The following is a 57,671-nucleotide window of genomic DNA, read 5'->3' on the forward strand; positions in this document are numbered from 1 at the left end:
TGCCCTTCCTTCCCCCTTCCCTTCGCTAAACGGGCTTTTTTTCGTTTGGTGAGTAACCCCCACCCCGCCAAAGCCACCCCCCCCCCCCCCCCCCCCCCCCCCCCCCCGCCCCCCACCCCCCCCCGGCCCGGGGGAGTTCGGCGTGGCGGACGGCGGGGGAGGCGGAGGCGAGGGCGGCGCCGAGGCAGGACAGGGCGCCGCAGGCCACGAAGACCGGGGCGGGGCCCCAGGCGCCGATGGCGGCGCCGACCAGCGGGTAGCTCAGCGGGGCGAGGCCGAGCATGGCGAGCATGACGACGGAGGTGACCCGCCCCAGGTAGGCGGGGTCGGCGGCGGTCTGGATCAGGGCGCCGTCCAGGCTGCCGAAGACGCCCGCGCTCAGGCCGACCAGGGCGGCGAGGCCGGCGGCGACCCACAGGCTCGGCACCAGCGCCATGGCCGCCGCGCCGACGCTGCCGGCCAGCAGACTGCCGGTCATGGTCGCCCCGGCCCGGGGGAGTCGGCCGGCCACGGCGAGCAGCGCGGCACTGGCGGCCGCCCCGGCCCCGAAGCAGCTGACGATCCAGCCGTAGCCGGAGGGGCCCCAGCCGCGTTCCGCGTTGAGCAGCACCATGCCGACGTTGAGAGTGCCGGTGAGCCCGAGTTCGCAGACGGCTCCGGCGGCGACCAGCGGGCCGATCAGGCGGTGGCGGCGGATGTAGCGCAGGCCGTCGAGGAGTTCGGCGCGCGCACCGCGCGGTGGGGCGTCGGCAACGTCGGGGGCGTCAGGGCCGTCGGGGGAGGGCGGGGCGAGCGGGCTGATCCGGACCGTGAGCAGCAGCGGCAGGGAGAGTGCGAAGAGCGAACCCGCCACGGCGAAGGCGGCGGCCGGACCGCCCAGGCCCATCGCGAGTCCGCCGAGCGGCGGGGCGGCGATCTGGCCGAGGCGCATCGACAGCGAGCGCAGGCCGGTGACCCGCGCCAGCTGGTCGGGGGTGGTGATCCGGGGCGGGAGGGTGCCCACGGCGGGGACGAACAGGGCGTCCACGGCGCCGAAGACGACCGCGACCGCCACCAGGAACCAGAGCGAGGGTGCGGTCAGCGCGACGGCGGCGGCCACGCCCAGGATGAGCAGGCAGCGCACGGTGTCGCTGCCGAGGATCACCCGGCGGGGGTCGAGACGGTCGGCGAGGACGCCGCCGCCGAGCATCAGCAGGGCGCGCGGGGCGGCGCCGGCGGCCATCACCAGGCCCACCTCGGTGGGGCCGGCGGAGCGCTGGGCGGACCAGGCGAGCGCGGCGAAGTAGACGCCGTCGCCGATCAGGGAGGCGGTGTGGGCGGTGAGCCAGCGCAGCACGTTGCCGTCGCGGTGGGCGGGTGGTGCGGCTCGGCCGGCTAGGGGTGCTTCCGCGAGGGTCATGAGGAGGAGCTCCGACGGTCGGGGACCCGGGCTGTGCCGGTGTCAGGGGCGGAAGTGGTCGGGGCGGAGCACGCGTCAGGGGCGGAAGGGGAAGCCGTACAGGTGGACCGACACGTGCTCGCGGCCCGCGGTGTCGCCGGCCGCCCTGGCGGCCTTGCCGCGCTCCCGCCAGCGGCGGGAGATGTCCTGCAACTCCTGGTCCATCTCGGCGAGTTCGGCCGGCGTGAGGTCGAGCAGCCATTCCGAGCTGAAGGCCGCGTCGGTCCACTCCTTGCCCCAGGCGGAACTCTGGTCGAGGTAGCGGTGGTACTGGGCGACGCGGGCGTCGAGCAGGCCCTTGGTCACCGCGTTGACGGCCGCCGCGCCCTCGGGCGTGCCGGTGAGGTCGGACTCGCGGAAGCCCCAGCCCTCCTCGGAGGCGACCTGCCACCACCGCTGCCGGCCGTCGCTGCTCCGGCCGCTCGCCTCGGTCACGAAGCCCTGCTCGGCGAGCTTGCGCAGGTGGTAGCTGACCAGGGACGGGGCCTGGTCGACCTGTTCGGCGAGCTGGGAGGCGGTCGCGCTGCCGGCGGCGTAGAGCAGGCGGTAGAGCTGCATCCGCAGCGGGTTGGTGAACGCCTTGAGGCGGGACAGGTCGGTGATCCGGTCGGGCCGGGGCTGTTCGGACATGCGTCGACGATAGATCTGAAGGAAAAATTGCGCAATAAAAATTTTGGAGTTCTCGGCCGTGCTCGCCGAGGACCCGTCCGGTCCGCCGGGGGGCGGTCAGCGCAGGGTGACCTCGTGGGGGCCGTTGAAGGGGGCCAGGGAGAGGACGGTTTTCGGGACGCGCAGCGCGTCGTGCTCGGTGAAGAGGCGGCGGGCGGCGGGAAGGTCGACGGTGCCGACGGTCAGGTGGGCGACCTCGTCGTACGGGGCGTGGGGCGTGTTGGTGGAGGCGGTGCCCCAGGTGTCCCAGAGGAGGGTCTCGACCTTGTTCAGGGCGGCGAGGTCGAGCCGGGTGGAGTGGGCGACGAACCACTCGCCGTTGAGCGGGCCCTGCTCGGGAGGGTGCACGCCGAAGGAGTCGGCGGCGGCCCCGCCGGTGCGGATGGCGCGCCAGGCCCGTCCGGCGACCAGGAAGCGGTCGCGCGGGACGTCCATCGGGTCGAAGTCCACCCGCCAGGCGGCGGCGACCTTCGGGTCGGCCAGCTGGGGGTCGGCGAGCAGCCAGCCGCGCCGGTCGTGCCAGTACTCGGTGACCACGTGGTCGGCGTGGAAGCCGTCCGGGCCCAGGTAGTCGGCGAAGCCGCAGCGCAGCCGGGCCGGGACGCCGACGTGGCGCAGGAAGGAGCAGTGCAGCAGGGCCAGGTCGCGGCAGACGCCGACGAAGCGGTCGGCCGGGGCGCGGGGGTGGCTGAGCGGGGCCGGGTCGCGCTCGGTGATCAGGTTCAGGATGTCGTCGAGGTAGCGGGTCTCGGCGTCGTGGTGGAGCCGGTCCGCCGGGATGGCGTGGTGGAACAGCCCGCCTTCGAGGCGGTGGATGACCAGGTCCCGTGCGATCCGGGCGAGTTGGCGCGGATCGTTGGGCAGGGCGGTGTAGCGGGGCAGGTGGGCGCCGGGGGCGGAGAAGGCACTCTGCCCGAGGTAGAAGGCGGGGAAGTCGGCGGAGGGCACGGGGAACTCCCAGGGGGATTCGGCCGCATGATCGATGGCTGGGCCGCTGGTGCTCACGGTGGCAAATTTTCGCGGTGATTGTCCAGAAGGGCCGGACGGGAGGCGGAGGTTCGGCGGAGGGGCGGCGGCCCGACGGGCGCCCCCCGGCCCGCCGACGCTCCCCGGCGGCGCGCGGGCGGGAACGTTCCTGCACTTCCGCGTGGCGCCCAGCGGGTGCAATGGCGCCACCCGGCACACCGTCAACGGGAGAGGCTCACCCGGTGAAGAGGGAGAGGAAGGACGCCGAGCCGCTCCGGGTGCCGGACCTGACGAGCGCCGACCACCGTCGAGCGTTCGAACCTCCCGACCCCCGACCGAGGATCCCCACCATGCCCGACCGCACCCCCTCCTACCACGACCTGCGCGCCCTGGTGATCAACTGCACGCTCAAGCGGTCCCCGGAGCGCAGCCACACCCAGGGCCTGATCGACGTCAGCACCGGCATCCTGGAGCGCCAGGGCGTCGCCGTCGACGTCCTGCGCGCCGTGGACCTCGACATCGCCACGGGTGTCTGGCCGGACATGACCGAACACGGCTGGGAGACCGACGAGTGGCCGGTGATCTACTCCCAGGTGATGGCCGCCGACATCCTCACCCTGGCCGGACCGATCTGGCTCGGCGACAACTCCTCGGTGATGAAGAAGGTGATCGAGCGGCTCTACGCCTGCTCGTCGATCCTCAACTCCGAGGGGCAGTACGCCTACTACGGCCGGGTGGGCGGCTGTCTGATCACCGGGAACGAGGACGGCGCCAAGCACTGCGCGATGAACGTCCTCTACAGCCTCCAGCACCTCGGCTACACCATCCCGCCGCAGGCGGACGCCGGCTGGGTCGGGGAGGCCGGCCCCGGGCCGTCCTACCTCGACGAGGGCTCCGGCGGCCCGGAGAACGACTTCACCAACCGCAACACCACCTTCATGACCTGGAACCAGCTCCACCTCGCCCGCATGCTCAAGGACGCCGGCGGCATCCCGGCCCACGGCAACCAGCGCTCCGAGTGGGACGCCGGCTGCCGCTTCGACTTCGAGAACCCCGAGCACCGCTGAGGGGACCGGGCGGGCGCGGACCGACCGGGAGGAGGACTCCCGGTGGGACCGGGGGGAGTGTCCACAAGCCCGTGCGCAGCCTGACCGATCCTGGCGGGCGCTCGATCCCGGTCGTCGGCTCCCCCCGAAAGGGTGGTTTGGGTTGACGGTTCACGCTTCGGCGTTTTGCCGACAACCGCCGGGTGAGCTATGGGGTAGCCCCCTGCGCCCAAGGAGCGCACCCCGCCTCGGCGTACCGCTGCCCCCGTGGCCGCTCCGGCGGCGGCCCCCGTCCCCGAACCGGTGCCACGGCCCGCCGGGAAGGAGGTCGCCGCCCTCATGTCACGGGTGCTCGCGCCCCGCCCCGTACCGTGAAAGGAAGCCACCGTGCTGCTGGAACCCACCGACAGGCCCCCCGAGGCGCCGGGCGGCCGGCCGCTGCTCGGGCACATCAAGCCCCTCCTCGCCGATCCGCTCGGGCTGCTGGCGGCCCTGCCGCACATCGGCGATGTCGTGGAGGTCCGGTTCGGCCGGACACGGACCTACGTGGTGTGCTCACCGGAAGCGGCTCACCACGTGCTCCGCAATCCCGACCACGCCTTCGACAAGGGGGGCACGTTCTACGAGAACATGCGGTCCATCGTCGGCGACGGCATGGCCACCTGCCCCCTGTCCCAGCACAAACGACTCCGCCGCCTCGGGCAGCCCGCCTTCCGGGCCGACCGGATGACCGGCTACGCCCGCACCATCCGGGCGCAGGTGCACGCCCTCACCTCGACCTGGCGCCACGGACAGACCCTGGACGTGCTGCCGGAAATGCGGTCGCTGGCCACCCGTTCCAATCTCGCGACGATGTTCTGCCGCCGGGAGCCGGGCCCCGAGATCGACGAGCTGCGGCGGGCCGTCACCGACTTCGTCGACCACCAGACCATCCTGCGGATGATCGCGCCCGTCCTCAACCGCCTCCCCACCCCGCGCAACCACCGCTACCGCAGGAGCGAGGCCAGGCTGCTGCGCTTCCTGGACGCGGAGATCGCCGCCTACCGCGAGGACGGCAGGGACCACGGCGACCTGATGTCCATGTTCACCACCTCCCTCGACAGCGACCGGCTCACCGACCGGGAGGTCCGTGACACGGCCATGACGGTGCTCCTCGGCGGCGTGACCGCCTCGGCCGTGGGGCACGCGTGGGCGCTGCACCAGCTCTCCCAGGACGCCGCCCTTGCCGCGGAGGTCGCCGACGAGGCCCGGGCGGTGGCCCGGCTCGACGAGGGGCACCCGGCCGCCGACGTGATGGCCCGGCTGCCCCTCACCCGAGGCGTCGTCGCCGAAGTCCTCCGACGGCGCGCCCCCAGCTGGATCTTCCCGCGCGTGGCCGTCAGGGACACCGCCATCGGCTCCCGGCGCATCCCGGCCGGCGCCCAGGTGCTGCTGAGCCCCTATGTGCTGCACCACCGGCCGGACCTGTTCCCCGCGCCGGAGAACTTCGACCCGCGCAGGTGGGACGGTCGCGATCCGCACCGGGACAAGGGCTGGCTGCCCTTCGGGGCGGGGGAGTCCAAGTGCATCGGCTACGAACTCGCCTTCATGGACCTGACCTTGTCCCTGGCCTGCATCGCCGGGTCCTGGCGCGTGCGGCCCTGCCCCGCCCCCGTACGGCCGCGACCGCGTCTGCACCTGGAGCCGCACGGCCTCACCCTGCGACTGGCCGAGCGGCGCCCGCGCTGACCCCCCGGGCCGTCGTACCGCGCCTCGAAGGCAGCGGAAGGGCCGTCGACCGTGTCGTGCCCCCACCGGCCGATCCCCTCCGGTTCCCGCGCCCGCGGTAGGAGGAACCCCGGTGGGAGGAACCGCGTCAGGAGGAACCCCGGTGGGAGGAACCACGGCAGGAGGGGCCACGGATCACCAGGTGACCGGCAGCGCCTGAAGGCCGCGGAAGACCAGCTCCGGCACGTAGGTGAGCTCGGACTCGTCGACGGCGAGGCGCAGTCCCGGGTACCGCTTCACCACGGACCCGATCGCCACCCGCATCTCCCGGCGGGCCAGCATCGCGCCGAGGCAGAAGTGCGGCCCGTGCCCGAAGGCGAGGTGCGCCGCCGGTCCTTCGCGCGTGATGTCGAAGCGGCCGGGATCCGGGTACACCCCGGGGTCGCGGTTGGCCGCGACGATGACCGGCAACACCGGCTCGCCCGCCCCCAGTTCGACGCCCTCCAGTTCGACGGGCTCGGTCGTGACCCGGACCTCGGCCGAGGTGAAGAGCCTGCTGTAGCGCAGTAGTTCGTCGACCGCCGGTCCGATCAGGTCCGGCGACGACCGCAGCAGCGCGAGCTGGTCCGGGTGGCGCAGAAGGGTCAGGAACGAGTTGCCCAGCTGGTTGACGGTCGTCTCGTGGCCGGCGATCAGCAGGCCTTCGAGGTTGGCCAGCAGCTCGGGTTCGGTGAGGTGGTCGCCCTCGTCGTTGGCGGCGACCATCGCCGAGATCAACCCGTCGTCCGGCCGCGCCCGCTTGTGGCGCACCAGGTCGGCGAGCCAGTCCTGCATCTCGCCCTGTGCGGCCCGCAGTTCGTCCGGGGTGATGTTCGTGACGAACAGCCGCCTGGTCCACCTGCGGATGGCCCGGGCCTCGGAGTAGGGCACGCCGAGCAGCTCGCAGATGACCATCAACGGCAGGGGGGCGCAGAGGCCTGCCACGAGGTCGGCGGTCGGATCGAGGGAGTCGAGCAGGGAGTCCACGATGGACCGCACGCGTGGTTCGAGCTGATCGACCATGCGTGGGCTGAACGCCTGCGACATCAGCTTGCGCAGCCGGGCGTGGCGCTCGCCGTCCTGGCTGGAGACCAGTAACGGGTCGGCGGCGACGGACAGTTGCAGCGAGCCGCCCGGGCGGGTGGCCGCCTCCCGGCTGAACCGGCTGTCGCTCAGGACCTGGCGCACCGCCCCGTAGGAGAGGGCGAGCCAGACGTCCGCCGTGCCCATCGTCGCGAGGACGACCGGCGCCTGGGCGAGCAGAGCCTCGGCTTCGGGCTCGTTGTCGAGGTGGTGCGGTGTGGTGAGGGGAAACGTGGCTCGCATCGCTGCCTTCTGGCTCGGTGTCACCGGGACCGGGCATCGGGTCCGGGCGCGAACGGCCGGGACCGGTGCGCGGATCGGTGACAACTGGATGGTGTGCCGCCGGGGGCGGTGGCGCTTCGCGGTCGTCTCGAAGTCGATGGGGGTCATACGGTTCGGCCGGAGCTGCCGGCGGCGCCGGTGGTCGGTTCGCTCGATCCGGGTGGTGATCGCCGTGCGGGGTCTTCCCGGGTGGCCGGATGACGGTCGAGGACGTTCTGCCGCGCGAGTGCGGATGGGATTCTAGGGCGTTGTCACCGGCGGCGTCGACGGTGCCCGTGAACCCGGCCCGGGTTCGGCGGCGCGGGGTGTGGACGAACTACCGTGACGGCACCGGCAGGTTCACCGGCGGATTCGTCGCCGGGTCCGCCGGCCGCACCGCGACGGGCCGTCCGTGAGAAACGACGCGTTTCCCGGGACACGGTTGGATCTCGCCACGGGACGCCTCGGTCATGCAGGGCATATGACGTTGTGATGTGCCTCGTTTGAGACAGCCTTCGCGTGGCCTATGGCGATGGCGTGATGTTGCTGCCATGCTCGTTCGCGCCGCGGACGATCACCGCCCCGGCCCCAATGCTCAGCTCACCAGTGCATCTCCTCGGGGAGCGTCGCCGACGCCGTCGCTCCCGGGGACCGCTCCACTGATCCAGGCGCCTGAAGCGCGGCCGAGTCCGGGGTCGATACCACCGGGTCGCCGGGCTGCCCGCGCGCTCGATGATCCGGCCGCCCGTGCGGTCGGGGCCGCACCATCGGGACTGCTACGGAAACACCCCGCCTTCCTTCATTCCCCGGCTCACGAGGTGTCGATGTGATGCGCTTCCCCCTGGATTCGGACGCTGGTCGTATCGCGGTCATCGGAATGGCGGGCAGGTTGCCGAAAGCCCCGGATCCGAAGGCGTTCTGGCGACTGCTGTGCGACGGGACCGACGCGATCACCGCGCCGCCCGCGGGCAGACAGGGCGTGCGGCACGGCGGCTACCTGGACCGGGTGGACGGCTTCGACGCGGCGTTCTTCGGGGTGTCCCCGCGCGAGGCCGCCGGCATGGACCCGCAGCAGCGGCTCATGCTCGAACTCGCCTGGGAGGCACTGGAGGACGCCCGGATCGTGCCGAGCACGCTGACGGGCGGTCCGACGGGGGTGTTCGTCGGCTCGATGTGGGAGGACTACACGTCCCTGGCCTACCCCGGTCACATCACCCCGCACACGCTGACCGGCACCAGCCGGGGCGTCATCGCCAACCGCGTCTCGCACTTTCTCGGCGTGCGCGGACCGAGCATGACGGTCGACACGGCCCAGTCGTCGGCGCTGGTCGCCGTGCACCTGGCGGTCGAGAGCCTGCGCCGCGGCGAGTCGGCGCTCGCCCTGGCCGGCGGGGTGAACCTCAACCTGACCGCCGCCCGCGAGGAGGGAGCGGCGGAGTTCGGCGGCCTGTCCCCGGACGACCGCTGCTTCACCTTCGACGCCCGGGCCAACGGCTTCGTCCGCGGCGAGGGCGGCGCCTTCGTCGTCCTGAAACCGCTGGACCGGGCCCTGGCCGACGGGGACCGCGTCTACGGCGTCATCCGGGGCAGCGCGGTCAACAACGACGGCGCCACCCGGAGCCTGACCGTGCCCAGCGCCCAGGCCCAGGAACAGGTCATCCAGGAAGCGCTGGCCCGCGCCGGAGTGCGTCCCGCGGACGTCCAGTACGTGGAGCTGCACGGCACCGGCACCGCCGTCGGCGACCCCGTCGAGGCCGCCGCCCTCGGCGCGGCCTACCGCGACCCGGCCGAGGCCGGCGACGCGGACGCCCTGCGGGTCGGGTCCGCCAAGACGAACGTCGGCCACCTGGAAGGCGCCGCGGGCATCGTCGGTCTGCTCAAGGCCGTCCTCAGCGTGCACCACCGGGCACTGCCGCCGAGCCTGAACCACGAGACCCCCAACCCCGGCATCCCCCTCGACGCACTGGCGCTGCGGGTCCAGACCGCCCTGACCCCGTGGCCGCGGCCGGACGCGCCCCTGCTCGCCGGCGTGTCGTCGTTCGGCATGGGCGGCACCAACGCGCACGTGATCGTCGAGCAGGCGCCCTACCCGGCCGCCCCGCCGGCCCGGCGGCCCGCCCCCGGGGCCGGTCCGGCGCCGTGGATCGTCACGGCGCGGACCAAGCAGGCGCTCCGAGCGCAGATCGAGCGCCTGCGCGAACACGTGCGCAGCCACCCGGACCTGACCGGCGCCGAGGTCGCCCACGCGCTGGCCACCACCCGGACCCGCTTCGCGCACCGCGCGGTCCTGCTCGACTCCGTCCAGGTCGCCGCCGGCCGGGCCGGCACCCCGGGCCGCACCGTCTTCGTGTTCCCCGGCCAGGGCGCGCAGTGGGTCGGCATGGGCCGGGAGCTGTACGCCGCGTACCCCGTGTTCCGGGCCGCCATGGACGAGTGCGCCCGGGCCCTGGCCCCGCACACGGACTGGTCCCTGGCCGACGTCCTGGACGGCGCCCCGCTCGACCGCGTGGACGTGGTGCAGCCCGCCCTGTTCGCGGTGATGGTGTCCCTGGCACGACTGTGGCGCTCCTTCGGGGTCGAGCCCGACGCGGTGGTCGGGCACTCACAGGGCGAGATCGCCGCGGCGTACGTCGCGGGCGCGCTGTCGCTCTCCGACGCGGCCAGGATCGTGGCCCTGCGCAGCCGCGCGCTGGTGGCGCTGACCGGCCGGGGCGGCATGGTCTCCGTGGCCCTGTCCGCCGAGCGGGCCGAGGACCACGTGTCGCGCTGGGGTGACGCGCTGACGGTCGCCGTGGTCAACGGCGGGGGCTCGGTCGTGGTCTCCGGCGACACGCGGGCCCTGTCCGAACTGGCCGAGTCCTGCGCGGCGGACGGTGTCCGCGCACGCGTCGTCCCGGTGGACTACGCCTCGCATTCCGCGCACGTCGAGGCGATCCGCGAGCGGCTGCACACCGAACTGGACGGGGTGCGGCCGCGGCGGGGCACCATCCCGTACTACTCCGCGGTCACCGGCGGCCTCCTCGACGACACCACGGAGCTCGACGCCGGCTACTGGTACCGCAACCTGCGCGAGCCGGTCCGCTTCGACCTGGCCACCGCCGCCCTGCTGGCGGACGGGCACGACGTGGTGGTCGAGGTCAGCCCGCACCCGGTGCTGCTGCCCGTCCTCGAACAGGTCCTCGAACAGGACCGCGAGCGGACGGGCGCGTCCGGCGTCGCCACCGGCACGCTGGGCCGTGACCGGGGCGGGCCTGACGCCTTCCTGACCGCGCTGTCCCGGCTGTTCGTGGCCGGGGTGCCGGTCGACTGGTCCCCGGCCGTCGGCGAGGCCGCGCCGGTCGACCTGCCCACGTACGCCTTCCAACGCCGTTCGTACTGGCTGCCCGGCGCGACCACCGGGCCGGGCGGACAGCTCCCGGCCGGCCCGGGCGCGCACGCGGCGCAGGCCGCCGCGGCGGAGACCGCCGCGCCCGGCCGGCCGGACGGCGGCACGGACCCGGGCGACCCGGGGCCGGACGACACGGTCGACCCGGCCGCCGTGGTCACCGCGCAGATCGCGCTCGTGCTGGGCCACGAGGACCCCGCGGACATCGATCCCGCGCTCACCTTCAAGGACCTCGGCTTCGACTCGGTCACCGGCCTCGAACTGCGCAACCGCCTCGCCGGCGCCCTGGACCGGCGGCTGCCCTCCGGTCTCGTCTTCGACCACCCGACGCCCGCGGAGCTGATCGACTGGCTGCGCACCGGCCCCGGCGACCGGCCGGCCCCCGCCGCCACGTCCGCCCCCGACGACCCGGTCGTCATCGTGGGGATGGGCTGTCGCTTCCCCGGCGGGGTGGCCTCGCCGGACGACCTGTGGCGGCTCGTCGCGGAGGGCGGGGACGCGATCGGCGACTTCCCTGACGACCGGGGCTGGGACCTGGGCGGCCTGTACGACCCGCAGCCGCGCGGCGCGGGCACCACGTACACCGCCCGGGGCGGCTTCCTGGAGGCGGTGGCCGGCTTCGACGCCCCGTTCTTCGGCATCTCGCCCCGCGAGGCGCTCGCCATGGACCCGCAGCAGCGGATCGTGCTGGAGACGGCCTGGGAGACCTTCGAGCACGCCGGGATCGACCCGGCCTCGCTGCGCGGCAGCCACACCGGCGTGTTCACCGGCGTCTGGTCGTCCGGCTACGCGACCGGGCCGGGCCTGCCGGAGGACCTGGGGGGCTACCTGTTCACCGGCGTCGCGACCAGCGTCACCTCCGGCCGGGTCGCCTACCACCTCGGGCTGCGCGGCCCGGCGCTGTCCGTGGACACCGCCTGCTCGTCGTCCCTGGTCGCCGTCCACCTGGCCGCCCAGGCCCTGCGCGCGGGCGAGTGCTCGCTGGCGCTCGCCGGCGGTGTCACGGTCATGGCGACACCGCTGGGCTTCACCGAGTTCTCCCGCCGGCACGGCCTCGCGGCGGACGGCCGCAGCAAGCCCTTCGCCGCCGCGGCCGACGGCACCAGCTGGGCCGAGGGCGCCGGCTTGGTGCTGCTGGAACGCCTGTCGGACGCCCGCCGCAACGGCCACCGGGTGCTGGCGGTCGTCGCGGGAAGCGCGGTCAACCAGGACGGGGCGTCCAACGGGCTGACCGCGCCCAACGGTCCGTCGCAGGAACGGGTGATCCGTCAGGCCCTGGCGAACGCCGGGCTGGAGCCGTCCGAGGTGGACGCGGTGGAGGCCCACGGCACCGGCACCACCCTCGGCGACCCCATCGAGGCCCACGCCCTGCTGGCCGCCTACGGCCAGGACCGGGACGAGCCGCTGTGGCTGGGCTCGGTGAAGTCGAACATCGGCCACACCCAGGCCGCCGCCGGCGTCGCGGGCCTGATCAAGATGGTCATGGCGATCCGCCACGGGCGACTCCCGCGAACCCTGCACGTGGACGCCCCCTCCCCGCACGTCGACTGGGCGTCCGGCGCCGTCCGCCTGCTCACCGAGGCCCGGCCGTGGCCGGAGCACGAGCACCTGCGCCGCGCCGGCATCTCGGCCTTCGGCATCAGCGGCACCAACGCCCACCTGATCATCGAGCAGTCCTCCGACCCGGACCCCGGCCACCTCCCCGAACCCGCCGACCCGGCCGCCCCCACCGTCTGGCTGCTGTCGGCGAAGAGCGAGGCCGCGCTGCGCGCCCAGGCCGAGCGGCTGCACGCGTACGCGACCGCCCACGCCGACGTCCCGGCCGCCGCGATCAGCCGGGCACTGGCCGCCCGCACCCGGTTCGAGCACCGGACGGCGGTGGCCGGCGCCGACCGGGACGGCCTGCTGTCCGGCCTGGCCGCGCTCCCGACGGGACTGCCGGGCCTGCCGGCCCGTACCGGCGGGACGGTGTTCGTCTTCCCCGGACAGGGGGCGCAGTGGGCGGGCATGGGCCGCGACCTGTACGAGCAGTCCGAGGTCTTCCGCGCCGCCATCGACGCCTGCGCCGCCGCCCTGGCCCCCTACACGGACTGGTCGCTGGTCGACGAACTGCGCCACGGCTCGCTGGACCGCGTCGACGTGGTCCAGCCGGCCCTGTTCGCCGTCATGGTGGCGCTGGCCGACCTGTGGCGGTCCCACGGCGTGCGGCCGGACGCCGTGGTCGGTCACTCCCAGGCGGAGATCGCCGCCGCGTACGTCGCCGGCGCGCTGTCGCTGCGGGACGCCGCCAAGGTCGTGGCGTTGCGGTCCAGAGCCCTGACCGTCATCGCCGACCGGGGCGGCATGGTGTCCCTCGCGCTGTCCGTCGACCAGGCCGCCGGCTACCTGGCCCGCTGGGGCGAGCGGCTGACCACCGCCGTGGTGAACGGCCCCGCGGCGGTCGTGGTGTCCGGTGGCCTCGACGTGCTGGACGAACTGCTGGCGGCCTGCGAGGCCGACGGCGTCCGCGCCCGCCGCCTGCCCGTCGACTACGCCGCCCACTCCGCGCAGGTCGAGGCGATCCGCGAGCGGCTGCTCACCGAACTGACCGACCTCACGCCCCGCTCGGCGGAGATCCCGTTCTACTCCACGGTCACCGGTGAGCCGGTCGACACCTCCGCCCTCGACGCCGGCTACTGGTACCGCAATCTGCGCGAACCCGTACGGTTCGATCTGGCCACCGCCAAGCTCACCGCCGACGGTCACGACCTGTTCCTGGAAGTCAGCCCGCACCCGGTGCTGGTGCCCGCGCTGGAGGTCGCCGCCACCGGGACACTGCGCCGCGACCACGGCGGCCTCACCGAGTTCCTCGCCGCGGCGGGACGCCTCTACGCCGCCGGTGCCGACGTCGACTGGAATCCGGTCCTGCCCCGCACCGCACCCCGGGCGGACCTGCCCACGTACGCCTTCCAGCGCGAGCCCTACTGGGTGACCGCGACCCCGCCGGCGCCCCGGGACGACTGGCGGTACGAGGTGGCGTGGGCGCCGACGAGCGCTGCCGCGGCCCCGGTGGACCCGGAGCGCTGGCTCGTCCTGGCCCCGGCCGGGCACCCGTGGGCCGAGGCCCTGCGCGAACGGGGCTTCGCGGTGGCCGACAGCTGGGACGCGGCCGGCACCCGGGACGCGGCCGGCACCGGGGACGCCCGGCCCGGGCCGGACGGTGTGCTGTCGCTGCTGGCGCTGGACGAGCAGCCGCACCCCGACCACCCGGTGCTCCCGGCGGGCCTGGTCCGCACCCTCGACCTGATCCGCACCCTGGACCCGGCGCACGGCCCGGGCCCGGTGAGGACGGCCGCCGTCCCGCTGTGGTGCGCGACCAGCGGCGCCGTGAGCATCTCGGGCACCGACCCGGTCACCAGCCCGGCCCAGGCCCTGGCGTGGGGCACCGGCGCGTCCGCGGCGCTGGAGTTCCCGCACCGCTGGGGCGGCCTGGTCGACCTTCCCGCCGCGCCCGACGAGGAGAGCGTGAACGCGCTGCTCCTCGTGCTCGCCGACACGGGCGAGGACCAGGTGGCGATCCGCGGCGCCCGGCGCTTCGCCAAGCGGCTGCGGCGCAAGGCCGCACCGGGCCCGGCCGCGCGGCCCTGGCGGCCGGCCGGCACGGTGCTGGTCACCGGCGGCACCGGCGCGCTCGGCGGGCACGTGGCCCGCCGCCTGGCGCGGCAGGGCGCGGAGCACCTCGTGCTGGTCTCCCGCGGCGGCCCCGGCGCACCCGGCGCGGCCGGCCTGCGGGAGGAACTGGAGGCGGCGGGGGCGCGGGTGACGGTCGCGGCGTGCGACGTGGCCGACCGGGACGCCCTCCGGGACCTCGTCGAGCGCGTCGGCGACGTCCGCGCGGTCTTCCACACCGCCGGAGTGATCAGGGCGACCAGGCTGGCCGACACGACACCGGCCGAGTTCGCCGAGGTCGTCACGGCCAAGGTCGCCGGGGCGGCGAACCTGGCGGAACTCCTGCCGGACCTCGACGCCTTCGTGCTGTTCTCCTCCACCGCGGGCGTGTGGGGCGACGGCCACGGCGCGGCCTACGCCGCCGGCAACGCCTTCCTCGACGCCCTGGCCGCACACCACCGCGCCCGGGGCCGCGCCACGACCTCCGTCGCGTGGGGCATCTGGGCCGAGGGCGGCATGGCGGCCCTGGAGCCCGTGCAGCGCCAGCGCGCCCTGCTCGGCCTCGGCGAACTGGACCCGGGCCGGGCACTCGACGCGTTGCAGGACGTCCTCGACCACGACGAGGCCCTCGCGGTCGTCACCGAGGCCGACTGGGCACAGTTCGCCCGCGCCTACACCCACGCGCGGCCGAGCCGGCTGCTGCGCGACCTGCCCGAGACCCACAGCCGGCCGCGGGCCCCCCGGCCCGCGCCCCCCGCCGGCGGCCCCGACCTGCTGGAGTTGATCACCACTCACGTCGCCGGGGTGCTGGGGCACGCCACCCCCGAGCGGCTCGACCCCCGGCAGGCGTTCAAGGACCTGGGCTTCGACTCGCTGACCGCGGTGGAACTGCGCAACCGCCTGACCGCCGCGCTCGGGGTGAGGCTGCCCGCCACCCTGGTCTTCGACCACCCCACCCCGGCACGGCTGGCCGCCCACCTGTCCGGCGAGTCCGGCGAGCCGGACGCGCCGCAGGCCCCGGCCCCGGCCGCGACGGACGAGCCGATCGCGGTCATCGGCATGGGCTGCCGCTACCCCGGAGGCATCGCCACCCCCGAGGATCTGTGGCGGCTGGTCGCGGACGGCGGGGACGCGGTCGGCGACTTCCCGACCGACCGGGGATGGGACCTCGACCGCCTGTACGACCCGACGGGAAGGCGCCCCCGTACGTCGAGCACCTCCCGGGGCGGCTTCCTCGACGCCGCCGGCGACTTCGACGCGGCGTTCTTCGGGATATCGCCCCGCGAGGCGCTCGCCATGGACCCGCAGCAGCGCATCCTGCTGGAGACCGCCTGGGAGACCATCGAGTACGCCGGTATCGACCCGACCGCGCTGGAGGGCACGTCCACCGGCGTGTTCACCGGCATCTGGTCCACCGGCTACGCCACCGGGCCGGTCCCCGACGACCTGGAGGGCTACCAGGTCACCGGCACCGCGTCCAGCGTGGGGTCCGGCCGGCTGGCGTACCAGCTGGGCCTGCTCGGCCCGGCACTCTCCCTGGACACCGGCTGCTCGTCGTCCCTGGTGGCCCTGCACCTGGCCGCTCAGGCGCTGCGCTCGGGAGAGTGCTCCCTGGCCCTGGCCGGCGGCGTCACCGTCAACGCGGCGCCCACGCTGTTCACCGAGATGTCCCGGCAGGGGGCGAGCGCGCCCGACGGCCGCAGCAAGTCCTTCGCCGCCGCGGCCGACGGGGCGGGCTGGGCCGAGGGCGCCGGCCTGCTGCTGCTGGAACGCCTGTCCGACGCCCGCCGCAACGGCCACGAGGTGCTGGCGGTCGTCCGAGGCTCCGCCACCAACCAGGACGGCGCCTCCAACGGCCTGACCGCGCCCAACGGCCCCTCCCAGGAGCGGGTGATCCGTCAGGCCCTCGCCGGCGCCGGGCTGGAGCCGTCCGAGGTGGACGCGGTGGAGGCGCACGGCACCGGCACCACCCTCGGCGACCCGATCGAGGCCCAGGCACTCCTGGCGACGTACGGCCAGGGGCGGGACGAGCCGCTGTGGCTGGGCTCGGTGAAGTCCAACATCGGCCACACCCAGGCGGCGGCCGGAGCGGCCGGCCTGATCAAGATGGTGATGGCGATGCGGCACGGGCAGCTGCCGCGGACCCTCCACGTGGACGCGCCCACCCCGCACGTCGACTGGGCCTCCGGCGCGGTCCGCCTGCTCACCGAACCGGTCGCCTGGCCCGTGGCCGGGCGGCCACGGCGGGCCGGCGTCTCCGCCTTCGGGATCAGCGGCACCAACGCCCACGTCATCATCGAGGAGAGCGTCCTCGAACGGCCCGCCGGGACCGACTCCTCCGCAGCCCCTCCCCGGGGGCGCGCGGACGACCAGGTCCTCTGGCCGCTGTCGGCGAGGTCCGAGGCGGCGTTGCGGGAGCAGGCACGCCGGCTGGGCGCGTTCACCGCCGACCACCCCGAGGTGAGCGCGGCGGCGGTCGGGGGTGCTCTGGCCGCCCGCACCGCGTTCGAGCACCGGGCCGTGGTGGTGGGCACCGCCGAGGCCCTGGACGCCCTGGCGGAGGGCCGGTCGGTGCCGGGTCTGGTGACCGGGACGGCCCGTCCGGTGGGTCGGTCGGTGTTCGTGTTCCCGGGTCAGGGTGCGCAATGGGTGGGCATGGGTGGGGAGTTGTACGGCTCGGAGCGGGTGTTCCGGGAGGTGATCGACGCGTGTGACGCGGCGCTGGCGCCGTACACGGACTGGTCGCTGGTGGAGGTGCTGACCGGCGGTGGTTCGCTGGAGCGGGTCGACGTGGTGCAGCCCGCCTTGTTCGCGGTGATGGTGGCGCTGGCGGAGGTGTGGCGGGCCCACGGTGTGGAGCCCGATGCCGTCGTCGGGCATTCGCAGGGCGAGATCGCGGCGGCGTACGTGGCGGGGGCGCTGTCGCTGGAGGACGCCGCCAAGGTGGTCGCACTGCGCAGCAGGGCCCTGGTCGCCCTGGCCGGACACGGCGGCATGGTCTCGGTCGCGCTCTCCGCGGACGAGGCCGCCGGATACCTGAGCCCCTGGGGCGACCGGATCACCGTCGCGGTGGTCAACTCCGCCTCGACCGTCGTCGTGTCCGGTGAACCCGGGGCCCTGGGCGAACTGCTGGCGGCCTGTGAGGCCGACGGCGTGCGCGCCCGCGCCATCCCCGTCGACTACGCGGCGCACTCGGCCCAGGTCGAGGCGGTCCGCGAGCGGCTGCTCACCGAGCTGGCCGACGTCGCACCGCGCCCGGCGGCGGTCCCGTTCTACTCCACGGTCACGGGTGAGCCGGTCGACACCTCCGGCCTCGACGCCGGCTACTGGTACCGCAACCTGCGCGAACCCGTACGGTTCGACCTGGCCACCGCCAAGCTCACGGCCGACGGCCACGAGGTGTTCGTGGAGGCCAGCCCGCACCCGGTGCTGACGCATGACCTGGACGGCGTGGCGACCGGCACCCTGCGCCGCGACCACGGCGGCATCGGGGAATTCCACACCGCCCTGGCCCGCCTCCACGTCCAGGGCGTCGCCGTGACCTGGCCGCACGACCGCCCGCACGGCGTCAGGCTGCCGAGCTACGCCTTCCAGCGCGGCACCTACTGGCTCACCCCCGCGGCCGGCGACCACGGCACCGGGCACCCGCTGGCGGGCACCACGGTCGAACTGCCCGACGGGAGCACCGTGCACAGCGGCCGTGTCTCCACCCGCACCCACCCCTGGCTGGCCGACCACGCCGTCGACGGCACGGTCCTGCTGCCGGGCACCGCCTTCCTCGAACTCGCCGCCCTGGCCGGCGGGACGGTCGACGACCTGGTCCTGCACCTGCCCCTCGCGCTCTCGGACACGCCCACGGACATCCGGGTCTCGGTCGGCGCCCCGGACGACGCCGGCCGCAGCCCGGTCACCGTCCACTCCAAGGGCGGCGACGGCTGGGTCCGCCACGCGTCCGGAACCCTCGGCGGCCAGGTGACGGCCGGCCGCCTCGACTGGCCCCCGAGGAACGCCGAACCCGTGGACCCCGAAGGGTTCTACGCCTTCCTCACCGGACTCGGATACCAGTACGGACCGGCGTTCCGGGGCGTGCGGGAGCTGTGGCGCGGCGAGGACGACCTGTACGCCGAGGTGGCCGTCCCCGACGGCGCCCGCTTCGGCATCCACCCCGCGCTCCTGGACGCCGCGCTCCAGCCGCTGATCCTGCTCAGCCCCGACACCCGGGTCCGGCTGCCGTTCTCCTTCTCCGGCGTCGCCGTGCACACCACCGGCGTGTCCTCCGCCCGGGTCCACCTGGCCCGCACGGGCACCGACACCTACCGCGCGACCCTGACCGACCTGTCCGGCGACCCGGTCGCGGACATCACCGGCCTGACCGTCCGCCCGGCCGCCGAGGCCCGGGCCGCGGTGCTGCACACCCGGTGGGTGCCCCTCACCGCGAGCACACCGACCGAGGTGGTGCCCAGCCCGGTCCTCACCGCGGGCGCCGACGCGGACTCCGTGCACGCCCTCGTCCAGCGGGCCCGCGCGCTCGTCCAGGACTTCCTGGCCGAGCGGCCCGAGCGGCCCGAGCGGCCCGAGCGGGCCGCCGCACGCCTGGCCGTCCTGACCCGCGGCGTGGCCGGCGCGGCCGTCCGCGGCCTGGTCCGCAGCGCCGCCGCCGAGCACCCCGGCCGGTTCGTCCTGGTCGACCTGGGCGACGCGTCGGAGGAGGACGCGGTCCGGGCCGCCATGACAGCCGGAGACGAACCCGAACTGGCCCTGCGCCGGGACGGCGTCCTCGTACCGCGCCAGGCCAGGTACGCGCCCGAACTGACCGCCCCCGACGGCGCGTACCGGCTGAGCGAACCCGGCACCGGCCAACTGGACGACCTGGCCCTGACGCCCTGGCAGGAGCCCGCGCTGGCACCCGGACAGGTGCGGGTCGCCGTACGAGCGGCCGGCCTGAACTTCCGCGACGTGCTCATCGCCCTCGGCGTGTACCCGGACCGGCCCCCGCTGGGCGGCGAGGCGGCCGGCACCGTCCTGGAGGTCGGCCCCGGCGTCACGGCCTGGCGGCCGGGCGACCGCGTCATGGGAATGGTGCCCGGCGCCTTCGGGCCGCGCGCGGTCACCGACCACCGGCTCCTGACGGCGATCCCCGACGGCTGGAGCTTCACCGAGGCGGCGTCGGTGCCCGTCGCGTTCACCACCGCCTGGTACGGGCTGTTCGACCTCGGCGAACTGCGCCCCGGTGACCGGGTCCTGGTCCACTCCGGCGCGGGCGGTGTGGGCATGGCCGCCATCCGGCTGGCCCTGAACAGCGGCGCGGAGGTCTTCGCCACCGCGAGCCCCGCCAAGTGGGACACCCTGCGGCGCCTCGGGCTGGCGGACGACCACATCGGTTCGTCCCGCGACACCCGGTTCGCCGACCGGTTCCCGGCCATGGACGTCGTCCTCAACTCCCTCGCGGGAGAACTCACCGACGCCTCCCTGCGGCTGCTCGCCGACGGCGGACGGTTCGTCGAGCTGGGCAAGACGGACGTCCGCTCACCCGAGGGCCTGGTCTACCGGGCCTTCGACCTCAACGACGTCGACCCCGCGCGGCAGGGCGCCATCCTCGCCAAGGCCGTGGCGATGGTCGCCGACGGGACGCTGGAGCCGCTGCCGGTCACCGCCGCGGACCTGCGCCAGGCCGTCGACTCCTTCCGGCTGATGAGCCAGGCCCGCCACACCGGCAAGATCGTCCTCACCGTCCCCCGGCCGATCGACCCCGACGGCACCGTGCTGATCACCGGCGGCACCGGCACCCTCGGCCAGGCCGTCGCCCGGCACCTGGTGTCCCGCCACGGGGTCCGGCACCTGCTGCTCGTCAGCCGCGGCGGCGGAGCGGTGCCGCATCTGGAGCAGCCGCAAGGGGACGTCGACGTGCGGGTCGAGGCCTGTGACGTCGCGGACCGGGACGCGCTGGCGGCCGTCCTGGACTCGATCCCGGCCGAACATCCGCTCACCGCCGTCGTCCACGCGGCCGGCGTGCTCGACGACACCGTGGTGGAACGGCTGACCGCGGAGCGCCTCGACGGGGTGCTGCGCCCCAAGGTCGACGGCGCCTGGCACCTGCACGAGCTGACCCGCGAGCACGACCTCGCCGCCTTCGTGCTGTTCTCCGCCGCCGCGGGTGTCCTCGGCAACGCCGGCCAGGCCGGCTACGCCGCCGCGAACTCCTACCTCGACGCCCTCGCCGCACACCGGCAGAGCCTCGGACTGCCCGCCGTGTCGATGGCCTGGGGCCACTGGGAGCAGGAGAGCGGCATGACCGCCCACCTCACCGCGGCCGACCGCCGACGCCTCGCCCGCCAGGGCATCCGCCCCATCGGCACCGAACGCGCCCTGGCCATGTTCGACACCGCGCTCGCCGCCGGACGACCCGCGCTGACCACGGCCGACCTCTCGATGCCGCAGTCCCTGCCGACGCCCAAGGCCCCCGCCTCGGACCTGCTGTCCCTGGTCGCCGCCCACACCGCCACCGTCCTCGGCCACTCCGACACCGCCGCGATCACCCCCGGACTCGCCTTCCGCGACCTCGGCTTCGACTCCCTGACCTCCGTGGAACTGCGCAACCGCCTCGCCGGCGCCACCGGCCTGCGGCTGCCCGCGACCCTCGTCTTCGACCACCCCACCCCCGCCGACCTCGCTGACCACCTCGCGGCCGAACTCTCCGGTCGGGACAGGAGTACGGCGGCGGTGGTGCCGGAGGTGTCGGCGGGTGGTGGGGCCGATCCGGTGGTGATCGTGGGCATGGGGTGCCGGTTGCCGGGTGGGGTGGGGTCGCCGGGTGAGTTGTGGGGTCTGGTGTCGGGTGGGGTGGATGCGATCGGGGGGTTTCCGGGTGATCGGGGGTGGGATCTTGAGGGGTTGTTCCATCCGGACGCGGATCATCCGGGGACGTCGTACACGCGGTCGGGTGGGTTTCTGAGGGATGCGGCGGGGTTCGATGCCGATTTCTTCGGGATCTCGCCGCGTGAGGCGTTGGCGATGGATCCGCAGCAGCGGGTGCTGCTGGAGACGGCGTGGGAGACGCTGGAGGACGCGGGGATCGATCCGACGTCGTTGCGGGGCAGTCAGACGGGCGTGTTCACGGGCATCTGGTCCTCCGGCTACGTCGGCAGCCCCGACCAGGCACCGCCCGACACCGAGGGCTACCTCGCCACCGGCATCTCGCCGAGCATCACCTCCGGCCGGGTCTCCTACCTGCTGGGCCTCCAGGGCCAGGCCGTGTCCGTCGACTCCGCCTGCTCCTCGTCACTGATGGCGATCCACCTCGCCACACAGGCGCTGCGCTCGGGGGAGTGCTCACTCGCCCTGGCCGGCGGGGTGACCGTGAGCGTGACCCCGCTCCAGTTCACGGAGTTCTCCCGCCAGCGTGCCCTGGCCCCTGACGGCCGGTGCAAGCCCTTCTCGTCGACGGCCGATGGTACGGCGTGGGGTGAGGGCGCGGGGTTGGTGCTGCTGGAGCGGTTGTCGGACGCCCGTCGCAACGGTCACCGGGTGCTGGCGGTGGTGCGGGGGTCGGCGGTCAATCAGGACGGGGCGTCCAACGGGCTGACCGCGCCCAACGGCTCCTCCCAGGAACGCGTCATCCGTCAGGCGCTGGCGAACGCCGGGCTGGAGCCGTCCGAGGTGGACGCGGTGGAGGCGCACGGTACGGGGACGACGCTCGGCGACCCCATCGAGGCCCAGGCACTCCTGGCGACGTACGGCCAGGGGCGGGATGAACCGTTGTGGCTGGGGTCGGTGAAGTCGAACATCGGGCACACGCAGGCCGCCGCCGGTGTGGCGGGGGTGATCAAGATGGTGATGGCGATGCGGCACGGGCAGTTGCCACCGACGCTGCACGTCCAGGAGCCCACGCCGCACGTCGAGTGGGACACCGGTGACATCCGGCTGCTGACCGAGGCCCGGCCGTGGCCGGAGACGGGGCGTCCCCGCCGCGCGGGCATCTCGGCCTTCGGGGCCAGCGGCACCAACGCCCACGTCGTCATCGAGCAGTTCCCGGAGGGCACCTCCGAACGGGAGGAAGTCCCCGGACCACCCGCCGCGGACGACTCCGCGGAGCCCACCGTGTGGCTGCTGTCCGGCAAGACGGACGACGCCCTGCGCGCCCAGGCCCGACGGCTCGCGGACCACATCACCGCCCACCCCGAACTCCGCTCGGCCGCGATCGGACGGGCCCTCGCCACCACCCGCACCATGCTCGCCCACCGGGCGGCCCTGGTGGGCAGCACCCGGACCGACCTCCTGGCGGACCTGGCCGCCCTCGCCGACGGAGACCCCCGCGTCATCACGGGCGTGGCCGGTTCGCCGGGTCGGTCGGTGTTCGTGTTCCCGGGGCAGGGTGCTCAATGGGTGGGCATGGGTGGGGAGTTGTACGGCTCGGAGCGGGTGTTCCGGGAGGTGATCGACGCGTGTGGGGCGGCGCTGGCGCCGTACACGGACTGGTCGTTGGTGGAGGTGCTGACCGGCGGTGGTTCGCTGGAGCGGGTCGACGTGGTGCAGCCGGCCCTGTTCGCGGTGATGGTGGCGCTGGCGGAGCTGTGGCGGGCTCACGGGGTGGAGCCCGATGCCGTCGTGGGGCATTCGCAGGGCGAGATCGCGGCGGCGTACGTGGCGGGGGCGTTGTCGCTGGAGGACGCCGCCAGGGTGGTCGCGCTGCGCAGCAGGGCCCTGGTGGCTCTGGCGGGCCAGGGCGGGATGGTGTCGGTCGGTCTCGGGCACGAGCGGGCCGTCGAGTTGGTGGCCCGCTGGGGCGGGCGGCTGACGGTGGCGGTGGTCAACGCTCCCGGTTCCGTCGTCGTGTCGGGCGACCTGGAGGCGCTGGAGGAACTGCTGGCGGTCTGTGAGGCGGACGGCGTGCGCGCCCGCCGCCTGCCCGTCGACTACGCCGCCCACTCCGCCCAAGTCGAGGCGCTCCGCGAGCAGTTGCTCACCGAGCTGGCCGGCATCAGGCCCCGCTCGGGGGCGATCCCGTTCTACTCCACGGTGACCGGCGAGGAGATCGACACCTCCGCCCTCGACGCCGGCTACTGGTACCGCAACCTCCGCGAACCCGTACGCTTCGACCACGCCGTCGAGGCCCTCACCCAGGACCGGCACGGCGTGTTCGTGGAGGTCAGCCCGCACCCCGTCCTGGTGCCGGTGATGGACGGCGTCGTGACCGGCACGCTGCGCCGCGGCGGAGGCAGGCAGGAGTTCCACCTCGCCCTGGCGCGCCTCCACACGCAAGGCGTGGCCGTCGACTGGACGCCCGTCTTCCCCGGCGAGCCCCACCACGTCCCGCTGCCGACGTACGCCTTCCAGCACCGGCCGTACTGGCTGAACCCGGCCGCCGCGAAGGGCGACGTGTCGGCGGCGGGACTGGAATCGGCCGGTCACCCGCTGCTCGGGGCCGTCGTCGAACTGGCCGGGGACGAGGGCGTCCTGCTCACGGGGCGGCTCTCGACGGCCACCCGGCCGTGGCTGGCCGACCACGTCGTCCTGGGCTCCGTGCTGCTGCCCGGCACCGTGTTCGTCGAGCTCGCCCTGCACGCCGGACGGCAGTCCGGCTGCGACGTCCTGGACGAACTGGTGCTGGAGGCCCCCATGGTCCTGCCGGACGACGGTTCCGTGCCGGTCCAGGTCGCCGTCGGAGCCCCGGACGGGAGCGGCCGACGCCCCGTCACCGTGCACTCCCGGACCGGCGGCAGCTGGCTGCGGCACGCCACCGGCACGCTGGCGACCGCCGGACGCCCCCACCCGTACGACACCGGCGAGCCCTGGCAGCCGGCCGGGGAGCCCGTCGACCTGACCGACTTCTACGACACCCTCGCCGCCCAGGGCTACGAGTACGGGCCGGTGTTCGCGGGCGTGCGCGAGATCCGGCGGCAGGGCGACGAGCTCTACGCCGAGGTGGCGCTGCCCGCCGACGCCCGCGACCGCTTCGGTCTCCACCCCGCGCTGCTCGACGCCGCGCTCCAGCCGCTGACCCTGCTGGCGGCCGGCCGCCTGCCGTTCTCCTTCGCCGGGGTGTCGATGCGGAAGGCCGGCTCCACGGCCAGGGTCCGCCTCACACCCACCGGCCCCGACACCTTCCGGGTGGCGCTCGCCGACGAATCCGGGCCGCTGGCGGCGATCGAGGCGCTGACCGTGCGCCACCGGCCGCCGGGCATGCCGGCGCCCGGGACGAACCAGCTCTTCCGGCTCGACTGGGTGCCCGTCGAGAGCACCGGCGACGCTCCGGCCGTCCACCACGTCACGCCCCCGGCGGGAGACCCCGTGGCCGCCGCGCACGCCGTCGCCGCCGAGACGCTGGGCGTGCTCCAGGACTTCCTGCGCGACGGGGACGGCCGGCTGGCCGTCGTGACCCGCGGGGCGGTCGGGCCGGACCCCGTCGACCTGCCGTCCAGCGTCGTCTGGGGCCTGGTCCGCGCGGCCCAGGCGGAACACCCCGACCGGTTCGTGCTCGTCGACACCGACGACCGCGCCCTCGTCGCGGGGGACGAACCGCAGCTCGTCGTCCGCGACGGCGCCGCCCACGCCGCCCGCCTGGTGCGGGCCGAAGCCGCCCCGGCACCCGGCCCGCTCGACCCGAACGGCACCGTGCTGATCACCGGAGGCACCGGGACACTGGGCCGCCTCGTCGCCCGGCACCTGCGCGACCGGCATGGCGTCCGGCACCTGCTCCTGCTCGGCAGGAACGCGGCGGAGGTGGACTTCGACGCCGAGGTGGTGGCCTGTGACGTGGCCGACCGGGAGGCGCTGGCGGCCGTGCTGGAGGCGATCCCGGCCGCGCATCCGCTGACCGCGGTCGTGCACGCGGCCGGTGTGCTCGACGACGGCGTCGTCGAATCCCTCACGCCCGGCCGGATCGCCCACGTGCTGCGGCCCAAGGCCGACGCCGCCTGGCACCTGCACGAACTGACGAAGGACCTCGGCCTGAGCGCGTTCGTGCTCTTCTCGTCCGCCGCCGGTGTGCTGGGCGGCCCGGGCCAGGCGAACTACGCCGCGGCGAACGCCTTCCTGGACGCCCTCGCCGTGCACCGGCGCGCCCTGGGCCTGCCGGGCGTGTCGCTGGCCTGGGGACAGTGGGCCGAGTCCAGCGGGCTGACCGAGCGCCTCACGGACACCGACCGCAAGCGCCTCGCCCGCGCCGGCGTGCTGCCGATGCCCACGGACCAGGCGCTGGCACTGTTCGACCTGGCCCTGGGCGCAGCCGATCCCGCGCTGGTCCCCGCACACCTCGACCTGTCGGCGGCGGCCACCCGCCTCCTGCTCAGCCGGCTCACCCGTACCCGGCCCGTCCGGCGCACGGACCGGCCCGGCCTGGGCAGGGAACTGGCGGCCCTGCCGGAGAGCGAGCAGCACAGCCGCGTCCTGGAACTGGTCACCGGCCAGACGGCCGCCGTCCTCGGCCACACCGACACCGCGGCCGTCAGCGCCGGGAGGGCCTTCAAGGACCTGGGCTTCGACTCGCTCACCGCGGTGGAACTGCGCAACCGCCTGTCCGCGGTCGCCGGGGTACGGCTGCCCGCGACGCTGACCTTCGACTACCCGACCCCCGAGGCGCTGGCCGGTCACCTGCGAGGCCTCCTGGTCGGTGCCCGGAGCCAGGCTCCGGCCCCACCCGTGCCGGTCGGGGTTGCGGTGCCGGGTGATCCGGTGGTGGTGGTCGGGCTGGGGGCCCGGTACCCGGGTGGCGTCGGCTCGGCGCGGGAGCTGTGGGGTTTGGTGGCAGGTGGGGTCGACGCGGTGGGAGAGTTCCCGTCGGATCGTGGGTGGGACGTGGGGCGTCTCTACGATCCGGCCGGCGGTCCGGGGAGGTCGTACACGCGCTGGGGCGGCTTCCTCCCGGATGCGGCGGGGTTCGATGCCGATTTCTTCGGGATCTCGCCGCGTGAGGCGTTGGCGATGGATCCGCAGCAGCGGGTGCTGCTGGAGACCGCCTGGGAGACCTTCGAGGACGCCGGGATCGATCCGACGTCGTTGCGCGGCAGCCAGACGGGCGTGTTCACCGGCATCTGGTCCTCGGGCTACGGTGCCGGGGCACAGCCGCCCGACCTGGAGGGCTACCTCTCGACGGGCACGGCGACGAGTGTGACCTCCGGGCGGGTGTCGTACCTGCTGGGGTTGGAGGGTCCGGCGGTCTCGGTGGACACGGCGTGTTCGTCGTCGCTGGTGGCGATCCATCTGGCGGCGCAGGCGCTGCGCTCGGGGGAGTGCTCGCTGGCGTTGGCCGGTGGGGTGACGGTGATGGCCACGCCGGCGGGGTTCGTCGAGTTCTCCCGTCAGGGGGGGCTCGCGGCCGATGGGCGGGTGAAGGCGTTCGCCGAGGCGGCCGACGGGACGGCGTGGGGTGAGGGCGCGGGGTTGGTGCTGCTGGAGCGGTTGTCGGACGCCCGCCGTAACGGTCACCGGGTGCTGGCGGTCGTCGCGGGGAGCGCGGTGAACCAGGACGGGGCGTCCAACGGGCTGACGGCGCCGAACGGTCCGTCGCAGGAGCGGGTGATCCGTCAGGCCCTTGCCAATGCCGGGTTGGAGGCGTCCGAGGTGGACGCGGTGGAGGCGCACGGCACCGGCACCACCCTCGGTGATCCCATCGAGGCTCAGGCGCTGCTGGCGACGTACGGCCAGGACCGGGTGGAGCCGTTGTGGCTGGGGTCGGTGAAGTCGAACATCGGGCACACCCAGGCGGCGGCGGGTGTGGCGGGTGTGATCAAGATGGTGATGGCGATGCGGCACGGGCAACTGCCGCCGACGCTGCACGTCGACGTGCCGACCTCCCACGTCGACTGGGAGTCCGGAAACGTCCGGTTGCTGACAGAGGCCCGGCCGTGGCCCGACAACGGCCACCCGCGTCGCGCGGGCGTCTCGGCGTTCGGCATCAGTGGCACCAACGCGCACGTGATTCTGGAGGCACCGCCCGAGTCCCCTGCCGCTTCAACTCCAGCCCCCGCGCCCGTCGTGCCACTGCCGTGGTTGCTGTCGGCGAAGTCGGACGCGGCCCTGCGCGACCAGGCCCGCAGGCTGCGCGCGTTCCTCGCCGAGCACCCCGAGGTCACACCGGCCGAGGTGGCCGCCGACCTGGCCGCGCGGGCCCGGTTCCCGCACCGGGCCGTGCTGACGGACCCGGCCGGCCTGGACGCGCTGATCGGTGGAGAACCCGGAATCGTCACCGGCACCGCCTCCCCTGGGAAGTCGGCGTTCGTGTTCTCCGGTCAGGGGGGTCAGTGGGCGGGGATGGGCCGGCGCTTGTACCGGGTGTTCCCGGTGTTCGCCCGGGTGTTGGACGAGGTGTGTGGGTTGCTGGACCTGCCGGTGGAGGTGCTGTTCGAGGACGGGGAGGGGGTGCTGGGGGAGACGCGGTTCACCCAGGGTGCGGTGTTCGCGTTGGAGGTGGCGTTGTTCCGGCTGGTGGAGTGGCTGGGGGTGCGGCCGGACTTCGTGGTGGGGCACTCGGTGGGTGAGGTGGCGGCGGCTCATGTGGCGGGGGTTCTGGGCCTGGAGGACGCGTGTGTGCTGGTGGGGGCGCGGGGCCGGTTGATGCAGGGGCTGGCGGGGGGTGGGGCGATGGTGTCGCTTCAGGCGTCGGTGGAGGAGGTGGTGGGGTCGCTGGTGCCGGGTGCCGAGGTGGCGGCGGTCAACGGGGTGGACGCGGTGGTGGTGTCGGGCGACGAGGCGGCGGTCGCGGCGGTGGGTGAGGTGTGGCGTGGCCGGGGTCGCCGGGTGAAGCGGTTGGCGGTGAGTCACGCGTTCCATTCGGCGCGGATGGATCCGGTGTTGGAGGAGCTGGGCCGGGTGGCGGGGGGTCTGTCGTTCGGTGAGCCGGTGATTCCGGTGGTCTCGACGGTGGCGGGGTGTCCGGTGGACCTGGGGGAGCCGGGGTACTGGGTGCGGCAGGTGCGGGAGCCGGTGCGGTTCGCCGATGCGGTGGAGTGGCTGGTGGGTCAGGGGGTTTCGGGGTTCGTGGAGGTGGGTCCGCATCCGCTGCTGGTGGGGACCGGGTTGATGCGGCGGGGTGGTGATTCTCCGGAGCGGTTGTTCGCGGGGCTGGGGCGGTTGTGGGCGGACGGCGCGGTGGGCTGGATGCCGCCGGTGACCGCGCCGGTGGGTGCGCGGGTGCCTTCGTACGCCTTCCAGCACCGGCGTTACTGGCTCCAGCCCACCACCCCGGCACCGACCGGTGACGGCCGGATCGACCACCCGCTCCTGCGGGACGCCATGGAACTCCCCGACGACAACGGCGTGGTGCTGACGGGCCGGCTCGACACCGCCGCGCAGCCGTGGCTCACCGAACACGTCATCTCGGGCTCCCCCCTGCTGCCCGCTGCGGCGTTCGTGGACCTGGCGCTCCGGGCCGGCGACCACGTCGGCTGCCCGGCGGTCGAGGACCTGACGCTGGAGACACCGCTGGTGGTGGCGGACGGCGTGCAGCTGTCCGTGACCGTCGGCCCCGACCGGGCGGGCCGGCGCGGCGTCTCGGTCCACTCGCGCGCGGACGGCGAGTGGGTCCGGCACGCCACCGGGACCCTGGGCGCCGCACCCGTCGCACCACGGGAGCCCTGGGCACGGCAGTGGCCCCCGCACGCCGAAGCCGTCGACCTCGACGCCTTCTACGACGACCTGGCCGACGCCGGATTCGCCTACGGCGCGGCCTTCCGAGGTCTGCGGGCGGCCTGGCGCGACGGCGACACTCTCTACGCGGAGGTGGCCGCACCCCCCGGCGACACCGGGTTCACCCTGCACCCCGCCCTGCTCGACGCCGCGATCCAGACCGTGACCGTCGCCGACGACCGGGCGAAGATGCCGTTCTCCTTCGCCGGGATCTCCCGGTGGCGCGGCGCCGAGCACGCCAGGGTCCGGCTGACCGTGACCGGCCGGGACACCTGTGCGATCGGCCTCGCCGACCAGTCGGGCGAGCCGCTCGCCGAGATGGCCTCGTTGACCCTGCGCCGGCCGGCCGGGGCCACCACCCAGGACGTGCCGTACCGAGTGGCGTGGCCGGTCCTGGAAGCGGCGACCACCGAGCCGGACATCCCGGTCCACCACGCCACCTCGCCCGTCGAGACCCTGCGGGTGATCCAGGACTTCCTCGCCACGGACACCCCGCGCCTGGTGGTCGCCACGCGCAACGCCGTGCCGGTTCGGCCGGGCGAGGACGTCGACCCGCACGCCGCCGCCGTCTGGGGCCTGGTCCGGTCGGCCGCCACCGAGCACCCCGGCCGGTTCGTACTGGTCGACGGTGACGACGGTGACGACGGCGGCGAGGTCCGGCTGGCCGGCGACGAACCCCAGCTCGCGATCCGCGCCGGCGCCGTCCACGTCCCCCGCCTCGAACGGGTGCGGACCGAACCGCTGCCCTCGCCGCTCAGCCCCGAGGGCACCGTGCTCGTCACCGGCGGCACCGGCACCCTGGGCGCCACGATCGCCCGCCACCTCGCCGAACGGCACGGCGTGCGGCACCTGCTGCTGGTCAGCCGGAGCGGCCCGGACGCCCCCGGCGCGGACGAGCTGACCGCCGACCTGGCGGCGCTGGGCGCGAGCGCCGACCTCGTGGCGTGCGACGTGTCCGACCGCGAGGCGGTGGCCCGCCTGCTCGCCGGACACCCGGTCACCTCGGTGATCCACGCCGCGGGCACGCTGGCCGACACCGTCGTGGAATCCCTCACCCCGCAGCAGTTCGCGCGTGTGTGGGAGCCGAAGGCCCTCGCGGCGCGGCACCTCCACGAACTGACCTCGGGCCTGGAGGCGTTCGTGCTGTTCTCCTCCGCGGCCGGTGTGCTGGGCGGCGCGGGCCAGGCCAACTACGCGGCGGCGAACGCGTACCTCGACGGCCTCGCCGCACACCGGCACGCCCAGGGACAGCCGGCCGTGTCGCTCGCCTGGGGCTACTGGGCGGAGGCCAGCGGCATGACCGGAGGCCTGACCGCCGTCGACCGGCACCGCCTGGCCAGGGCCGGCGTACGGCCGCTGCCGACGAGGGACGCGCTGGCCCTGTTCGACGCCGCGCTGACGGCGGGCACCCCCACCCTCGCCCCCGTCAGGTTCGACCTGCCGGCGCTGCGCCGAGTCGGCGACCCGCCCGCCCTGCTGCGGGAGCTGGTACGGCCCCGGCGCCGGCGGGCCGTCGACCGCGGATGGACGCAGGCCGACGTGCTGCGACTCGTCATGGGCCGGGTCGCCCTCGTCCTGGGGCACGCCTCACCGGAGGCGGTCAAGCCTGAACAGGCCTTCACCGACATCGGGTTCGACTCGCTCACCGCCGTGGAACTGCGCAACCAGCTCGACGCGGACACCGGCCTGCGCCTGCCCGCCACGCTCGTCTTCGACCACCCGACCCCGGCCCGCCTCGCCGCCTTCGTCCACACACGGCTGCGGGGCACCGAACCCGACCCCCTGCTCGCCGAACTCGACCGGCTCAAGTCCACCCTGGACGCGGCAGCCGCCGACGCCGACCACGAGACCGTCGCGGCCCGCCTGGAAACACTGCTCGCGGCCTGGACCGCCAGACGCACCGGCTCCGCGGCCGGTGTCGACGAGGCCAGCGACGACGAACTGTTCAGCCTTCTGGACGATGCGCACCGCATGACCGAGGTCATCCGCTCGGGCGAAGCCCGCAATGGTGAGGAGTAGCGATGTCCGACGAAGAGAAGCTCCGGACTTACCTCAAGCGCGCCACGGCCGACCTGGGAGTGCTCAGCAAGCGCCTTTCCGACCTGGAGGAGGCCGCGCGCGAGCCGATCGCGATCATCGGCATGGGCTGCCGCTATCCGGGCGGAGTTGAGTCCCCGGACGGCCTGTGGCGCCTCGTCTCGGACGGCGCCGACGCGATCACCGAGTTCCCGCCGGACCGCGGATGGGACGTCGTCTACGACCCTGACCCGGACCGGCCGGGCACGACCTACAGCCGGTCGGGCGGCTTCCTCGCCGACGGCGCCGGCTTCGACGCCGGGTTCTTCGGGATCTCGCCGCGTGAGGCGTTGGCGATGGACCCGCAGCAGCGGGTGCTGCTGGAGACCGCCTGGGAGACCTTCGAGCACGCCGGCATCGACCCGACCACGCTCGGTGGCAGCCGCACGGCCGTGTTCACCGGCCTGTGGTCCTCCGGCTACGGCAACCAGCCGCCGCCGGACCTCGAAGGCTTTCTCGCCACCGGGACAGCCACCAGCGCCACCTCCGGGCGGGTGTCGTACCTGCTGGGGCTGGAGGGTCCGGCGGTGTCGGTGGACACGGCGTGTTCGTCGTCGCTGGTGGCGATCCACCTGGCGGCGCAGGCCTTGCGGGCGGGGGAGTGCTCGCTGGCTCTGGCCGGTGGGGTGACGGTGATGGCGACGCCGGCGGGGTTCGTCGAGTTCTCCCGGCAGCGGGGGCTCGCCGTCGACGGGCGGGTGAAGGCGTTCGCCGAGGCGGCCGATGGTACGGCCTGGGGTGAGGGCGCGGGGTTGGTGCTGCTGGAGCGGTTGTCGGACGCCCGTCGCAACGGTCACCGGGTGCTGGCGGTGGTGCGGGGCTCGGCGGTGAACCAGGACGGCGCGTCGAACGGGCTCGCGGCGCCGAACGGTCCGTCGCAGGAGCAGGTGATCCGTCAGGCGCTGGCGAACGCCGGACTGTCGGCGGCGGACGTGGACGCGGCGGAGGCCCACGGAACCGGGACGACGCTCGGTGACCCGATCGAGGCGCAGGCGCTGCTGGCGACGTACGGCCGTGACCGGGTGGAGCCGTTGTGGCTGGGGTCGGTGAAGTCGAACATCGGGCACACCCAGGCGGCCGCCGGTGTCGCGGGTGTGATCAAGATGGTGATGGCGATGCGGCACGGGCAACTGCCGCGAACCCTCCACGTGGACGCCCCGACCTCCCACGTCGACTGGTCGTCGGGCCGTGTCTCCCTGCTGACCGAGGCCCGGCCGTGGCCGGAGACGGGGCGTCCTCGCCGCGCGGGCGTCTCGGCGTTCGGGATCAGCGGCACCAACGCGCATGTGGTGATCGAGGCGACAGCTGAGGAGCCGGTCGGGGTTTCGGCGGGGCCCGCGGACGGCGTGGTGCCGTGGGTGTTGTCGGCGAAGTCGGATGCGGCGTTGCGGGAGCAGGCACGTCGGCTGAGGGCGTTCCTGGCCGGGAGCCCGGGAGTTGACCCGGTCGCGGTGGGTCGCGCGCTGGCGGGGCGATCGCGTTTCGACCACCGTGCCGTGCTGAGCGGTGTGGAGGCGCTGGAGGCTCTGGCGGAGGGCCGGTCGGTGCCGGGTCTGGTGACCGGGACGGCCCGTCCGGTGGGTCGGTCGGTGTTCGTGTTCCCGGGGCAGGGTGCCCAATGGGTGGGCATGGGTGGGGAGTTGTACGGCTCGGAGCCGGTGTTCCGGGAGGCGGTCGACGCGTGTGACGCGGCGCTGGCGCCGTACACGGACTGGTCGCTGGTGGAGGTGCTGACCGGCGGTGGTTCGCTGGAGCGCGTGGACGTGGTGCAGCCGGCCCTGTTCGCGGTGATGGTGGCGCTGGCGGAGCTGTGGCGGGCCTACGGTGTGGAGCCCGATGCCGTGGTGGGGCATTCGCAGGGCGAGATCGCGGCGGCGTACGTGGCGGGGGCGTTGTCGTTGGAGGACGCCGCCAAGGTGGTGGCTTTGCGCAGCAGGGCCCTGGTGGCTCTGGCGGGCCAGGGTGGGATGGTGTCGGTCGGTCTCGGGCACGAGCGGGCCGTCGAGTTGGTGGCCGGTTGGGGTGGGCGGCTGACGGTGGCGGTGGTCAACGCTCCCGGTTCCGTCGTCGTGTCGGGCGACCTGGAGGCGCTGGAGGAACTGCTGGAGGTCTGTGAGGCCGACGGCGTCCGCGCCCGCCGCCTGCCCGTCGACTACGCCGCCCACTCCGCCCAGGTCGAGGCGCTCCGCGAGCAGTTGCTCACCGAGCTGGCCGGCATCACGCCCCGCTCGGCGGCGATCCCCTTCTACTCCACGGTGACCGGCGAGGAGCTCGACACCTCCGCCCTCGACGCCGGCTACTGGTACCGCAACCTCCGTGAACCCGTGCTGTTCGACCAGGCCACCCGTGCGCTGCTCGACCACGGCCACACCGTCTTCGTCGAGGTCAGCCCGCACCCCGTCCTGGTCTCCGCCGTCGAGGAGACCGGTCACCACCACGGATCCGACCTGCTCGCCACCGGCACGCTCCGGCGCGACCAGGGCGACTTCCTCACCGCGCTCGGCCGCCTGCACGTCCACGGCGTCCCGGTCGACTGGCGGTTCCCGGACGACACCGAGCCCGTCAGCCTGCCGACGTACGCCTTCCAGCGCCAGCCGTACTGGCTGAGGCCCGTCCCGGCGGCGTCGTTAGACCACCCCCTGCTCGGCACGTTCGTGGAACTGCCCGACGGCGCGGTGCTCAGCGGACGGATCTCGCTCGCCACCCACCCCTGGCTGGCCGACCACGCCGTGCGGGGCTCCGTCCTCCTGCCCGGCACCGCGTTCGCGGAGCTGGCGGCCCACGCGGCCGGCCGGCTCGGCCGCGCGGTCGAGGAGCTGGTGCTCGAAACACCGCTCGTCCTCGACGACACCCCGGTGCACCTCCATGTCGTCGTGGGCCCCGAGGAGGACGGCCGCAACCCGCTCACGGTGTACTCGCGCGACGGCGGCGAGTGGGTGCGGCACGCCACCGGGACCCTGGGCGAGGAGCCGGTGCTGAGAGCCTGGGACTGGCTGCCGGGCGGTGAGCCCCTCGACGTCGACGGGCTCTACGACTCGCTGTCCGCGCTCGGCTACGAGTACGGGCCGGCGTTCCAGGGCGTCACGGCGGCCTGGCGGGCCGGCGACACCGTTTACGCCGAGGTGGAGCTTCCCGCCGAGGAGCCGTTCGCCCTGCACCCCGCGCTGCTGGACGCCGCCCTGCACCCCATGGCGTTCCTCACCGACCGCGCCGGTCTGCCGTTCGCGTTCACCGGAGTGGCGATACGCCCCACGGGGCGCCGGACCCTGCGCGTGCGCCTGTCCGCCACCGGGCCGGACACGTACACCGTGGCCGTCGCCGATCCGGACGGCACCCCGGTCGCGGTCATCACGTCGCTGACCGTCCGGGACGCCACCGCCGCCCAGGACAGCCTGTACGCACTCGACTGGGTCCCCCTCGAATCGGCCTCGACGGCCGGTGACCCCGCCGACCTGGTCGTCTACGAGGTGCCCGGGCCGGAGCCCGACGTGGACACCGTCGAGGCGGCGTACGCCGGCGCGCGGAGCGTACTCGCCGTGATCCGGGACCACCTGGCGGGCGAGCGGACCCGGCTGGCGGTCGTCACCCGCAACGCCGTCGCCGCCGCGCCCGGTGACGTGGTCGGCCTCCACCACTCGATGGTCTGGGGCCTGGTCCGCGGCGCGCGGGCCGAGCACCCCGGCCGGTTCGTCCTGGTCGACGCCGACCCGACCTGGGACCCGGCGCTGATCGCCGCCACGGACGAGCCGGAACTGGCGGTACGCCAAGGGGCGCTGCGCGTCCCCCGGCTGGTCCGCGTCGGCGCGGGCCTCACCCCGCCGGACGGGACCTGGCGGCTGGAGGACACGGGCACCGGCAGCATCGACGACCTGGCGCTGGTGCCCCGTCCGGAGCTCATGGAGCCGCTGGGGCCCGGGCAGGTCCGGATCGCCATGCGGGCGGCCGGCCTGAACTTCCGGGACGTGCTGATCGCCCTCGGCGTCTACCCCGGCGAGGCCCTGATGGGCGGAGAAGGAGCGGGCGTCGTCCTCGAAACCGGCCCGGACGGCCGCTTCCGGCCCGGTGACCGCGTCATGGGCCTGGTCCCCGGTGCCTTCGGCCCGGTCACCGTCGCCGACCAGCGGCTCCTGGTCCGGATGCCCGACGACTGGTCGTTCGCCAGGGCCGCGTCAGTGCCCGTGGTGTTCCTGACGGCGTGGTACGGCCTGCGCGACCTGGGCGGGCTGAAGGCCGGTGACCGGGTGCTGATCCACGCCGGTACCGGCGGCGTCGGCATGGCGGCGATCCAACTGGCCCGGCGGCTCGGGGCGGAGGTGTTCGCCACCGCCGGCCCCGGCAAATGGCACACCCTGCGCGCCCTGGGACTGGACGAGGACCACATCGCCTCGTCGCGCACCCTGGAGTTCGAGCAGAAGTTCCCGCCCATGGACGTGGTGCTGGACTCGCTGTCCGGCGAGTTCGTCGATGCCTCCCTGCGGCTGCTCGTGCCCGGCGGCCGGTTCGTGGAGATGGGCAAGACCGACATCCGCGACGCGGCCGACCACCCCGGCATCGTCTACCGGGCGTTCGACATCGCCGACGCGGGGCCGCAACGGCTCGGCGAGATCCTGGACGCCGTCGTACGGGCCTTCACGGACGGCGGGTTCACTCCGCTGCCCTTGGACGTACGCGCGGTCCTCGACGCGGTCGACGTGTTCCGGTTCATGAGCCGGGCCGCTCATGTCGGGAAGATCGTGTTCACGGTTCCCGTGGATCTCGATGCGGCCGGAACGGTGCTGATCACCGGGGGTACGGGGACGCTGGGGGGTCTGGTGGCCCGGCATCTGGTGGCCGAGCGGGGTGTGCGGCGTCTGGTGCTGGTCGGCCGCAGTGGTGGCGGGGCGGCGTTGTGCGAGGAGCTGGCCGGGTGGGGCGCGGAGGTCACGGTGGTGGCCTGCGACGTGGCCGACCGGGAGGCGCTGGCGGCCGTGCTGGAGGCGATCCCGGCCGCGCATCCGCTGACCGCGGTCGTGCACGCGGCCGGTGTGCTCGACGACGCGCTGGTCGAGTCCCTGACGCCCGAGCGCCTGGCCGCGGTCTGGGAGCCCAAGGCGCGGGCGGCCTGGAACCTGCACGAGCTCACCCGGGGGAGGGACCTGACGGCGTTCGTCCTCTTCTCCTCGGCGGCTGGGACACTCGGCAGTCCCGGGCAGGCCAACTACGCCGCGGCCAACACCTTCCTCGACGCCCTCGCCGCGCACCGGCGCGCCCAGGGCCTGCCGGCGACGTCCCTGGCCTGGGGCTACTGGGCCGAGCCGAGCGGCATGACCGGGCACCTGACCGGTGCCGACCAGGACCGGCTGACGCGCGCCGGGGTCGTGCCGCTGGCCACCGACCACGCCCTGTCGCTGTTCGACGCGGCCCTGGCCACGGACCGGGCCGCGCTGGTGCCGGTACGCCTCGACCTGTCCGTGCTGGCGGGCGCACCGGCGGCGCCGGCGGCCCTCAAGGGCCTCGTCTCCCGCAAGGCGGCCCGGCGTCCGGCGCGGCGCGGCGCGATCGCCGACCGCCTGCGGTCACTGCCGGAGGCCGAACGGCTGCGAGCCGCACTCGACCTCGTCACCGCCGACACCGCCGCCGTGCTCGGTCACCGCGAACCGGGGGCCGTCCGGGACCGGCAGCCGTTCAAGGACCTCGGCTTCGACTCCCTGACCTCCGTGGAACTGCGCAACCGGCTCAACAACGCCACCGGCCTGCGCCTGCCCGTCACCGTCATCTTCGACCACCCCACCCCGCGGCAGCTCGCCGAGCACCTGCTGAGCAGGCTCCTCGGTGGTGGTGCGGCGCCGGTGGTGCCGGAGGTGCCGGTGGGTGGTGGGGGTGATCCGGTGGTGATCGTGGGCATGGGGTGCCGGTTGCCGGGTGGGGTGGGGTCGCCGGGTGAGTTGTGGGGTCTGGTGTCGGGTGGGGTGGATGCGATCGGGGGGTTTCCGGGTGATCGGGGGTGGGATCTTGAGGGTTTGTTCCATCCGGATGCGGATCATCCGGGGACGTCGTACACGCGGTCGGGTGGGTTTCTGAGGGATGCGGCGGGGTTCGATGCCGATTTCTTCGGGATCTCGCCGCGTGAGGCGTTGGCGATGGATCCGCAGCAGCGGGTGCTGCTGGAGACGGCGTGGGAGACGCTGGAGGACGCGGGGATCGATCCGACGTCGTTGCGGGGCAGCCAGACGGGCGTGTTCACGGGCATCTGGTCCTCCGGCTACGGCGACCAGGCACCCACCGACGCCGAGGGCTACCTCGGTACGGGCGCCGCGACGAGTGTGACCTCCGGCCGGATCGCCTACCTGCTGGGGCTGGAGGGCGCGGCGGTCTCGCTGGACACCGCCTGCTCGTCCTCGCTGGTGGCGATCCATCTGGCGGCGCAGGCGCTGCGCTCGGGGGAGTGCTCGCTGGCCCTGGCCGGCGGGGTGACGGTGATGGCGACGCCGGTGGGGTTCACGGAGTTCTCGCGCCAGCGCGGCCTGGCTCCCGACGGCAGGGTGAAGGCGTTCGCCGAGGCGGCCGATGGCACGGCGTGGGGTGAGGGCGCCGGCTTGGTGCTGCTGGAGCGGTTGTCGGACGCCCGTCGCAACGGTCACCGGGTGCTGGCGGTGGTGCGGGGCTCGGCGGTCAACCAGGACGGCACCTCCAACGGCCTCGGGGCGCCGAACGGTCCGTCGCAGGAGCGGGTGATCCGTCAGGCGCTGGCGAACGCGGGGCTCTCGACGGCGGACGTGGACGCGGTGGAGGCCCACGGGACCGGGACGACGCTCGGTGACCCGATCGAGGCCCAGGCGCTGCTGGCGACGTACGGCCAGGGGCGGGTGGAGCCGTTGTGGCTGGGGTCGGTGAAGTCGAACATCGGGCACACCCAGGCCGCCGCCGGTGTGGCGGGGGTGATCAAGATGGTGATGGCGATGCGGCATGGGCAGTTGCCGCCGACGCTGCACGTCGACGCGCCGACCTCGCACGTCGACTGGGAGTCCGGAAACATCCGGTTGCTGACCGAGGCCCGGCCGTGGCCGGAGACGGGGCGTCCCCGCCGGGCGGGCATCTCGGCCTTCGGCATCAGCGGCACCAACGCGCATGTGGTGATCGAGGCGGTCGCTGAGGAGCCGGTCGGGGTTTCGGCGGGCCGCGCGGACGACCAGGTCCTGTGGCCGCTGTCGGCGAGGTCCGAGGCGGCGTTGCGGGAGCAGGCACGCCGGCTGGGCGCGTTCACCGCCGAACACCCCGAGGTGAGCGCGGCGGCGGTCGGGGCTGCTCTGGCCGCCCGCACCGCGTTCGAGCACCGTGCCGTGCTGAGCGGTGTGGAGGCGCTGGAGGCTCTGGCGGAGGGCCGGTCGGTGCCGGGTCTGGTGACCGGGACGGCCCGTCCGGTGGGTCGGTCGGTGTTCGTGTTCCCGGGGCAGGGTGCCCAATGGGTGGGCATGGGTGGGGAGTTGTACGGCTCGGAGCGGGTGTTCCGGGAGGTGATCGACGCGTGTGGGGCGGCGCTGGCGCCGTTCACGGACTGGTCGCTGGTGGAGGTGCTGACCGGCGGTGGTTCGCTGGAGCGCGTGGACGTGGTGCAGCCGGCCCTGTTCGCGGTGATGGTGGCGCTGGCGGAGCTGTGGCGGGCCCATGGGGTGGAGCCCGATGCCGTGGTGGGGCATTCGCAGGGCGAGATCGCGGCGGCGTACGTGGCGGGGGCGTTGTCGCTGGAGGACGCCGCCAAGGTGGTCGCGCTACGCAGCAAGGCGTTGGTCGCCCTGGCGGGTCAGGGCGGGATGGTGTCGGTCGGTCTCGGGCACGAGCGGGCCGTCGAGTTGGTGGCCGGTTGGGGTGGGCGGCTGACGGTGGCGGTGGTCAACGCTCCCGGTTCCGTCGTCGTGTCGGGCGACCTGGAGGCGCTGGAGGAACTGCTGGCGGTCTGTGAGGCGGACGGCGTGCGCGCCCGCCGCCTGCCCGTCGACTACGCCGCCCACTCCGCCCAAGTCGAGGCGCTCCGCGAGCAGTTGCTCACCGACCTCGCCGGGATCGCGCCGAGGAGCGCGGAGGTCCCCTTCTACTCCACCGTCACCGCGGAGCCCGTCGACACCTCCGCCCTCGATGCCGGGTACTGGTACCGCAACCTCCGCGAACCGGTGCTGTTCGACCGGACCACCCGGCTACTGCTCGCCTCGGATGGCGATCCCGTCTTCGTCGAGATCAGCCCGCACCCGGTGCTCACGCCCGCGCTGGAGGAGCACGAGGCGGGTGTGGTGACCGGGACCCTGCGCCGCGACCACGGCACCCCGGCCGAGTTCCTGGCCGCCGCGGCGCGGCTGTTCGTCGCGGGCGTGCCGGGGCGGTGGCCGTTCACCGAAGGGGGACCGGTGGCGCTGCCCACCTACCCCTTCCAGCGGACGCGGTTCTGGCTCGCCAGTGGCGCGGGAGACGTGTCCGCGGCCGGGCTCGACCCGGTGGACCACCCGTTGCTCGGCGCCGCTGTCGAGGTGGGCGAGCAGCGGGTCCTGACGGGCCGGCTCTCCTTGGCCACCCACCCCTGGCTCGCGGACCACTCCGTCCTGGGGACGGTGCTGCTGCCCGCGACGGCGTTCGTGGAACTGGTGGTGCACGCGGCCGGGGCGGCGGTGGAGGAACTGGTCTTGGAGGCGCCGCTGCTGTTGCCCGCGGACGGCGCGGTGGACGTGCAGGTCGTCGTGGGCGAGCCGGACGACACCGGCCGCCGCACGGTCGACGTCCGGTCCCGTACCGACGGCTGGGTGCGGCACGCCACCGGCACGGTGAGCGGGCAGCCCGTGAGCGGGCAGCCCGTGAGCGGGCAGCCCGTGGTCGGGCGGGCCGTGGCCGGACAGGAGCTGACGCAGTGGCCGCCGCCCGGCGCGGAGCCGGTCGGCGGGCTCTACGACACGCTCGCCGCGGCGGGCTACGAGTACGGGCCGGCCTTCCAGGCCGTGCAGGCGGTGTGGCGCCGCGGCGAGGAGGTGTTCGCCGAGGTCACCGTGCCGGACGCGGCCCGGTTCTCCGTCCATCCGGCCCTGCTGGACGCCGCCCTGCAACCACTGGCGCTGCTGGCCGGCACCGAGGGCGACGTACGGCTGCCGTTCTCGCTGGGCGGGATCGCGGTCCACCGCACCGGCGTGACCTCCGCGCGCGTGCGGCTGACGGTGGTGCGCCCCGGCACGTACGCCGTCCACCTGGCGGACCGGTCCGGGGCGCCCGTGGCGACCATCGAGGAGCTGACCACCCGGCCGATGGCCGAACGCGGCCCGCTGTACTCCCTGGACTGGATTCCGCTGCCCGCCGGCGAAGGCGGCGCGCTCGGCGACGCCGTCGTCTCGCCCGGCTCGGTCGCCGAGGCGCTGACGGCCGTCCAGGACTTCCTGGCCGGGCCCGGCGAACGGCTCGTGGTGCGCACGCGGGGCGCGGTCGCCGTCGTTCCCGGTGACGGCGTGAGCGACCCGGAGGCCTCGGCGGTCTGGGGCCTGGTCCGGTCCGCGCAGTCCGAACACCCCGGCCGGTTCGTGCTCGTGGACGCCGACGAGCTGCCCGACGGCCTGTCGGTCGGCGACGAGGACCAGGTGGCGGTGCGCCGGGGAGCCGTCTACGTCCCCCGGCTCGTGCGCTCCGCACCGGAGGCGTTCGACGGACGGCTGACGCACACGGGCACGGGCAGCCTGGACGACCTCGCCTTCCTGCCGTACGAGCAGGCCCCGCCCGGGCCCCGGGAGGTGCGCGTCGCCGTACGGGCGGCCGGCCTGAACTTCCGGGACGTGCTGATCGCCCTCGGCGTCTACCCGGACCCGGCGCTGCTCGGCAGCGAGGGCGCGGGCGTCGTCACCGAGGTCGGCGCCGAGGTCACCGGGCTGCGGCCGGGTGACCGGGTCGCCGGGCTGCTGCCCGGGGCCTTCGGCCGGGTGGCCGTCGCCGACCACAGGGTGCTGGTGCGCATCCCCGACGAATGGACGTTCACCCAGGCCGCCGCGGTGCCGATCGCGTTCATGACGGCGTGGTACGGCCTGCGCGACCTGGGCGGGCTGGAAGCCGGTGACCGGGTGCTGATCCACGCCGGGGCCGGCGGCGTCGGCATGGCGGCGGTCCAGCTCGCGCGGCTCTGGAGCGCGGACGTCCACGCGACCGCCGGGCCCGGCAAGTGGGACGCGCTGCGCGCCCTGGGGCTGGACGAGGACCACATCGCCTCGTCCCGGACCCTGGAGTTCGCCGACCGGTTCGGCCCCTTCGACGTGGTGCTGAACTCGCTGTCCGGTGAGTTCCTGGACGCCTCCCTGCGGCTGCTCGCGCCCGGCGGCCGGTTCGTGGAGATGGGCAAGGCCGACCGTCGGCCCGGCGTGCGGGCCTTCGACCTGGCGGACGCGGGACCGGAGCGGCTGGGGGAGATCCTGGCCGAGGCCGTCCGGCTGCTCAGCGCGGGTGAGTTGCGTCTGCCGCCACTCACCACCTGGGACGTGCGCCGCGCGCGGGACGCCTTCCGGTTCATGAGCCGGGCCGCTCACGTCGGGAAGATCGTGCTCACGGTTCCCGTGGATCTCGACGTGGCGGGAACGGTGCTGATCACGGGGGGTACGGGGACGCTGGGGGGTCTGGTGGCCCGGCATCTGGTGGCCGAGCGGGGTGTGCGGCGTCTGGTGCTGGTCGGCCGCAGTGGTGGCGGGGCGGCGTTGTGCGAGGAGCTGGCCGGGTGGGGCGCGGAGGTCACGGTGGTGGCCTGCGACGTGGCCGACCGGGAGGCGCTGGCGGCCGTGCTGGAGGCGATCCCGGCCGCGCATCCGCTGACCGCGGTCGTGCACGCGGCCGGTGTGCTCGACGACGCGCTGGTCGAGTCCCTGACGCCCGAGCGCCTGGCCGCGGTCTGGGAGCCCAAGGCGCGGGCGGCCTGGAACCTGCACGAACTCACCCGGGGGAGGGACCTGACGGCGTTCGTCCTCTTCTCCTCGGCGGCCGGGACGCTCGGCAGTCCGGGGCAGGCCAACTACGCCGCCGCGAACGCCTACCTCGACGGCCTGGCCGCCTACCGGCGCGCCCAGGGCCTGCCGGGGGTGTCGCTGGCCTGGGGCCACTGGGCCGAGTCCAGCGGGCTGACCGGGCGGATGTCCGAGGCCGACGGTGAACGCCTGGCCCGCGCGGGGCTGCTGCCGATGGCGACCGACTACGGACTCGGGCTGTTCGACGGGGGCCTGGACACCGCGGAACCGGCGGTGGTCGCGGCCAGGTTCAAGGTGTCCGCCCTGGGCGACCGGCCGGTGCTGCGCGCGCTGGCACGCGCCCGCGGACCGGTGCGGAGGACCACCGGACTGGCGGGCGAGCTGGGATCGCTCCCCGAGGCCCGGCAGCGCGAGATCCTGCTCGACCTGGTCAGCACCCACGCCTCGGCCGTGCTGGGCCGCGGCGACCGGATCGGTGGCGACCGGGCGTTCAAGGACCTGGGCTTCGACTCGCTGACCGCGGTGGAACTGCGCAACCGGCTGTCCACGGCGGTCGGAACCCGGCTGTCGGCGACGATGGTCTTCGACCACCCCACCCCGGCCCGACTGGCCGAGTACCTGCGGGAGGTGGTCCTCGGCAAGGAGCGCCGGACGGCGGCGCCCGTGCCGGCCGGGCCTGCGGTGTCGGGTGATCCGGTGGTGGTGGTCGGGCTGGGGGCCCGGTACCCGGGCGGGGTCGGCTCGGCGCAGGAGTTGTGGGACGTGGTGGCGGGTGGGGTCGACGCGGTCGGCGAGTTCCCGTCGGATCGTGGGTGGGACGTGGGGCGTCTCTACGATCCGGCCGGTGCTCCGGGGACGTCGTACACCCGGTCGGGTGGTTTCCTGAGGGACGCGGGTGGCTTCGACGCGGCGTTCTTCGGGATCTCTCCGCGTGAGGCGTTGGCGATGGATCCGCAGCAGCGGGTGCTGCTGGAGACGGTGTGGGAGACGTTGGAGGACGCGGGGATCGATCCGACGTCGTTGCGGGGCAGCCAGACCGGCGTCTTCACCGGCATCTGGGCATCCGGCTACGCGGGCGGAGTGGACCAGATCTCGCACGACGCGGACGGCTACGTGGCCACCGGCACGGCGACGAGTGTGACCTCCGGGCGGGTGTCGTACCTGCTGGGGCTGGAAGGGCCGGCGGTGTCGGTGGACACGGCGTGTTCGTCGTCGCTGGTGGCGATCCATCTGGCGGCGCAGGCGCTGCGCTCGGGGGAGTGCTCACTGGCCCTGGCCGGTGGGGTGACGGTGATGGCGACACCCGCCGCCTTCATTGACTTCTCCCGTCAGCGGGGGCTCGCGGCCGATGGGCGGGTGAAGGCGTTCGCCGAGGCGGCCGACGGGACGGCGTGGGGTGAGGGCGCGGGGTTGGTGCTGCTGGAGCGGTTGTCGGACGCCCGCCGTAACGGTCACCGGGTGCTGGCGGTGGTGCGGGGCTCGGCGGTGAACCAGGACGGGGCGTCCAACGGGCTGACGGCGCCGAACGGTCCGTCGCAGGAGCGGGTGATCCGTCAGGCGCTGGCGAACGCCGGGTTGGAGGCGTCCGAGGTGGACGCGGTGGAGGCGCACGGCACCGGCACCACCCTCGGTGATCCCATCGAGGCTCAGGCACTCCTGGCGACGTACGGTCAGGGGCGGGACGAGCCGCTGTGGCTGGGGTCGGTGAAGTCGAACATCGGGCACACCCAGGCGGCGGCGGGTGTGGCGGGTGTGATCAAGATGGTGATGGCGATGCGGCACGGGCAGTTGCCGCCGACGCTGCACGTGGACGCGCCGACCTCCCACGTCGACTGGTCGACGGGCCGGATCTCCCTGCTCACCGAGCCCCGGCCGTGGCCGGAGACGGGACGCCCCCGGCGTGCCGGCGTCTCGGCGTTCGGCATCAGTGGCACCAACGCGCACGTGATCCTGGAGGCACCGGCCGAGGAGACGCCGCCCGAGTCCCCTGCCACTCCCACATCCGCCCCTGCGGCGGTGCCGCTGCCGTGGCTGCTGTCGGCCAAGTCCGAGCAGGCGCTCCGGGCCCACGCCCGCAGGCTGGAGGCGTACGCGGCCAGGACCCCCGACGCGGAGGGAATCGCCGCCGCGCTCGCCGCGCGGACCCGGTTCGCCCACCGGGCCGTGGTGACCGGACCGGAGGCCCTGGCGGCACTGGTGCGTGGGGAGGCGCACCCCGGGCTGGTGACCGGCGAGGCCCGTGAGCCGGGCAGGTCGGCGTTCGTGTTCTCCGGTCAGGGGGGTCAGTGGGCGGGGATGGGCCGGGGCTTGTACCGGGTGTTCCCGGTGTTCGCCCGGGTGTTGGACGAGGTGTGTGGGTTGCTGGACCTGCCGGTGGAGGTGCTGTTCGAGGACGGGGAGGGGGTGCTGGGGGAGACGCGGTTCACCCAGGGTGCGGTGTTCGCGCTGGAGGTGGCGCTGTTCCGGCTGGTGGAGTGGCTGGGGGTGCGGCCGGACTTCGTGGTGGGGCACTCGGTCGGTGAGGTGGCGGCGGCTCATGTCGCGGGGGTTCTGGGCCTGGAGGACGCGTGTGTGCTGGTGGGGGCACGCGGCCGGTTGATGCAGGGACTGGCCGGGGGCGGGGCGATGGTGTCGCTTCAGGCGTCGGTGGAGGAGGTGGTGGGGTCGCTGGTGCCGGGTGCCGAGGTGGCGGCGGTCAACGGGGTGGACGCGGTGGTGGTGTCGGGCGACGAGGCCGCGGTCGCGGCGGTCGCTGAGGTGTGGCGTGGCCGGGGTCGCCGGGTGCGGCGGCTGGAGGTGAGTCACGCGTTCCATTCGGCGCGGATGGATCCGGTGCTGGAGGAACTGGGCCGGGCGGCGGGGGGTCTGTCGTTCGGTGAGCCGGTGATCCCGGTGGTTTCCACGGTGGCGGGGTGTCCGGTGGACCTGGGGGAGCCGGGGTACTGGGTGCGGCAGGTGCGGGAGCCGGTGCGGTTCGCCGATGCGGTGGAGTGGCTGGTGGGTCAGGGGGTTTCGGGGTTCGTGGAGGTGGGTCCGCATCCGCTGCTGGTGGGGACCGGGTTGATGCGGCGGGGTGGTGATTCTCCGGAGCGGTTGTTCGCGGGGCTGGGGCGGTTGTGGGCGGACGGCGCGGTGCGCTGGACGCCACCCGTGACCACGACGGCAGCGACGGTGGGTGTGCGGGTGCCTTCGTACGCCTTCCAGCACCAGCGTTACTGGCTCCAGCCCACCACCCCGTCGGAGGGCCCTGACACGCCGGACCACCCGCTGCTGCGGTCCCTGGTGAAGCTCCCCGACGGGCAGGGCGTGGTGCTGACCGGGAAGCTCTCCGCGTCCGTCCACCCGTGGCTGGCCGAGCACACCGTGCTCGGTTCGACGCTGCTGCCCGCGATGGCGTTCGTGGACATGGCCGTCCACGCCGGCGAGCACACGGCCAGCCCCGTCCTGTCCGAGCTGGTCCTGGAGGCGCCGCTGGTGCTGTCCGAGCGCGACGGTGTGCACGTGCAGGTCACCGTCGGCGCGCCCGACGACACCGGACGCCGGCCCGTCGCCGTCCACTCCCGCACCTCCGCCGAGCCCGACGAGTGGACCCGCCACGCGACCGGCGTGCTCAGCCCGTCGGCGGACCGGCCGGCACGGGCCGACCGGACGGCCGGGCCCGGTCCGGACGACGGCGAGGCCGTGCGGATCGACATCGGCTCGCTCTACGACCGGCTCGCCGACGCCGGTTACGACTACGGGCCGACCTTCCAGGGGCTCACCGGCATCCGGCGCCACGGCGCGGACCTGCACGCCGAGGTGAGCTTCCCGGCGGACCCGGCGCAGCTCACCGGCTTCCGCGTCCACCCCGCGCTCCTGGACGCCGCCATCCAGCCGCTGACCCTGCTCGCCGGCCTCGCGGCCGAGGACGGCGGCGCCGGCGGCAGCCCGGCGCGGCTGCCCTTCTCGTTCTCCGGGGTGTCGGTCACCGGGTCGGCCGCGACGGCCCGCGTGGTGCTGCACCCGACCGGGCCCGACACCTACGCGGTACGGATCACCGACACCGCCGGGACGCCGGTCGCGAGCATCGACGAGATCGTCCTGCGGCCCGTCGAAGCGACGGGTCCCGGGGCCGGGCGCCGGCCGAACGCGCTGTTCGCCGTCGACTGGACCCCGATGGCGGCACCGGACGGCCCGGACACCGAAACGGTCCTCCACGAGGTCGTCGGCGACGGCGAACCGGTGGCGGCCGCCCATGCGGTGACCCGGGAACTGCTCGGCAGGGTACGGGAGTTCCTGGCCACCGACACGCCGGCCCGGCTCGTGGTCCTCACCGGCGACGACCTCGCCTCGGCCGCCGCCCGCGGCTTCCTGCGCAGCGCGCACAGCGAGAACCCGGGGCGGATCCTGACCGTCCGGCACGACGGGACGGACGCCTCACGACGGGCGGTCCCCGCCGCGGTGCGCGCCGCCGTGAGCGACGGTGAGTCCGAGATCCGGTTGCGCGAGGGAACCGCCCTCGTGCCGAGGCTGGTGAGGACCGCCCCGGCCGCCCCGGCCGCCCCGGCCGAGCCCCCGGCCGGGCGCCTGGACGGTGCGCCCCTGGACGGCACCGTGCTGATCACCGGCGGCGCCGGCACCCTCGGCGTCCTGGTCGCCCGGCACCTGGTCGCCCGGCACGGCGCCCCGCACGTGGTGCTCGCCGGCCGCCGGGGCGTCGAGCCCCCCGGGCTCCGGCAGGAGCTGGGCGCCGCCCTCACCGTGGTCGCCTGCGACGCCGGTGACCGCACGGCGCTGAGGGAACTCGTCGCCTCGATCCCCGACCTGCGGGTCGTCGTGCACGCCGCCGGGGTCGTCGACGACGCCGTGGTGGCATCGATGACCCCGGAGCAGATCGACACGGTGCTGCGTTCCAAGGCCGACGCCGCGTGGCACCTGCACGAGGCCACCGAGCACCTGGACCTGCGGGCGTTCGTGCTGTTCTCCTCGGCGTCCGGGGTGTTCGGCGCCCCCGGGCAGGCCAACTACGCCGCCGCGAACGCGTTCCTCGACGAGCTCGCCGAGCACCGGCACGCGCGCGGCCTGCCGGCCACCTCGCTGGCCTGGGGCCAGTGGGCCGAGTCCAGCGGCATCACCGGCAACCTGACCGGGGCCGACCACCGCCGGCTGGCGAGGACCGGGATGCTGCCGCTGGCCACCGAGCAGGCCCTCGACCTGTTCGACACCGCCCTGGCCGGCGGACGCCCGGCTCTGGTGCCGGTCCGCCTCGACCTCGCGGCGATCGACACCCCGCCCGCGCTGCTGCGCGGACTCGCCCGGCCGCGGCGCGCGCCGGCACCGGTGGTCGGCCCCGGCGACCTGCGGACCAGGCTCGACGCCCTGCCCGAGCCCGAGCAGCGCGCCCTGCTGCTCGACCTGGTCGCCACGCACAGCGCGAGCATCCTCGGGATGGCTCCCGGCGGGATCGACGACCCGCGTCAGCTGTTCCGCGACCACGGCGTCGACTCGCTGACCGCCATCGAGCTGCGCAACCGGCTCAACGCGGCCACCGGGCTCCAGCTCCCGGCGACCCTCGTCTTCGACTTCCCGACGCCCGAACAGCTCGTCAACCACCTCTACGGGCAGCTGTGCTCGCCGGAGAACCGGGTCGCCGGGCCGATGGAGCGCCTGCTGCGCAAGGCCGTCGAGGTCGGTCGCGCGCAGGACGGCCTCGACCTGCTGGCCACGGCGTCCCGGCTGAGCCCGGCCACCGACGCGCCCAAGGCCGAGGCGGTCGCCCTCGCGGCCGGCTTCCTCCAGCCGTCGCTGGTCTGCCTGCCGTCCGCGCTGGCGTCCGGCGGCGTCGAGGAGTACGGGCGGTTCGCCGCGGCGCTGGAGGCCGCCCGCGACGTCACGGCGGTCACCCTGCCGGGCTTCGCCGGCGACCCGCTGCCCGCCGACGCCGACGTCCTGGTCCAGGCCCTCGCGGACGCCGCGTCGGCCGTCGCCGCGCCGGTGCTGGTCGGCCGTTCGGTGGGCGCGTGGCTGGCGCTGGCGACCGCCGGAGAGCTGGAACGGCGGGGGGCCCGGCCCAGCGCCGTGGTGCTCGTCGACGGCTACCCCGACGACCTGCCGGGCGTGCTCACCGGCATGCTCGACGCCGCCCACCAGGTCCAGCCGCTCGACGACGACCGGCTGGTGGCCATGGGCCGCTACCTCGATCTGGCCGGGGCCCCGGAGCCCGTCACCGCGCCGGTGCTGCTGGTGGGCACCGGGAGGCGCTCGTGGCCCCGGCTGTCCACCACCGCCCAGGAAGTGCTCACCGTCTCCGGCGACCACTTCACCGTACTGGAGGAGCACTCGGCGGCCACGGCGCTGGCCATCAGCACATGGCTCCTCGACTTCGACGGGTACGGGGCCGGGCTGTCCGCACTCAGGGGAAAGGACCACGCATGATCTGGGACAACGTCCACATCGGCGGAACGGGGCGGTACCTGCCGCCCCGCATACCCGCGACGCAGGCCGTGCCGGACACCGCGACGATGCGGCGGCTGCTCGCGCTGTCGGACTTCGTGTCGTTCACCCGCTCCGACGACGTCACCGAGCACGCGATGGCCGTGCACGCGGCGATCCGGGCCCTGCGCGAGTCCGGCCTCAGCGGCGCCGACGTCTCCATGGCCGCCTACGCCCAGATGGACCACCAGGACCACATGGCGTCCTCCTGCCACCTCCAGCGCGTCCTCGGCCTCGGCCACGCCCTCGTCTACGAGGTCGAGGCGACCAGCAACGGCGGCTCGGCCGCGTTGCAGTCCGCCGCCGCGCACCTGGTGGCCGACCCGGCCGCGACCGCGACCCTGGTCACGGCCACCTCCCGGTTCCTGCCGCCGCGGTGGGAACGCTGGCAGCCCACCATCGGGGTCTTCCTGGCCGACGGTGCGGCCGCGGCCGTGCTCACCCGCGAGGGCGGCCGGGCGCGGCTGGTGGCGACCGCCAACAGCTCCGCGACCCAGATGGAGGTCCTCGCCACCCCGACCATCCCGGACCCCGAGGGCCACCGCAACCGTACGCCGATCGAGGTCACAGGCCTGGCCCCGTACCTGACGCTGATGAGCGGGGCGCTGGTCTCCGCGGTCGAGCAGGCCGCCAAGGAGGCCGGCGTCAGCGTCGCCGACGTCACCCGGTTCGTCGTCACCGGTCTGGGCCTGGCCCAGCTGGAGGTCGTCGTGCTGGAACCGCTCGGCATCGACCTGGGCCGCACCACCTGGCCGATGCTGCGCGAGTTCGGCCACGTCGGGCCGTGCGACCAACTGCTCGGCATCGACCACCTGCTGCACGACGAGAGCCTCAAGCCCGGCGACACCATCATGTCGATCGGCCTCGGCATGGGCTCGCGCTTCACCGCGTCCCTGCTGGAGGTCACCGAGCCGCCCAAGCCCCGTACGGCCACCACCTTCACCGAGCCGGTGCGCGCGCAGGCCCCGCCCGCCGACGCGTACGTCATCGACCCCTCGGGCGGCGACATCTTCGGCGAGGCCGCCGCCTTGCGCGAGCGCGGCCCGGCCACCCCCGTCGAACTGCCCGGCGGCGTGCCGGCCTGGGCCGTCACCGGGCACGACCTGGCCAAGAAGCTGCTGCTCGACCCGAGGGTCTCCAAGGACGCGAACAAGCACTGGCCCATGTGGCGCGACGGCGACATCCCGCCGGACTGGCCGCTGATCATGTGGGTCGCGATGCAGAACATGTTCACCGCCTACGGATCCGACCACACCCGGCTGCGCAGCCTGGTGGCCAAGGCGTTCACCCCGCGCCGCATCGAGGCGATGCGGCCGCGCGTCGAGGAGATCACGGCCGCCCTGATCGCCGACCTGGCCGCGGTGCCGCCGGGGCAGACGGTCGACCTGCGCGCCCGCTTCGCGTTCCCGCTGCCGATCCAGGTCATCACCGGGCTGTTCGGGGTGACGGCGGAGACAGGCGCGGACCTGCGGCGGCTGGTGGACGCGGTGTTCAGCCTCGACGCGGACCCGGCGGGCGTGCAGGCCGCCTCCGGCGAGCTGTACATGCTGCTCAAGGAACTCGTGGCCGCCAAGCGGCGCGATCCCGGCGACGACATGACCAGCGACCTGATCGCCGCCCAGGAGGCGGACGGCACCCGGCTGTCCGAGCGGGAACTGCTGGACACCCTGCTGCTGACCATCTCCGCCGGCTTCGAGACGACGGTCAACCTGCTCGACCACGCCGTCCACGCGCTGGCCACGCACCCGTCCCAGCTCGACCTGGTCCGGTCCGGGAGCAGCACGTGGGAGGACGTGGTGGACGAGACCCTGCGCTGGCAGGCGCCGGTGCCGAACCTGCCGCTGCGGTACGCCGTGGAGGACATCGCCGTGGACGGCGTGCGGATCCGCAAGGGCGAGGCGATCCTGCTGTCCTTCGGCGCGGCCGGCCGCGACCCGGCGCAGCACGGGGCCGACGCGGAGGACTTCTCCCTCACCCGGCCGTCGCGGGCCGACCACCTCACCTTCGGCCACGGCGTGCACTACTGCCTCGGCAGCCCCCTGGCGAAGCTGGAGGCGACGACGGCGCTGTCCGCGCTGTTCTCCCGCTTCCCCCGGCTGCGGCTGGCCGTCCCGTCGTCCGAACTCGAACCGCTGGGTTCCTTCTTCACCAACGGGCACAGGACGCTGCCGGTCGTCCTGGAGGAGGGCTGATGGCCCACTTCGCCTTCGTGAGCGCGCCCGCGTCCGGACACGTGAACCCGACCCTGCCGCTGGTCGAGGAACTGGTCCGGCGCGGTCACCGGGTCAGCTACGCCACGGGACCGGCCACCGTGGACGCGGCCGTCGCCGCCGGGGCGTCGCCGGTGACGCTGCCCTCGCACCTGCCGCCCGGCATGGCGGCGCGGGGCGAGTTCACGGCGGAACAGCTCGCCGTGACGATGGAGTACTACCTCGACGACGCGCGTGCCTCCTTCCCCGTCCTGGCCGAGCACTTCTCGGCCGACCGGCCGGACGCGGTGTGCTACGACTCGGTGACCTTCACCGGGAGGATGCTGGCGAACCTGCTCGACGTGCGGGAGGTCTCCCTGGTGCCGACCTTCGCGGAGAACGAGTCCTTCTCGGCGGCGCGGGTGTACCTGCCGGCCGACTTCGACCACGGCCACCCCCGGCTGGTGGCCGCGATCCAGGACATGGGGAAGTTCGCGCAGGGCCACGCCTTCCTCGACGACCCGGACCTGATGTTCGGCCACGTGGCCCCGACCAGCCTGGTGTTCATCCCCCGCGAGTTCCAGCTGTCGGGGGACACCTTCGACGAGCGCTTCCACTTCGTCGGGCCGTCGCTCGGCAGCCGGCAGACCGCCGAGGAGTGGAGCCCCCGGTCGCGGGCCCCGGTGCTGCTGATCTCGCTGGGGACGGTCTTCAACGACCGGCTGGAGTTCTACCGGACCTGCGTCGAGGCGTTCGGGGACAGCGACTGGCAGGTCGTCATGGCGGTGGGCGGGCTGGACCGGGAGTCGCTGGGCCCGGTCCCGGCGAACGTCGAGGTGCACGCTCACGTGCCGCAGGTGGCGGTGCTGCGGCACACCGAGGTGTTCCTGAGCCACGCCGGGATGAACTCGGCGATGGAGTCCCTCTACCACGGGGTGCCCTTCGTGGCGGTGCCGCAGATCCCGGAACAGCGGGCGGTCGCCCGGCGGGCGGAGGAGCTGGAGGTCGGCAGGACACTCGCCGAGCCGACCGTGCGGGGCCTGCGCGACGCCGTCCGGGACGTCCGGTCCTGCCGCCCCCGGGCGGCGGCCCTGAGCCGGATCGTGCGCGGGGCGGGCGGCGCGTCGAAGGGGGCGGACGTCCTGGAGGAGCTGCTGACGCGGTAGCGGACGGGCTCCACCGGGCGGTCCGTGCTCGGTGGGGTCCCGCGCACGCCCTCGTCCGGCGTGCTCGGGTGGCGGGGGTGCGGTCCGACGGGGCCGCACCCCCGCACGTGCTCGGGCGGCGGGTACGGGGCCGGCGCCGTGCGGAGCGGTCCCGGGACGCCGCCCGCCTTCGCCGCCGGAGCGGAGCCGCCTCGCAGCGGCCGGGTTGTGGACGCCGTGGATCGGTTTTCCGCCAACGGTGACCTGACGAACTGTCCGGGACCTGACGAAAATCCGGGACGGCGCTTGTGGGAGCCCGGGGCCGCTCCACAGAGTGAGGGTCGTGACCAGCGCGCTCGGCATCGGGCCCCGGCAGCGGGGCGCCCGCATCGAGCCGAGTCCTCGTCCCGCCGTCCCGGGGGTAGCCCATGCCGTTGCCGCGACGCGCCGACGCCGTCGGCGCGTGCCGTGAGAGACCTGCCGGCCGGCAACCAGGCGACCCCGCAAGGACGTTCGCCGACGGGGGCGGGGTTCACGGTCCCCCGCCCGTGCCCGTCCGCTGCTCACCGGGTCCGACTCGCACCCGCGGTTCCCGCGAGGAACCGGCACCTTTTCCGGCGGGTCGCTCACAGCCGTGGCCGTCCCGCCGCCCGTACCGAATCGCTGAGGAGTCCCATGAACGCCACCCCCGCGGCGCTCGCCGCCGACCCTGCAGTGCTGGACATCGACGAGGAGGTGCGCGAGGCCCTGTACGAGGGCCGTCCGGTCGTCGCCCTGGAGTCCTCGGCCATCCCCCACGGGCTGCCCTATCCGGCCAACCTCGAACTGGCCCTCGACATCGACTCGGCGGTCCGCGCGGCCGGCGCCGTCCCCGCCCGGGTCGCACTGATCGACGGCCGGATCCGGGTGGGCATGACCAAGGAACAGCTCGAACTCTTCGCCTCCGACCCGGCCGTGCCCAAGGTCAGCACCCGGGACCTGGGCATCACCCTGGCGCGTGGCGGCCGCGGCGCCACCACCGTGTCCTCCTCCCTCGTGGCGGCCGAGCTGGCCGGAATCCCGGTGTTCGCGGTCGCGGGCATCGGCGGCGTGCACCGCGACGCGCCCCACACGTTCGACATCTCCGCCGACCTGGTGCAGTTCACCCGCAGCAAGGTCGCCGTGGTGTGCGCCGGCGCCAAGTCGATGTTGCACCCCGCGTGGACGCTGGAGTGGCTGGAGACGGCGGGCATCCCCGTGATCGGCTACGCCTGCGACGACTTCCCCGCCTACCTGAGCGTCAGCAGCGGTGTGCCCAACCCGCACCGGCTCGACGACCTGCGCGAGATCGCCGCCGTCACGCTCGCCCACTGGCGGACCGGGAACGCCACCGCGGCACTGGTCACCCACCCGATCCGCGAGGAGGACGGCATCCCGTCCGCCGACATCGAGGCCGCTCTCGCGGACGCCACCGCCCAGGCCCAGGCCGCCGGTGTCACCGGACCGGCGATCACGCCGTACCTCCTGAAGGCGATATCCCGGGCGACCCACGGACGCACCTCGGCCGCCAACCGGTCCGTGCTGCTGTCCACCGCGGCCGTGGCGGGGGAGTTCGCCGTCCAGCTCTCCGCGGCACTCGCCGAGTACGCCGGGGCGCGCTCATGACGGCGTACGACCGGCCCGCCGCCGTCCTCTTCGACCTGGACGGCACCCTGCTGGACACCCCGGGCGCCATCGCCGGAGTCCTGCACCGGGTGCTGGAGTCGACCGGACACCCGGACGTCCCGGGGGATCGGGTGCGGGCCACCGTCGGCAAGCCGCTCGCGGCCGTCTTCGCCGAGCTCACGGGGCTCGCCGAGGAGGACGCCACGGTGGCCGAATCGGTCGCCCTCTTCCGGGAGTCGTTCCGGGAGGAGGTCGTCCCCCGGGCCGCCGACCTGGTCTTCCCCGGCGTGCCCGAGCTGCTGCGCCGGCTGCGGGCGGAGGGGGTCAGGACGGCGATCTGCACCAGCAAGATCAGGGCCAGCGCGCTGGAGATCCTCCGGCCCGCCGGCCTGGTGGACGAGTTCGACGCCGTGGTCTGCCACGGCATGGCCCCGCGCGGCAAGCCCCATCCCGATCTGGCGCTGCTCGCGGCCCGGTCGGTCGGCACCGATCCGGCGCGGTGCGTGGTCGTCGGCGACGCCGTGGACGACATGCGGATGGCGACGGCGGCCGGCATGCGCGCGATCGGCGTCTCCTACGGGGTCGCCTCGGCGCGGCAACTCGCCGAGGCGGGCGCCGCGTCGGTGGCGGACACCGTCGGCGCGCTCGAACAGGCGCTGGGGTGGAGGCCGGCGACTCCGGCGCCTTCCTGACCAGTTCCGCTCTCCCCAGCCCCCGGCCCCAACCTGGGGCCACAAGACGACCAGGCGGTCATCCACACCATGTCTCATCCGAACGAACCCTCCGCCGCGACGGCCTCCCGCAGCCCCGTCGGCGGCCTCATCACCCTGTCCGCGGCCCAGTTCCTCATCGCACTGGACTTCTCCGTCATCTTCGTCGCCCTGCCCGACATCGGCTCCGACCTGGGGCTGTCCGCCAGCGCCATGCAGTGGGTGGTCAGCGCCTACTCCGTGTTCTTCGCCGGCTTCCTGATCGTCGGCGGCCGGGTCGGGGACCGGCTCGGCGCCCGGAAGCTGTTCATGGCCGCGCTGGTGGTCTTCGGCGTGGCCTCGCTGCTGGGCGGCCTCGCGGCGAACGCCGCGCTGCTGCTCGTCGCCCGCGGCGCCCAGGGCGTGGCCGCGGCCTGCCTCCAGCCGTCGATCCTGGCGCTGGTGAATACGACGTTCCCGGCGGGGCGCGAACGCACCCGGGCGCTCGCGGTCTGGGGCACGGTCGGTGCCAGCGGCCTGGCCGCGGGCGTGGTCATCGGCGGACTGCTGACCACCCTCTCCTGGCGCGCGACGTTCTTCGTGAACCTGCCCTTCGCCGTGCTGTGCGCGCTGGCCGCCCCCCGGTTCCTGCCCGGGAAGGCGGACCAGGGCCGCACCGCCGCCCTCAACGTGCTCAACGCCGTGCTGTGCACCGCGATGGTCCTGGTCTCCGTCCTCGGCCTCACCCTGGCCGCCGACATCGGCTGGACCGACTCCCTGACGCTGGGCAGCTTCCTCGCCGGAGCCCTCCTGCTGGTGCTGTTCGCGCTGCGGGAGCGGGGCAGCGGACAGCCGCTGGTCGATCCGGTGCTGCGGCGCACCCGCAGCCTCGTCATGGGCTGCGGCTCCTCCGCGCTGTACATGGCGAGCGTGGCGGGCGTCGAGTTCTACCTGGTGACCCTGCTCCTCCAGGACGGCCGCGGCTACGCGCCGCTCGCCGCCGGGATCGCCTTCCTCCCGCTCGCCGCGTGCATCACCTTCGGGAACATGATCGCCGGGAAGCTGGTCGGTCCCCTCGGCGTGCGCCGCTGCCTGACGCTGGCGTTCGTGGTCGGCGCGGCCGGGCTCCTGCTGCTGGGCCTGTCCGTCCGCAACCACGGCTACCTCGTGGGGATGCTGCCCGGCCTGGTCGTCAGCGGCCTCGGGCACGGCATGATCTACACCTCGATGTTCGTCGGCGGCACCCGCGACGTGGACGACCGCAACCAGGGCGTGGCGGGGGCGCTCATGACCACCACCCAGTACGCGGGAGGCGCCCTCGGCGTGGCGGCCCTGATCCTCGTCCTGGGCACGCACCCGGGCGACGGGGCGTTCCGCACCGGCTTCCTGCTGGCCGGCGGGGTCGCGGTGGCCGGTGCGGTGCTCGCGTGGCTCGGCTTCGGCGCCGGCGCGAAGGCCGCTTCGGAGGAGGCGGGCGTGTCGGCGGACGGTGTTCCGGCTCCGGCCACGGCGGGTGAGGTCCGATGACGGCGACGGCGGCCCGGCTGGGCATCCTCGTGATCCACAACGACCCGGTGCCCGAGACCGAGATCTGGCGCATGGCACCCGAGGGCGTGTCGGTGCACACCGCCCGCTTCGAGTGCCCCCGGCCCGACGACACCGAGTACGTCGGAAGCCCCGCGGGCGCCCTCGCGAACGCGCCCGACGTCGTGCGCGGGCTGGACCACCTGGGCCGGCTGGGCGCGCACAGCGTCGCGCTCTGCTTCGGGTCGAGCAGCTTCTTCGGCGGGCCCGCCTTCGACGACGAGTTCGTCGCGGCGGCCGGCGCGCACGCCCACGGCGTGCCCGTGTACACGGCGGCCACCGCCATCACGGCCGCCCTGCGGGCGTCCGGCGTACGGCGACCGCTGCTGGTCATGCCGCCCTGGTTCACCGAGCCGACGTTCCGGGCCGCACAGGAGTACCTGGGCGAGGTCGGCGTCGAGCAGAGCCGGATGGTCCAGTTCGCCCTGGGCCCGGAGTGGGACGGCATCGCCCGCTACAACGCCTTCGACGAGGGCGCCCACTGGGCGATCGACCCCGCCGAGGTGCACCAGCAGGTGGTCAAGGCGTTCCACGACCCGGACCTCCCGAGGCCGGACGGCGTCCTGGTGCCGGGCAGCGGCTTCCCCGCCCGGGCCGCCGTCGTCCCCCTGGAACGGGAACTGGGCGTGCCGGTCATCACCTCGAACCAGTCGGTCCTCTGGTACGGCCTGGGCCGCGCCGCACCCGGAGCCGCCCCGGCCCCAGGGGCGGCGGCGCACGGAAGCCTCTTCACCCGGCGGCTTCCGTGACGGGAGCCGTGTGACGGGGAGCCGGGCGCCGTGGACGACGGGGGAGCGGTCCGCTCCGGTGGTTCGCCCCCGCCCCGTGCCGATGCGCCGGCACGGGGCGGGGGCGCGCCCGCCCGGTTCCCCGCCCGTTCCCCCGCCCGGAGGGGAGCGGCGGCGGGCGACCGCCTCCCCTCCGGGCGGGCCGGGGGCCTACGGCGCGAGCGGCGGGTGCAGCTCCCCGGTGCGGGCCACCCGGGCGTACCAGCCGGCGCTGGTCTTGGGGGTGCGGGTCTGGGTGGGGAAGTCGACGTGGACCAGGCCGAAGCGCTTGGCGTAGCCGTACGCCCACTCGAAGTTGTCCAGCAGGGACCAGGCGAAGTAGCCCCGCACGTCCGCGCCGTCGGCCAGTGCCCGGTGGACCGCCGCCAGGTGGGCGTGGAGGTAGGCCGCGCGCTGGGGGTCGTCGAAGGCGCCGTCGGCGTCGGGCTCGTCCGCGTACGCCGCGCCGTTCTCGGTGACCATCAGCGGCAGGTCCGGGTGGCGCCGGGCGAGGTCGCTCAGCAGCTGGTGCAGACCGGAGGGGTCGACGGCCCAGCCCATCGCGGTCCGTTCGCCCGGTGCCTGGTGGAAGCCGACCCGGTCCGCGCCCGGCCAGGGCGACGCGGCGGCGGCGCCGTGGCCGTCCTCGCGGGCGGGGGTGGCGCCCTCGGCGGTTTCGGAGACGACGGTGGGGGTGTAGTAGTTGACGCCCAGCCAGTCCAGCGGCTGGTGGATGTCCTTCTGGTCGCCGTCCCGGACGAAGGACCAGTCGGTGAGGTGGGCCGTGTCGGCCAGCAGGTCCTCCGGGTAGGCGCCCTCCAGCATCGGGCCGAGGAAGATCCGGTTGCCGACGGCGTCGATCCGGCGCACCGCGTCCCGGTCGGCGGCGGACGGGGTGAGCGGCCGCAGCGCGTGCAGGTTGAGCGCGACGGACAGCCGGGCGGCGGCGGGCAGCACGCCGCGCAGCGCTGTGACGGCCAGGCCGTGGCCGAGGTTGAGGTGGTGGGCGGCCCGCAGGGCGGCCACCGGGTCGGTGCGGCCGGGGGCGTGGACGCCGGAGCCGTAGCCCAGGAAGGCGCTGCACCAGGGCTCGTTGAGGGTGGTCCAGTGGCCGACCCGGTCGTCGAGCGCCTCGCCCACCAGAGCGGCGTAGTCGGCGAACCGCTCCGCGGTGGTGCGTGAGGGCCATCCGCCGGCCGACTCCAGCTCCTGCGGCAGGTCCCAGTGGTACAGGGTGGCCACGGGGGTGATCCCGGCGGCGAGCAGCTCGTCGGCGAGGCGGCGGTAGAAGTC

Annotated in this window: 15 protein-coding genes (1 of these 15 running past the window's edge); 10 read left to right on the plus strand and 5 right to left on the minus strand. The window is 74.5% G+C overall.

The window, feature by feature from the left end; all coding sequences use genetic code 11:
* Positions 1 to 25: 25 nt before the first annotated feature.
* From ACZ55U_RS13050 to ACZ55U_RS13060, 3 genes are all read right to left on the minus strand, one after another.
* A complete protein-coding gene (locus ACZ55U_RS13050) occupies positions 26 to 1,399 on the minus strand; it encodes an MFS transporter (RefSeq protein WP_465525564.1) in 1,374 nt (457 codons plus the stop codon).
* 75 nt (positions 1,400 to 1,474) lie between these two features.
* A complete protein-coding gene (locus tag ACZ55U_RS13055) occupies positions 1,475 to 2,068 on the minus strand; it encodes an ArsR/SmtB family transcription factor (RefSeq protein WP_465525566.1) in 594 nt (197 codons plus the stop codon).
* A gap of 96 nt (positions 2,069 to 2,164) precedes the next feature.
* Positions 2,165 to 3,055: a transglutaminase-like domain-containing protein gene (locus tag ACZ55U_RS13060; protein WP_465525707.1), complete on the minus strand. Its 891-nt coding sequence runs from the start codon at positions 3,053 to 3,055 to the stop codon at positions 2,165 to 2,167.
* A gap of 368 nt (positions 3,056 to 3,423) precedes the next feature.
* On the opposite strand from ACZ55U_RS13060, the gene ACZ55U_RS13065 reads away from it, so the two are divergent.
* A complete protein-coding gene (locus tag ACZ55U_RS13065) occupies positions 3,424 to 4,140 on the plus strand; it encodes a flavodoxin family protein (protein WP_465525568.1) in 717 nt (238 codons plus the stop codon).
* Positions 4,141 to 4,506: 366 nt separating this feature from the next.
* On the plus strand, positions 4,507 to 5,847 hold the full coding sequence (locus tag ACZ55U_RS13070; RefSeq protein WP_465525570.1) for a cytochrome P450: 1,341 nt from the start codon (positions 4,507 to 4,509) through the stop codon (positions 5,845 to 5,847).
* A gap of 174 nt (positions 5,848 to 6,021) precedes the next feature.
* On the opposite strand, the gene ACZ55U_RS13075 is transcribed toward ACZ55U_RS13070, so the two are convergent.
* Entirely contained in the window at positions 6,022 to 7,191 is a 1,170-nt protein-coding gene (locus tag ACZ55U_RS13075; RefSeq protein WP_465525572.1) for a cytochrome P450 family protein, read from the minus strand.
* Between the two features lie 847 nt (positions 7,192 to 8,038).
* On the opposite strand from ACZ55U_RS13075, the gene ACZ55U_RS13080 reads away from it, so the two are divergent.
* The 8 genes from ACZ55U_RS13080 to ACZ55U_RS13115 all read left to right on the plus strand — a co-directional run bounded on the left by ACZ55U_RS13080 (position 8,039) and on the right by ACZ55U_RS13115 (position 56,360).
* Positions 8,039 to 30,883: an SDR family NAD(P)-dependent oxidoreductase gene (locus tag ACZ55U_RS13080; protein ID WP_465525575.1), complete on the plus strand. Its 22,845-nt coding sequence runs from the start codon at positions 8,039 to 8,041 to the stop codon at positions 30,881 to 30,883.
* Positions 30,884 to 30,885: 2 nt separating this feature from the next.
* Positions 30,886 to 48,303: an SDR family NAD(P)-dependent oxidoreductase gene (locus tag ACZ55U_RS13085; protein WP_465525577.1), complete on the plus strand. Its 17,418-nt coding sequence runs from the start codon at positions 30,886 to 30,888 to the stop codon at positions 48,301 to 48,303.
* A complete protein-coding gene (locus tag ACZ55U_RS13090) occupies positions 48,300 to 50,552 on the plus strand; it encodes a cytochrome P450 (protein ID WP_465525579.1) in 2,253 nt (750 codons plus the stop codon). The genes ACZ55U_RS13085 and ACZ55U_RS13090 overlap by 4 nt, the downstream gene beginning before the upstream one ends.
* A complete protein-coding gene (locus ACZ55U_RS13095; protein WP_465525581.1) occupies positions 50,552 to 51,715 on the plus strand; it encodes a macrolide family glycosyltransferase in 1,164 nt (387 codons plus the stop codon). Before ACZ55U_RS13090 ends, ACZ55U_RS13095 begins: the two co-directional genes overlap by 1 nt.
* A 654-nt stretch (positions 51,716 to 52,369) precedes the next feature.
* Entirely contained in the window at positions 52,370 to 53,338 is a 969-nt protein-coding gene (locus ACZ55U_RS13100) for a pseudouridine-5'-phosphate glycosidase (RefSeq protein WP_465525583.1), read from the plus strand.
* Positions 53,335 to 54,030, plus strand: coding sequence for an HAD family hydrolase (locus tag ACZ55U_RS13105; RefSeq protein WP_465525585.1), 696 nt, complete (start codon positions 53,335 to 53,337; stop codon positions 54,028 to 54,030). Before ACZ55U_RS13100 ends, ACZ55U_RS13105 begins: the two co-directional genes overlap by 4 nt.
* A gap of 69 nt (positions 54,031 to 54,099) precedes the next feature.
* On the plus strand, positions 54,100 to 55,554 hold the full coding sequence (locus ACZ55U_RS13110) for an MFS transporter (protein WP_465525587.1): 1,455 nt from the start codon (positions 54,100 to 54,102) through the stop codon (positions 55,552 to 55,554).
* Positions 55,551 to 56,360, plus strand: coding sequence for an aspartate racemase/maleate isomerase family protein (locus tag ACZ55U_RS13115; protein ID WP_465525589.1), 810 nt, complete (start codon positions 55,551 to 55,553; stop codon positions 56,358 to 56,360). The genes ACZ55U_RS13110 and ACZ55U_RS13115 overlap by 4 nt, the downstream gene beginning before the upstream one ends.
* A 189-nt stretch (positions 56,361 to 56,549) precedes the next feature.
* On the opposite strand, the gene ACZ55U_RS13120 is transcribed toward ACZ55U_RS13115, so the two are convergent.
* On the minus strand, positions 56,550 to 57,671 hold the 3' portion of the coding sequence (locus tag ACZ55U_RS13120) for a GH1 family beta-glucosidase (RefSeq protein WP_465525591.1). The gene runs 312 nt beyond the window's last position; only the last 1,122 of its 1,434 coding nucleotides appear in the window; its start codon lies off the right edge, out of view; the stop codon is at positions 56,550 to 56,552.

This window comes from Kitasatospora sp. NPDC034533, assembly GCF_055575155.1.

Bases quoted from the DNA above. Each gene is read 5' to 3' on its own strand.
- ACZ55U_RS13080 (WP_465525575.1), top strand. From the start codon at position 8,039: ATGCGCTTCCCCCTGGATTCGGACGCTGGTCGTATCGCGGTCATCGGA.
- ACZ55U_RS13090 (WP_465525579.1), top strand. From the start codon at position 48,300: ATGATCTGGGACAACGTCCACATCGGCGGAACGGGGCGGTACCTGCCG.
- ACZ55U_RS13115 (WP_465525589.1), top strand. From the start codon at position 55,551: ATGACGGCGACGGCGGCCCGGCTGGGCATCCTCGTGATCCACAACGAC.
- ACZ55U_RS13065 (WP_465525568.1), top strand. From the start codon at position 3,424: ATGCCCGACCGCACCCCCTCCTACCACGACCTGCGCGCCCTGGTGATC.
- ACZ55U_RS13095 (WP_465525581.1), top strand. From the start codon at position 50,552: ATGGCCCACTTCGCCTTCGTGAGCGCGCCCGCGTCCGGACACGTGAAC.
- ACZ55U_RS13100 (WP_465525583.1), top strand. From the start codon at position 52,370: ATGAACGCCACCCCCGCGGCGCTCGCCGCCGACCCTGCAGTGCTGGAC.
- ACZ55U_RS13105 (WP_465525585.1), top strand. From the start codon at position 53,335: ATGACGGCGTACGACCGGCCCGCCGCCGTCCTCTTCGACCTGGACGGC.
- ACZ55U_RS13110 (WP_465525587.1), top strand. From the start codon at position 54,100: ATGTCTCATCCGAACGAACCCTCCGCCGCGACGGCCTCCCGCAGCCCC.
- ACZ55U_RS13085 (WP_465525577.1), top strand. From the start codon at position 30,886: ATGTCCGACGAAGAGAAGCTCCGGACTTACCTCAAGCGCGCCACGGCC.
- ACZ55U_RS13055 (WP_465525566.1), bottom strand. From the start codon at position 2,068: ATGTCCGAACAGCCCCGGCCCGACCGGATCACCGACCTGTCCCGCCTC.
- ACZ55U_RS13075 (WP_465525572.1), bottom strand. From the start codon at position 7,191: ATGCGAGCCACGTTTCCCCTCACCACACCGCACCACCTCGACAACGAG.
- ACZ55U_RS13050 (WP_465525564.1), bottom strand. From the start codon at position 1,399: ATGACCCTCGCGGAAGCACCCCTAGCCGGCCGAGCCGCACCACCCGCC.